This window comes from Methylomarinum sp. Ch1-1 (assembly GCF_030717995.2).
Taxonomy (GTDB): domain Bacteria; phylum Pseudomonadota; class Gammaproteobacteria; order Methylococcales; family Methylomonadaceae; genus Methylomarinum; species Methylomarinum roseum.
In genome coordinates this window covers 1,843,215-1,900,885 of sequence record NZ_CP157743.1, presented here as the reverse complement: position 1 = coordinate 1,900,885, position 57,671 = coordinate 1,843,215, and the positions used below count along the sequence as shown (strand labels likewise).

At 50.0% G+C, this 57,671-nt stretch carries 50 protein-coding genes and 1 pseudogene (2 of these 51 cut by a window edge); 21 read left to right on the top strand and 30 right to left on the bottom strand.

Going from position 1 to position 57,671, the window contains the following annotated elements; translation table 11 throughout:
* Positions 1-166: the final stretch of a YigZ family protein gene (locus tag Q9L42_RS08985; RefSeq protein ID WP_305908781.1), read on the top strand. It extends 395 nt beyond the left edge of the window; the window shows 166 of its 561 coding nt (coding positions 396-561); its start codon lies off the left edge, out of view; its stop codon occupies positions 164-166.
* 194 nt (positions 167-360) lie between these two features.
* Here Q9L42_RS08985 and Q9L42_RS08980 read toward each other — a convergent pair.
* Positions 361-1,744 (bottom strand): annotated as a pseudogene (locus Q9L42_RS08980) (IS4 family transposase).
* Between the two features lie 267 nt (positions 1,745-2,011).
* On the opposite strand from Q9L42_RS08980, the gene Q9L42_RS08975 reads away from it, so the two are divergent.
* Positions 2,012-2,164 carry a hypothetical protein gene (locus tag Q9L42_RS08975; RefSeq protein WP_305908782.1) on the top strand — a complete coding sequence of 51 codons (153 nt, stop codon included), beginning with the start codon at positions 2,012-2,014 and terminating at the stop codon, positions 2,162-2,164.
* Between the two features lie 95 nt (positions 2,165-2,259).
* Here the strand turns inward: Q9L42_RS08975 and rimI are convergent, their stop codons facing one another.
* The 8 genes from rimI to Q9L42_RS08935 form a co-directional block, all read right to left on the bottom strand.
* The gene (rimI, locus tag Q9L42_RS08970; protein WP_305908783.1) at positions 2,260-2,814 is read right to left on the bottom strand and encodes a ribosomal protein S18-alanine N-acetyltransferase; all 555 of its coding nucleotides are present in this window, start codon (positions 2,812-2,814) and stop codon (positions 2,260-2,262) included.
* A gap of 2 nt (positions 2,815-2,816) precedes the next feature.
* Complete coding sequence (locus Q9L42_RS08965) at positions 2,817-3,521, bottom strand: uracil-DNA glycosylase (protein WP_305908784.1); 705 nt, start codon at positions 3,519-3,521, stop codon at positions 2,817-2,819.
* Between the two features lie 14 nt (positions 3,522-3,535).
* On the bottom strand, positions 3,536-5,080 hold the full coding sequence (locus tag Q9L42_RS08960) for a 2-isopropylmalate synthase (protein ID WP_305908785.1): 1,545 nt from the start codon (positions 5,078-5,080) through the stop codon (positions 3,536-3,538).
* A 529-nt stretch (positions 5,081-5,609) separates the two neighbouring features.
* A complete protein-coding gene (pssA, locus tag Q9L42_RS08955) occupies positions 5,610-6,353 on the bottom strand; it encodes a CDP-diacylglycerol--serine O-phosphatidyltransferase (RefSeq protein ID WP_349432655.1) in 744 nt (247 codons plus the stop codon).
* A gap of 145 nt (positions 6,354-6,498) precedes the next feature.
* Complete coding sequence (locus Q9L42_RS08950; protein ID WP_305908786.1) at positions 6,499-7,728, bottom strand: pyrophosphate--fructose-6-phosphate 1-phosphotransferase; 1,230 nt, start codon at positions 7,726-7,728, stop codon at positions 6,499-6,501.
* Positions 7,729-7,952: 224 nt separating this feature from the next.
* Positions 7,953-8,969, bottom strand: a complete 1,017-nt coding sequence (ilvC, locus tag Q9L42_RS08945) for a ketol-acid reductoisomerase (protein ID WP_305908787.1) — start codon at positions 8,967-8,969, stop codon at positions 7,953-7,955.
* A gap of 61 nt (positions 8,970-9,030) precedes the next feature.
* A complete protein-coding gene (gene ilvN, locus Q9L42_RS08940) occupies positions 9,031-9,522 on the bottom strand; it encodes an acetolactate synthase small subunit (RefSeq protein WP_305908788.1) in 492 nt (163 codons plus the stop codon).
* Positions 9,522-11,258, bottom strand: a complete 1,737-nt coding sequence (locus Q9L42_RS08935; protein ID WP_305908789.1) for an acetolactate synthase 3 large subunit — start codon at positions 11,256-11,258, stop codon at positions 9,522-9,524. Before Q9L42_RS08935 ends, ilvN begins: the two co-directional genes overlap by 1 nt.
* Before the next feature lie 420 nt (positions 11,259-11,678).
* Here Q9L42_RS08935 and Q9L42_RS08930 point away from each other — a divergent pair, with 420 nt between their 5' ends.
* A complete protein-coding gene (locus Q9L42_RS08930; protein ID WP_305908790.1) occupies positions 11,679-12,554 on the top strand; it encodes an isocitrate lyase/PEP mutase family protein in 876 nt (291 codons plus the stop codon).
* Positions 12,505-14,427: a serine/threonine protein kinase gene (locus Q9L42_RS08925; protein WP_349432654.1), complete on the top strand. Its 1,923-nt coding sequence runs from the start codon at positions 12,505-12,507 to the stop codon at positions 14,425-14,427. Before Q9L42_RS08930 ends, Q9L42_RS08925 begins: the two co-directional genes overlap by 50 nt.
* 188 nt (positions 14,428-14,615) lie before the next feature.
* Here the strand turns inward: Q9L42_RS08925 and Q9L42_RS08920 are convergent, their stop codons facing one another.
* Entirely contained in the window at positions 14,616-15,410 is a 795-nt protein-coding gene (locus tag Q9L42_RS08920) for a DUF2797 domain-containing protein (protein ID WP_305908792.1), read from the bottom strand.
* 94 nt (positions 15,411-15,504) lie between these two features.
* Between Q9L42_RS08920 and ppa the strand changes: the two genes are divergently transcribed.
* Positions 15,505-16,053 (top strand): inorganic diphosphatase, encoded by a 549-nt coding sequence (gene ppa / locus Q9L42_RS08915; protein ID WP_305908793.1) that lies wholly within the window; start codon positions 15,505-15,507, stop codon positions 16,051-16,053.
* Between the two features lie 37 nt (positions 16,054-16,090).
* On the opposite strand, the gene Q9L42_RS08910 is transcribed toward ppa, so the two are convergent.
* On the bottom strand, positions 16,091-16,540 hold the full coding sequence (locus tag Q9L42_RS08910; protein WP_305908794.1) for a molybdenum cofactor biosynthesis protein MoaE: 450 nt from the start codon (positions 16,538-16,540) through the stop codon (positions 16,091-16,093).
* Position 16,541: 1 nt separating this feature from the next.
* The gene (locus Q9L42_RS08905) at positions 16,542-16,775 is read right to left on the bottom strand and encodes a MoaD/ThiS family protein (RefSeq protein WP_349432653.1); all 234 of its coding nucleotides are present in this window, start codon (positions 16,773-16,775) and stop codon (positions 16,542-16,544) included.
* Between the two features lie 160 nt (positions 16,776-16,935).
* Between Q9L42_RS08905 and moaC the strand changes: the two genes are divergently transcribed.
* A complete protein-coding gene (gene moaC / locus Q9L42_RS08900; RefSeq protein ID WP_305908795.1) occupies positions 16,936-17,409 on the top strand; it encodes a cyclic pyranopterin monophosphate synthase MoaC in 474 nt (157 codons plus the stop codon).
* Between the two features lie 47 nt (positions 17,410-17,456).
* On the opposite strand, the gene Q9L42_RS08895 is transcribed toward moaC, so the two are convergent.
* Complete coding sequence (locus Q9L42_RS08895; RefSeq protein ID WP_349432652.1) at positions 17,457-19,151, bottom strand: monovalent cation:proton antiporter-2 (CPA2) family protein; 1,695 nt, start codon at positions 19,149-19,151, stop codon at positions 17,457-17,459.
* Positions 19,152-19,440: 289 nt separating this feature from the next.
* A complete protein-coding gene (locus Q9L42_RS08890; RefSeq protein ID WP_305910248.1) occupies positions 19,441-20,211 on the bottom strand; it encodes an ATP-binding protein in 771 nt (256 codons plus the stop codon).
* Positions 20,212-20,545: 334 nt separating this feature from the next.
* Between Q9L42_RS08890 and Q9L42_RS08885 the strand changes: the two genes are divergently transcribed.
* Positions 20,546-21,082, top strand: a complete 537-nt coding sequence (locus tag Q9L42_RS08885; RefSeq protein WP_349432651.1) for an MEKHLA domain-containing protein — start codon at positions 20,546-20,548, stop codon at positions 21,080-21,082.
* Positions 21,083-21,111: 29 nt separating this feature from the next.
* On the opposite strand, the gene Q9L42_RS08880 is transcribed toward Q9L42_RS08885, so the two are convergent.
* Together Q9L42_RS08880 and hslO are read right to left on the bottom strand one after the other, a co-directional pair.
* Positions 21,112-21,888: a hypothetical protein gene (locus tag Q9L42_RS08880; protein WP_305908797.1), complete on the bottom strand. Its 777-nt coding sequence runs from the start codon at positions 21,886-21,888 to the stop codon at positions 21,112-21,114.
* Positions 21,889-21,970: 82 nt separating this feature from the next.
* Positions 21,971-22,846, bottom strand: coding sequence for an Hsp33 family molecular chaperone HslO (hslO, locus tag Q9L42_RS08875; protein WP_305908798.1), 876 nt, complete (start codon positions 22,844-22,846; stop codon positions 21,971-21,973).
* A gap of 82 nt (positions 22,847-22,928) precedes the next feature.
* Here hslO and msrA point away from each other — a divergent pair, with 82 nt between their 5' ends.
* Positions 22,929-23,573, top strand: a complete 645-nt coding sequence (gene msrA, locus Q9L42_RS08870; RefSeq protein ID WP_305908799.1) for a peptide-methionine (S)-S-oxide reductase MsrA — start codon at positions 22,929-22,931, stop codon at positions 23,571-23,573.
* Between the two features lie 14 nt (positions 23,574-23,587).
* On the opposite strand, the gene Q9L42_RS08865 is transcribed toward msrA, so the two are convergent.
* The gene (locus tag Q9L42_RS08865; protein WP_305908800.1) at positions 23,588-26,974 is read right to left on the bottom strand and encodes a mechanosensitive ion channel domain-containing protein; all 3,387 of its coding nucleotides are present in this window, start codon (positions 26,972-26,974) and stop codon (positions 23,588-23,590) included.
* Positions 26,975-27,085: 111 nt separating this feature from the next.
* Here Q9L42_RS08865 and corA point away from each other — a divergent pair, with 111 nt between their 5' ends.
* The 4 genes from corA (at position 27,086) to Q9L42_RS08845 (ending at position 31,094) form a co-directional block, all read left to right on the top strand.
* Positions 27,086-28,198, top strand: a complete 1,113-nt coding sequence (gene corA, locus Q9L42_RS08860) for a magnesium/cobalt transporter CorA (protein WP_305908801.1) — start codon at positions 27,086-27,088, stop codon at positions 28,196-28,198.
* Positions 28,199-28,826: 628 nt separating this feature from the next.
* The gene (locus Q9L42_RS08855) at positions 28,827-29,939 is read left to right on the top strand and encodes an ISAs1 family transposase (RefSeq protein ID WP_305908802.1); all 1,113 of its coding nucleotides are present in this window, start codon (positions 28,827-28,829) and stop codon (positions 29,937-29,939) included.
* A gap of 140 nt (positions 29,940-30,079) precedes the next feature.
* Positions 30,080-30,766 carry an IS110 family transposase gene (locus tag Q9L42_RS08850; RefSeq protein ID WP_349432650.1) on the top strand — a complete coding sequence of 229 codons (687 nt, stop codon included), beginning with the start codon at positions 30,080-30,082 and terminating at the stop codon, positions 30,764-30,766.
* On the top strand, positions 30,741-31,094 hold the full coding sequence (locus tag Q9L42_RS08845) for a transposase (RefSeq protein ID WP_349432649.1): 354 nt from the start codon (positions 30,741-30,743) through the stop codon (positions 31,092-31,094). The genes Q9L42_RS08850 and Q9L42_RS08845 overlap by 26 nt, the downstream gene beginning before the upstream one ends.
* A gap of 154 nt (positions 31,095-31,248) precedes the next feature.
* Here the strand turns inward: Q9L42_RS08845 and Q9L42_RS08840 are convergent, their stop codons facing one another.
* Entirely contained in the window at positions 31,249-31,428 is a 180-nt protein-coding gene (locus Q9L42_RS08840; RefSeq protein ID WP_305908804.1) for a hypothetical protein, read from the bottom strand.
* A 343-nt stretch (positions 31,429-31,771) separates the two neighbouring features.
* On the opposite strand from Q9L42_RS08840, the gene Q9L42_RS08835 reads away from it, so the two are divergent.
* The 8 genes from Q9L42_RS08835 to Q9L42_RS08800 all read left to right on the top strand — a co-directional run bounded on the left by Q9L42_RS08835 (position 31,772) and on the right by Q9L42_RS08800 (position 43,090).
* Positions 31,772-33,244 (top strand): TrkH family potassium uptake protein, encoded by a 1,473-nt coding sequence (locus Q9L42_RS08835; protein WP_349432648.1) that lies wholly within the window; start codon positions 31,772-31,774, stop codon positions 33,242-33,244.
* Positions 33,241-33,897: a potassium channel family protein gene (locus tag Q9L42_RS08830; RefSeq protein ID WP_305908806.1), complete on the top strand. Its 657-nt coding sequence runs from the start codon at positions 33,241-33,243 to the stop codon at positions 33,895-33,897. Before Q9L42_RS08835 ends, Q9L42_RS08830 begins: the two co-directional genes overlap by 4 nt.
* 706 nt (positions 33,898-34,603) lie before the next feature.
* Positions 34,604-35,617: an IS110 family transposase gene (locus Q9L42_RS08825; protein ID WP_305908803.1), complete on the top strand. Its 1,014-nt coding sequence runs from the start codon at positions 34,604-34,606 to the stop codon at positions 35,615-35,617.
* 536 nt (positions 35,618-36,153) lie between these two features.
* Positions 36,154-36,594, top strand: coding sequence for a hypothetical protein (locus Q9L42_RS08820; protein ID WP_349432647.1), 441 nt, complete (start codon positions 36,154-36,156; stop codon positions 36,592-36,594).
* Positions 36,595-36,732: 138 nt separating this feature from the next.
* A complete protein-coding gene (locus Q9L42_RS08815) occupies positions 36,733-38,088 on the top strand; it encodes a TolC family protein (protein ID WP_349432646.1) in 1,356 nt (451 codons plus the stop codon).
* Positions 38,085-39,578, top strand: a complete 1,494-nt coding sequence (locus tag Q9L42_RS08810; protein WP_349432645.1) for an efflux RND transporter periplasmic adaptor subunit — start codon at positions 38,085-38,087, stop codon at positions 39,576-39,578. The genes Q9L42_RS08815 and Q9L42_RS08810 overlap by 4 nt, the downstream gene beginning before the upstream one ends.
* The gene (locus tag Q9L42_RS08805; protein ID WP_349432644.1) at positions 39,572-42,724 is read left to right on the top strand and encodes an efflux RND transporter permease subunit; all 3,153 of its coding nucleotides are present in this window, start codon (positions 39,572-39,574) and stop codon (positions 42,722-42,724) included. The genes Q9L42_RS08810 and Q9L42_RS08805 overlap by 7 nt, the downstream gene beginning before the upstream one ends.
* Positions 42,725-42,922: 198 nt before the next feature.
* On the top strand, positions 42,923-43,090 hold the full coding sequence (locus Q9L42_RS08800; RefSeq protein WP_305908813.1) for a hypothetical protein: 168 nt from the start codon (positions 42,923-42,925) through the stop codon (positions 43,088-43,090).
* Positions 43,091-43,202: 112 nt separating this feature from the next.
* On the opposite strand, the gene Q9L42_RS08795 is transcribed toward Q9L42_RS08800, so the two are convergent.
* Positions 43,203-43,628 carry a hypothetical protein gene (locus Q9L42_RS08795; RefSeq protein WP_349432643.1) on the bottom strand — a complete coding sequence of 142 codons (426 nt, stop codon included), beginning with the start codon at positions 43,626-43,628 and terminating at the stop codon, positions 43,203-43,205.
* Positions 43,629-44,355: 727 nt separating this feature from the next.
* Here Q9L42_RS08795 and Q9L42_RS08790 point away from each other — a divergent pair.
* A complete protein-coding gene (locus Q9L42_RS08790) occupies positions 44,356-45,264 on the top strand; it encodes an IS4 family transposase (protein ID WP_349431033.1) in 909 nt (302 codons plus the stop codon).
* 490 nt (positions 45,265-45,754) lie between these two features.
* Here the strand turns inward: Q9L42_RS08790 and Q9L42_RS08785 are convergent, their stop codons facing one another.
* The 11 genes from Q9L42_RS08785 to Q9L42_RS08735 all read right to left on the bottom strand — a co-directional run.
* Positions 45,755-46,222 carry a hypothetical protein gene (locus tag Q9L42_RS08785; protein ID WP_305908815.1) on the bottom strand — a complete coding sequence of 156 codons (468 nt, stop codon included), beginning with the start codon at positions 46,220-46,222 and terminating at the stop codon, positions 45,755-45,757.
* 188 nt (positions 46,223-46,410) lie between these two features.
* Positions 46,411-46,698: a hypothetical protein gene (locus Q9L42_RS08780; RefSeq protein WP_305908816.1), complete on the bottom strand. Its 288-nt coding sequence runs from the start codon at positions 46,696-46,698 to the stop codon at positions 46,411-46,413.
* Positions 46,699-46,847: 149 nt separating this feature from the next.
* Positions 46,848-47,150 carry a hypothetical protein gene (locus tag Q9L42_RS08775; RefSeq protein ID WP_305908817.1) on the bottom strand — a complete coding sequence of 101 codons (303 nt, stop codon included), beginning with the start codon at positions 47,148-47,150 and terminating at the stop codon, positions 46,848-46,850.
* Positions 47,151-47,259: 109 nt separating this feature from the next.
* Positions 47,260-48,918 (bottom strand): AAA family ATPase, encoded by a 1,659-nt coding sequence (locus Q9L42_RS08770; RefSeq protein WP_349432642.1) that lies wholly within the window; start codon positions 48,916-48,918, stop codon positions 47,260-47,262.
* A 102-nt stretch (positions 48,919-49,020) separates the two neighbouring features.
* Positions 49,021-49,356 (bottom strand): hypothetical protein, encoded by a 336-nt coding sequence (locus Q9L42_RS08765; protein WP_349432641.1) that lies wholly within the window; start codon positions 49,354-49,356, stop codon positions 49,021-49,023.
* A 41-nt stretch (positions 49,357-49,397) separates the two neighbouring features.
* On the bottom strand, positions 49,398-50,648 hold the full coding sequence (locus Q9L42_RS08760; RefSeq protein ID WP_349432640.1) for an ISL3 family transposase: 1,251 nt from the start codon (positions 50,646-50,648) through the stop codon (positions 49,398-49,400).
* A gap of 173 nt (positions 50,649-50,821) precedes the next feature.
* Positions 50,822-52,183 (bottom strand): Fic family protein, encoded by a 1,362-nt coding sequence (locus Q9L42_RS08755; RefSeq protein ID WP_305908822.1) that lies wholly within the window; start codon positions 52,181-52,183, stop codon positions 50,822-50,824.
* Between the two features lie 253 nt (positions 52,184-52,436).
* On the bottom strand, positions 52,437-54,179 hold the full coding sequence (locus tag Q9L42_RS08750) for an ABC transporter ATP-binding protein (RefSeq protein ID WP_349432639.1): 1,743 nt from the start codon (positions 54,177-54,179) through the stop codon (positions 52,437-52,439).
* Between the two features lie 33 nt (positions 54,180-54,212).
* Entirely contained in the window at positions 54,213-56,624 is a 2,412-nt protein-coding gene (gene ppsA, locus Q9L42_RS08745; RefSeq protein ID WP_349432638.1) for a phosphoenolpyruvate synthase, read from the bottom strand.
* 248 nt (positions 56,625-56,872) lie between these two features.
* On the bottom strand, positions 56,873-57,355 hold the full coding sequence (locus Q9L42_RS08740) for a hypothetical protein (protein WP_305908824.1): 483 nt from the start codon (positions 57,353-57,355) through the stop codon (positions 56,873-56,875).
* 123 nt (positions 57,356-57,478) lie between these two features.
* Positions 57,479-57,671: the 3' portion of an APC family permease gene (locus tag Q9L42_RS08735; RefSeq protein WP_305908825.1), read on the bottom strand. It continues 1,019 nt past the right edge of the window; 193 of the gene's 1,212 nt are visible here — the last part of the coding sequence; its start codon lies beyond the right edge, outside the window; the stop codon is at positions 57,479-57,481.

Genomic DNA, 57,671 nt, shown 5'->3' with positions numbered 1-57,671 from the left:
GGCGGAAGTGACTCTGGCCCTAGAATATAGCCAGATGAAGCATCTGGAATATCAATTGAAAAAACTGGATGGAAAAATCATCGCACAGGACTACTCGGACAAAATACGCGTCAAGCTCAGCTTGCCGGCGGAAAACGTCCAAATCCTGAAAGACCTAACGCTATAAGAACCTGAGTTCAGGATAAAAGATTTCGTAACGACTCAGCTTGGTATTGGGAAAATATTTCTTTTACTATTAGTAGCTTGCGGAAGAAGCGTATGCGACAAGGCAGGTTTTTGCTCAAACCGGGAAACTTCAGTAAAAGTAGCCTGTCCCGAATGGCACTTACTTAAGCCCATAACTCTTTTAATAACAACCACTTATTTTACTTTCTTTGGGTGGCCATTCTTTCTAATATCTGCTCTTGCTTCATTTCTAGGTTTTGTTAGTAAAGAGAACTGTTTTGGCCTCCTTTTTACTGCACGGGGCTCTATTCGTCCCGAACGATTTCCAATTCGTCTTTGAGCAATTAATATGAATAACAGCTCTTCACTTGTTCCGATATCAATAAAAACACTTTGTTGATTCCAGGCTAACCAGCATTGTAATGTATGTTTAAAACTCAGCTGGCGAGGCAATATATCGGCTAATAATGCGGACTGAGCCATCAATAGCCGTATTAAGTTATACGCTAAAAATAAACCCATATTTCTTTCTCAGTCATTTCGGGCGTTTTACAGCTTAAAGTTTCCATTCCATGGTTGTTTTATATTGCGAAATCAACTTCAATTTGCCAGCGTTTTTTATATAACGCTTTTAACTCAGATTTAGAAGCCTCTTTAGGTGAAAGGAGTGTGGTTATAAGTAATTTTCCTTTTACGCTTACCTCGCGAATAAGGAGTGTCTCAGGCGCATCATCATATTGGCTTTGCTCCATCCAGTCAGGTTTTTTCTTTGGTTTTTTGAGTGTCACCAGGTGGTCTTCGTCACCTAACTGTTTGCCTTTACTGAAATCTGTTGTCCGTTTACGTGCTCCCATTTGTTCAAATACGGCATCAACACCTTTCTCCTGTAGCGATGCCAACAAAAAATAAGTGCCATAATAGGCATCTCCTAGAACAAGGTCTCCGGTATTAAAGGTTCCCAGCATGTTACGAAGTAGACTTTGTTCATCGCCTCCTTTCCTTTGAAAGGTCCGATAGACGCATTTAAAACGGCTCCACTCGCCAGACAGATGACGCCTACAAGACGGCAGATAGGAAAACCAAGCCCAGGCTTCTGACAACTTTGCTGGGGATAAACGGCCTGGTTTTCTGCTGTGTCAGGCATCGTAACAGTCGTTCCATCTATTAGATGAACACGCTTTCCTCGCCAACGCCATTGAGTAGGCACTTCCTTATCAATAAGTTCGCCTGTTCGACAAACTAATTCAGAGATCATGGCTAATGGTAGTCGCTGTCTTGCTCGACAATAGCCGCCCGTCGTTGTGCTTATCGCGGGCAAACCTGCTGCAATTCGTTGTATGGCGGCATCATTAACGGCCTTTTGACACGAGCGGTCTTGGTTCATCCCTTGAGCCAAAAACATGGAAAGTGTTTCTGTCGGAGGATAAAGTCTTTCCCGATGTTCGGGCAGCAACCCTTCAATTGAGGATAATAATTCCGGACTGGTTAGAAGATTAAAAAAACTATACGAATGAGTTTCTTTTCTGTACTTCTGAATTCTTTGTTGCTGGGCGTGAATAAGTTTGTTATTAATGAACATTAAGGCAGGGGGCTTGGTGATTGCTTCTTTGTTTCGTCACAATAAGTTTATCACTTCTTCTGCCTTTTTTAATACTTTCAACTAGTTATCGCTTAAGTAAGTGCCATTCTAGCCTGTCCCCTTTTTCCAATGAGAACGTTCAACATGACAATTTGATGTCATATTAACCACAAATAGGAAACAATCTATGCACCATGAATCCTATTGTTCGCAAATCAATGACTATGTATAGTATGTCTCAACTAAGTTATTAAGCAGAGACATTCCATGAAAAACCTAAAAAAAGACATTATTAACGGTCTATTATTTGTCGTCGGCATCTTCGGCTTCATCTCGGGCGCCTTCATTATCTCAACGGTCTCATTCGGCGCCGCCGCGATCTTCAGCAATATCGATTTTAACAACCGCTTACACGCTTAAGCGTTTTTTCCTCCTCGTGTTGTTAAACACTAAGCAGCTCTTCATCGAATCTGTTGACTCCTCGCTCCCTGGTCATAGACCGGGGATTTTTTTGTCTACAGCATCGGCACCAGCTCCAAAGCCAACATGACCGCATCTTCCCTGCCATTTTTGGCTGGATAATAGTCCTTACGTATGCCGATCTCATTAAAACCGAGACTTCGGTATAAGCCGATGGCCCTTGCATTGGAGGGCCTGACTTCCAGAAACATCCTTTCCGCCTTGCCTCGGGATATCTCGATCATCTTTTCCAACAGCTTACGCCCAGCTCCCTGCCCTTGCACCGCCGGGTCGACACACAGATTCATGATGTGCGCTTCTCCTGCCGCAATTGAGACGATGCAGTAACCAACGACCTTTTGATCCTGCTCCTCACACACCCAACAGCTGTAATTCAGCGCCCGTAAACAATCCTTAAAAATATTTTCCGACCAAGGATAATTATAGTTTTTCCCCTCGATCTCCATCACGCCAGGCAGGTCTGACACATCCATCCGCCGTATTTTCATCAAATCCTTGCGAGAAACGGAGCCGGGAAAGACCTTGGCGTAAAATTCCCTGTCCGCATCATATATCAGCATATCCTTCACTTTGTCCAAAAATTTGTGCATAACTATTTATTCATATCTTCAAACGTTTTCATTGCGAATTGCAAGTCCTCCCAGGCTTTACGTTTTTCCAACGGCGAACGTAACAGGTAGGCAGGATGGTATATCACAATCAACGGTATATCATCCAGTTTATGCACCACATTGCGTAGCTTTGCCAGAGGGTCTTGTGTATTCAGCAGGCTTTGCGCGGCAACCCGACCGACGGCAAGAATGATTTTAGGTCTAATCAATGCGATTTGCCGTCGTAAATAATCGCTACAGGCCGACACTTCTTCGACCTTAGGATCACGATTTCCGGGAGGGCGACACTTAATGACGTTGGCGATATAAACCTGCTCACGCGCCATGCCTAAGGCGCGGATCATTTCCGTCAACAACTGTCCCGCTTTGCCGACAAAGGGCAGGCCTTCGCGATCTTCATTCTGACCAGGCGCCTCGCCGATCAACATCCAGTCGGCCTGTTTGTTGCCGCTGCCGAAAACCGTTTGTGTGCGGGTTTCAGATAACGGACAAAGCCGACATTCGGCGACCTGGCGCTCCAGATCGCCCCAGTTATCATCGTTGACCGCTTCCGACGGCTCGACATCGTCGCTTTCCTCACTAGCATTCGGCAAAGCCTGGTTCCGCCTGAGCGCCCAGACGTCTATTCCCATGGCCTGTAAATATTGCAGGCGGGTCGCTTCATCGATCTCGGAATCAGACGCCATCTTGCTCTCGCTAGTTAAACATCGCCTGTTTGCGGGTGCTGTCTCTGTCTGGCCGATTGCAGTTTATTGACGGCATTGATATATGCCTTGGCCGAAGCGATGACGATATCGGTATCGGCCCCGAGTCCATTTACAATCCGTCCGGCCTTATCCAGACGCACCGTCACTTCGCCCTGAGCATCGGTGCCGGTGGTTATGTTATTGACCGAGTACAATTCCAACGTGGCGCCGGTTTTAACCAGACTTTCAATCGCTTTCAGACTTGCGTCGACCGCGCCGCCGCCGTTGGAACTGCCGGTCAACTCCTCGTTGCCGATTCTCAATGTCACTGTGGCGCTGGGGGTTTCTCCAGTTTCCGAGCAAACCTTCAAGGAAAGCAGTTTGACATTCTCTTCCTCGGCGGCGATGCTGACTTCGGAAATCAACGCCTGCAAATCTTCATCGAAGATATCGTGCTTCTTATCGGCCAATTGCTTGAAACGGAAAAACGCGTCGTTCAATTCCGCTTCGCTGTGGAATTGAAAGCCCAGCTCGGTCATCCGGCTCTTGAAGGCATTGCGCCCGGAATGTTTGCCCAATACCATGCGATTGGCCGTCCATCCGACATCTTCCGCCTGCATGATCTCGTAGGTTTCGCGGCTCTTTAACACGCCGTCCTGATGTATCCCCGACTCGTGGGCGAAGGCGTTGGCGCCGACGATCGCCTTGTTTGGTTGCACCGGAAAACCGGTAATCGTCGAAACCAATTTGGAGCAGGTGACAATTTCCCGGGTATCCAGCCCGGTTTGACAAGGAAAAATGTCCTGCCGCGTCCGCACCGCCATCACCACTTCTTCCAGCGCCGCATTACCGGCCCGCTCGCCCAAACCGTTGACGGTACATTCAATCTGGCGCGCGCCATTCATCACCGCCGCCAGCGAGTTGGCCACAGCCAAGCCCAAATCATTATGGCAATGCACGGAAAAAACGGCTTTGTCGGAATTCGGTATGCGTTGGATTAAATTGCCTATCGTAGCGCCGAACTGATGCGGCACACTGTAACCGACGGTATCGGGAATATTCAACGTCGTCGCCCCGGCATCGATCACCGCCTCGAGAATCCGACACAAAAAGTCCTCTTCCGAGCGTCCGGCGTCTTCCGGAGAAAATTCGACATTATCGGTATATTGCCGGGCCCTTTTGACCGCCCGCACCGCATATTCGATCACCTGCTCGGGTTCCATCTGCAGCTTCATCTGCATGTGAATCGGCGAAGTGGCGATAAACGTGTGGATGCGCGAACTATTGGCGCCTTGCAATGCCTCGCCGGCCTTGTCGATATCTTTGTCCAGCGCCCTGGCCAAACCGCACACCGTGCTGTCTTTAATGACGTCGGCGACAGCCTGTACCGATGCGAAATCGCCTTGACTGGCAGCCGGAAAGCCGGCTTCGATGACATCCACTCTCATGCGTTCAAGCGCCTTGGCGATTCTGACTTTTTCATCACGCGTCATCGATGCGCCGGGGCTTTGCTCGCCATCGCGCAAGGTGGTATCAAAAATAATTAACTTGTCTTTCATGATGGCTCCATTCATGAAGAAATCTCAACCCGAGGGTCGACTAAAAAAAATCGGTTTATAATTGATGTATGTAGATAGATTCGCAGCCCGTTAGGGCAGGAGTCTAAGAGAGAGGGCGAAGAGCGCATACACGTCTAGCGTGCCGAATATCGGCAATGAGCAATGGCTATGTTGTATCGCTTGGTGAGAAATATTCATAATAGCTTACTATACTGCATTGCCCTGCGTGCGACAAGCCATGTTTGACAGTAGTTCTCAATTTGGATACCTAAGAGGGCTTGAGATGTATTTGACGAGGATGTCGGCGACAGGGCAGATTTTTGCTCCTGCAAAATCTGCATTTCCACCTTCCCTGGTGGTCAGATGCTGCCGTCAAGCCCCCATGGATGGGTTTACGACGTTCCTCGACAGCAATCCCCATGCGTTTAACGCTGTGAAAATGCTCAAACTAATCATTGCCGATGTTTGACGCTAGATGCGACGTCCCATGCAGCAATAGCCTGCAAGTTAATTGCGCCTAAACACGCCATCAGGATTCCTGTTTTCGGTTATGCCACTTTCTCCGCATCACCAGCGTCACCACGGGTCCGGAGATCGCATATCCCACCGCCAGCAGAAACAACATGGTCTGCGGCTGGGCCATGACGAAACCGATCGCCAGCATGATCGCGATCGCCGCGACAAAAGGCACCCGCCCTTTCAGATCGATCTCTTTAAAACTGGAATAACGAAAATTACTGACCATCAGCAGTCCGGTGCAGATCGTGACAATCAACACCAGATATTTGATCGTTTCGACATCATAACCGTATTCCAGGCTGATCCATAAACCGCCGGCCAGGATCGCCGCCGCTGCCGGACTGGGGAGTCCCTGAAAATAACGTTTATCGGCAACCTCGACTTGGGTATTGAAGCGCGCCAATCTCAATGCGCCGCCGGCCATATGGACAAAAGCCGCAAACAACCCTAATTTGCCAAGACTGCCGAAGGCCCATAAGTACATCACCAGCGCCGGCGCGACGCCAAACGACACCATGTCGGACAAGCTGTCATACTGCACCCCGAATTCGCTCTGGGTATTGGTCAAGCGCGCGACGCGCCCATCCAATCCATCCAGAATCATCGCAACAAACAGCGCCACCGCCGCAGATTCATAGCGACCATTAATCGCCGATGCAATCGCATAAAATCCGGCAAACATAGCCCCCGTAGTGAACAGATTGGGCAGCAAATAGATTCCGCGGTGACGAATCGTTGATTTTTTCTGACTCATAATTTTTATATTGTTGATAGCGCGCCTTAAAATCGAAGGTCTACATTGTACTGATTTATGCGGGCAAACAAAGTGAAATTCTTATGACACAAAAAAGCCCATCGACGAGACGGGCTTTTTTGCGCTAAGGCGGAAATGACATCAATTAATGACTGACATCGACTTTGGCGCCTTTGTTTTGGCCGATCGCCGTCAATATTTCGGTAAACCAATCGGTGTTTATATCGAAAGGTTTGCCACCTTTGATGCGCGGGAATTCGATCGCGCGCAAGACATCGTTTTGATCCTCATCATGCCCCATCACACCGGATTCACGGCGGTATGCGCATTCAACCGCCAAGTCGGCGCAGGATTTGATCAAACGCATGTCTTCGATGTTGGCCGCGGAAGCGCGAGAGAAATAACCGGATTTTTGCACCAGGGTTTTTTCCGCGCCGATCATTTCGGAAAACTGCTCGGCAAACCATTTGCCCGGATTGACGGCATCCAGCTTGATATGGCCGAAGGCGTCACGCGGCACTTCCTGCCCCTTCGCCTGCAACTCTTCGACGATGGCGTCAACACCGGCGCCTTCGGAAATAAAGATGTTGACGCAATCAACCTTGTCCATCACTTCACGCAGACGCTTCGCTTCAGCCGCCAGATCGATTTCCATTTCCGGAATAAACACGCCATGAACTTCAAACGCGTCACGATCCAAACCAATTTCTGGCAACCATTCGGAACGATCCAGCAGCTTCCGGTATTCCTTAGCAGTGGCCGCGGTCAACCAACCGCAGTTACGCCCCATCACCTCATGAACGATCAACATGCGCGGATTAGCATTGTTTTCCGCCACGACGTTTTGGAAATATTGCGCGCCTTGTTCGGCGGCAGTCCAGGCGCCCAGGGACTGTTTAATCGGGAATACGTCGTTATCGATCGTTTTTGGCAAACCGATCACGGTCAGGCCGTAATCATTTTTCGCCAAGAACGCCGCCAAATCGGCCGCCGCCGTGTTGGTATCGTCACCGCCGATGGTATGCAACACGTCGACACCATCTTTGACCAATTGGTCGGCGGCGACTTTTTGGGGATCCTCACCTTCTTTGACCAGGCCGCGTTTGATGCAGTCTTTGACGTTGGTCAGTTTAACCCGGCTGTTGCCGATCGCGGAGCCGCCGAACCGCTGCAGCAGGCCGGCATTTTTGCGAATTTCAGGCGTCACTTGATAATAATCGCCTTTCAGCAAGCCCTTGTAACCGCCGCGATAACAAATGATATCGATGCTGGGATCGATTTCGCTATAACGTTCGATCAGGCTGCCGATGGCCGAGTTCAGGCAGGGCGCCAGACCGCCTGCCGTTAAAATTGCAACTCTGTTTGGTTTACTCATGATGAATTTATTCTTGAAGGTTAAATATTTAAATCTAAATAAGCCTAGTGAAAGCAGTAAACACCTAGCTTAGAATTAACCAGGCAAAAGACTAAAGACACAAGGCCCAAAAGAGCCAAACCTTTTGCGTCTTTCGTCTTTCGTCTTTCGTTTTTATGACAACGCTACATAATTTAGCCAATCCAATCGATTAACAAGCACATAGCACCCTATCAATCGGCAAATTAATTTTTCGATTTATCAACGATTTTGTTGGCTTCGATCCAAGGCATCATCGCGCGTAGTTTTTCGCCGACTTGCTCGATCGGATGTTCCGCGTTCAGACGGCGACGGGCGGTCATTTCCGGATAATTGGTCATGCCCTCCATGATGAAGCGTTTCGCGTAATCACCACTTTGGATGTTTTGCAACGCTTCACGCATCGCCCAGCGGCTTTCTTCGTTGATTACGCGCGGACCGGTGACGTATTCGCCATACTCGGCGTTGTTGGAGATCGAATAGTTCATGTTGGCGATCCCGCCTTCGAACATCAGATCTACGATCAGTTTCAGTTCGTGCAGACACTCGAAATAAGCCATTTCCGGTTCATAACCGGCTTCCACCAGCGTCTCGAAACCCGCTTTGACCAACTCGACAGCGCCGCCGCATAACACCGCTTGTTCGCCGAACAGGTCGGTTTCGGTTTCGTCACGGAATGTCGTTTCGATGATGCCGGAACGACCGCCGCCGATCGCAGACGCATAAGACAAACAAATATCTTTCGCGGTGCCGGAAGCATCCTGCTGGATCGCGATCAGATCGGGAATACCGCCGCCGCGGACGAATTCGGAACGTACGGTGTGGCCCGGCGCTTTCGGAGCGATCATGATCACGTCCAGATCGGCGCGCGGCACGATTTGGTTATAAAGGATCGCAAAACCATGCGCGAAAGCCAGGGCAGCGCCTTGCTTCAGGTTAGGCTCAATTTCTTGTTTATACAATTGCGATTGAAATTCATCGGGAGTCAGGATCATCACGACATCGGCGCTGGCGACGGCTTCTGGCACCGTTTTAACAGTCAGTCCCGAGGCTTCGGCTTTCGCCACCGATGCAGAACCCGCACGCAAACCAACCACAACGTCAACACCGGAGTCTTTCAGGTTGTTTGCATGAGCGTGGCCTTGTGAGCCATAACCAATAATCGCGACTTTTTTACCTTTGATAATGGAAAGGTCAGCGTCTTTATCGTAATAAACTTGCATGAGTTTTCTCGTTTCCTAATTTTAATAAAATGTGTGATGCGGACTTCAAACAAAAAGCCGCTTATAAATGTAAACCTTTTTCGCCGCGCGAAATACCGGTCGACCCGGACCGCACCACCTCGATGATGCTGTCTTCAGCCAATCCCTTGACAAAGGCGTCCAGTTTATCGGAAGTTCCCGTCATTTCGATAACATAACTGCTGGCGGTAACATCGATGATTTTGCCGCGAAAAATATCCACCATGCGCTTCACCTCCTCGCGACTGGCGTCGGTGGCTTTGACCTTCATCAGCATCAGTTCGCGTTCGACATGAACCGATTCGGCCAAATCGATCAATTTGACCACATCGACCAGCTTATTCAATTGCTTGGTAATCTGTTCGATGATCTGATCATTGCCCCGCGTCACCAATGTCATGCGCGACAAGCTGGCGTCCTCGGTCGGCGCCACCGTCAACGACTCGATATTGTAACCGCGAGCGGAAAACAGCCCCGCCACCCTGGACAAGGCCCCCGCTTCATTTTCTATCAGAATAGAAATAATATGCCTCATTATGATAACTCCCTGTCTACCGGGGTGCCCGGCGCCATTCTCAGCTTCATTTCATGATGAGCCTTACCGGCCTCGATCATTGGATATACGTTTTCAGTCCTATCAGTCATGAAGTCCAGAAACACGGTACGATCTTTCATCGCAAACGCCTGCTCCAGCGCGCCTCTGACATCTTCCGGTTTTTCCACCCGGATGCCGACATGACCATAAGCCTCGGCCAATTTGACGAAGTCGGGAATCGTATCCATATAGGAATGCGAATAACGACTCTGATAGGAGAACTCCTGCCACTGCCTCACCATCCCCATGTACCGGTTGTTCAGGTTGATGATCTTGACCGGCGTATTGTACTGCAGTGCCGTCGACAACTCCTGAATACACATCTGAATGCTGGCCTCGCCGGTGATACAGGCCACATCGGCTTCTGGAAACGCTAGCTTTACGCCGATCGCCGCAGGCAAACCAAACCCCATCGTGCCCAGGCCGCCGGAGTTAATCCAGCGTCGCGGTTTATCAAAATGATAATATTGCGCCGCATACATCTGATGCTGGCCGACATCGGAGGTGATATAGGCGTCGCCCTTGGTTACCTCATACAATTGCTCAACCACGTATTGCGGCTTGATAGAGCGGCTTTCCCGATCGTATTCCAAGCAGTGGATCGAACGCCATTTTTCGATATGGCCCCACCAGGTTTCCAGCGCGCTTTTCGACGGTTTCTTCTTACCATTCTTGATCAATTCGATCATTTGCTCCAACACAGGCTGGACCTGACCGACGATCGGGATATCGACCTTGACGGTTTTGGAAATCGAAGCAGGGTCGACATCGATATGGATAATCTTGGCGTAAGGACAGAATTCGGCCAACTTGCCGGTCACCCGGTCATCGAAACGCGCGCCCACCGCCAAAATCACATCGCTTTCATGCATGGCCATATTGGCCTCATAGGTGCCGTGCATACCTAGCATGCCGACGAATTGCTTGTCGGTCGCAGGATAAGCGCCCAATCCCATCAAGGTATTGGTAATCGGATAGCCCAGTGTATGCGTCAGCTCGGTCAACTCCTTGCTAGCCTCGCCCAGCACCACGCCGCCGCCAGAATAAATCATCGGTCGTTGCGCCGACAACAATAGATCCACGGCTTTCTTGATCTGTCCCTTATGCCCGCTGACCGCCGGATTATAGGAACGCATAGAGACCTTCTTAGGATACTTATACGGGATCTTGATGTTCGGATCGGTAATGTCCTTGGGCACGTCGACTAGGACCGGTCCCGGGCGCCCCGTGGTGGCGACATAAAAGGCTTTTTTGATCGTTTCCGCCAGATCGGCGACATTTTTGACCAAGAAATTGTGCTTAACGCAGGGTCGGGTGATGCCTACCGTATCGACTTCCTGAAAGGCGTCACTACCGATGACCGGCGTATGCACCTGGCCGGAAATAATCACCATCGGAATCGAATCCATATAAGCCGTTGCAATGCCGGTCACGGCATTGGTCGCGCCTGGACCGGAAGTCACCAAGACTACGCCTGGCTTTCCGGTTGCGCGCGCATAGGCATCGGCTGCATGGGTCGCCCCCTGCTCATGCCTGACTAGAATATGTTTGACGTCATCCTGATGAAAAATTGCATCATATAGATGTAATACCGCACCGCCAGGATAACCGAAAATATACTCTACCCCTTCGTCTTTAAGACAACGAACAACTATCTCTCCGCCACTGAGTTCCAATTTTTAATCCCCAAAATACTGACCAAACTTTACCAGAAACCTAGTCCACAGAATTCCAGACTAAAGCACTTGGTTTTAATTTACGAAAAGGTTAGCTAAACTACTGGGTCTAGCCGAATTCGTCAACAATTCAATCATTTTACTAGTTTATTAAGTAATATTGAAATTTTCTTAAAAATCCCAGCAATTCCCACTTTGGCGTTCAAAAAGGGCATGGGGTGTGTTTGGCGAGGATGTCGGCAGCAAGGATGCTGTCGTCAAGCCCCCAGGGATGGGTTTACGGCGCTCCTCGACAGACACACCCCATGTCCTAAACCCTGCAAAAATACTCAAACTGGGAATTGCTGTAAAAATCCGGCAACGTCGTGATTACGTCAGCGTAATTTATCGATCCGCCTTAATGCAACCGCCTCTCATCCGATGCCTAAACAGCTAACGACGCCCGCCGAAAAACTGCGTGAACTATTGAACCGTCCCGGCCTGCTGGTGATGCCTGGCTGTCACGATGCCATCTCGGCGAAACTATGCCAACAAGCGGGCTTCGAAACCGCTTTCATGAGCGGCTTCGCCGTTTCCGCCAGTCGCCTGGGTCAACCCGATACCGGCCTGATCAGCTATGCCGAATTGCTGGATCAAGGCCGTAATATCTGCAGCGCCGTCTCGATTCCGATCTGGGGTGACGGCGACACCGGTTTCGGTAACGCCATCAACATCAAACGTACCGTGCAAGGCTACGTTCAGGCCGGCTTTGCCTGCATCATGCTGGAAGACCAAGTGGCTCCGAAACGTTGCGGCCACACCCGCGGCAAAGCCGTGGTCGGTCGCGACGAGGCGGCGATGCGCATCCAGGCCGCCGTCGACGCCCGCAACGAAGGCGCCGATATCCTGATCATGGCCCGAACCGATGCCCGCGCCACCGACGACTTGGAAGAAGCAATCCAACGCGCACAATTGTTTCACGAGATCGGCGCCGACATCAATTTTGTCGAAGCACCGGAAAGTGTCGAGGAAATGCGCGAATATTGTAAGCGCGTTCCCGGCCATAAGGTCGCCAACCTGATCGAGCACGGCAAAACCCCGCTATTGTCTCACCAACACTTGGAAGCAATGGGCTACAAGATCGCCGTCTATCCACTGACGCTGCTTAACGTGTCTATACAAGCCATGAAGCAGTCGCTGCATGATTTAAAAAATGGCGAACAAACACAGACCATGGACTTTCAAGAACTGACAAGGGCCGTCGGTTTTGAGGATTATTACCAGCAAGAACAACGCTATCGTCTGCCCGATGAATGAGCAAGCCGCCCCGGCAAACTCTGAGCCGGATGATGATAGAACCCGGATCGCCGCGCCCAAGAAAGAAAGCGCCGCGATCGGCGAGTACTACAACAAACAGCTAAAAATCGAAGGCATCGTCGGCCAAGGCGGCATGGGTCGAGTCTTTCTCGGCTATGACGAAAGCATCGGCCGACGAGTCGCGATCAAAGAACTGCTGGATTTCGAAGAATCGTCGGCGAGCAATTCCGAAGAACTTAAAAACACCTTCATTCATGAGGCTAAATTAACCGGGAAATTGGAGCACCCGGGCATCATCCCGATTTACGCGCTGGACAAGCAAAAAGGCGACACGCCTTATTACGTCATGCGCTATGTCAGAGGGGAAACGCTGGAAACCCTGCTGAAAAACTGCGCCTTGCTTGCATCCGACAAGCAATTGGCTCAACGCCTGAAATTACTGGATATATTAATCGATGTCAGTGAAACCTTAGCTTATGCGCATGCCAAAGGCGTGATCCATCGCGACCTGAAACCCGGCAATATCATCCGCGGCGAATTCGGCGAAACTATCGTACTGGATTGGGGCTTGGCGCAGGTTCTCGATGCCGGCGACAACACCTATTTTTATCGGGAAGCGCTGAGCCACCAGCGCCATACCTTGAACGATGCGCTAAGCACCGAGACATTGGGAACCCCCTGCTATATGGCGCCGGAACAATTTAATGGCGAGGCCGACAAACGCAGCGACGTTTACAGTCTAGGCGTAATCTTATTTCGCATCATCACCGGCAAATTGCCTTATCGCGGCGATTTCGACACCATACAGCAAGCAATCGGCTCCGATAGCCCCTCACCTCACCCCGACAAGCTGGAAAAATCAGCGCCTCCGGAATTAGTCGCCATCTGCAACAAAGCGCTGCAAAAAAATCGCCATCTGCGCTTCGCCAATGCCAAGGAAATGGCCGAACAATTAAAAGCCTTCCGCGATGGACGCATCGTCAATATCTACGAATACAGCCGTAAAGAATTGCTGCGACGCTTTCTAGCCCGCAACAAGGCCTTGATTTTCATGAGCCTGGCTCTGCTAACCGCGATCCTCGCCGGCGCCGGATTTTCCGTGCATTATGCGATCAAGATGCAACAAGCTAAAGCCAAGGTCGAAAACTCCCTGGTCACCATCACCACCTTCAGCGAGACCGCGCAAAAACAAGCCCAATTGATCGCCACGGCGATTGACGAGGGCAGCGCGCAATTGTTTTCGGATTTAAACGCGGCGGCCCGGCAACTGGCAACCAGCAAGCTGGAGGACCCCGCTAACAGCCAGGCGATATTAACGGACTTGCATAGCCAGTACCCTAAATTCGAACGCTTTACTGTAAAGCCGGCGGCGAACATTTCTTCCGTGTCTTCGTCCCATTGGAAAAGCAGTAAACAGGAATTCAAAGCCCCGATGGCGGAAATGCAGAATCGGGGCTTAAGGCTGTTTTTCCGCGCCCCTATCATCCAAAACCAACATGTGGACTATGTGCTCGAAGCGGTGATGAGCCCTGAAAAATCTTTACCCGATTTGTTCCCGATGACGGCGGCGCTGCCTGGGCATTCGCGTGACATCTGGATCATCAGCGAAGACGGTTTGATCGTTTATGACAAAAACAACCGCTACCTGGGCAGCAATTTATTCCTGGATCCACAAAACCAATACTCACCGTCATTACTGGCCTTCGGCCGCTTAACCCAAACCGATGACGAAGGCATAGGCTATTATTCCTTCATCGAAGACCAACAGCAAATTTTTAAAATCGCCGCCTGGGAAAGGGTCTCGTTCAGCCCTTCCAAAAGCTGGACCGTCATTGTCAATTACAGCTACATGAGCCGGCCGGCAAGAAATTAGCTCTTTCCGCGCCGACGAGACCGGCCTGCGAATTGTCAATCAACAAACTCCGGCACCCCGTTCGAACGGCCGACATACACGCTGATTGCGAACGAAGTGGGTCGACAGCCCCTTCCGCCTGGCTTTGCCGCTAACTCTGTGGGAGGCCCGCCCTCGGGCCGAATCGCGGCAGGTCGCGCCGAGGGCGGCTACACTTGTAATTCGACTTCGTAGCCTGCGAACTTGCGAATATTGATCACGCCGTTATCGAATATCAGATATTGGCCTTTAATGCCCTGCAGGACGCCTGATACTTCCCCTTGTTTATCAAAATTGAAGGACTTTACCTTGGTCGGATAAACCGCCACCGGGAATTCGATGTCGATCTGATCGGCATCGGCCTGATAGGCGATCGCGTGATCGCCAAATCGGCGGCTAATATCGGCCAGATCGGATTCGCATTCGATCAGCAGTTCATCCCTGATCGCCGCCAAGTCTAGCGGTTCAACCTGATTTTTCAGCATTCGTTGCCAGCTGGTCTTATCGCTGACATGGTTGGCGATAATGACCTCAACCAACCCGGAAATATAGCGCGACTGGACTTTGAAGACCGGCAAGGCCTGCACCGCCCCTTGATCGATCCAGCGGGTCGGTATCTGAGTCTGCCGGGTAATCCCGACTTTGACACCCGAGGAATTGGCCAGATACACATAATGCGGTTGAAAACAGTGTTTCTCACCCCAGACCGGCTCCCTGCAAGTGCCCTTGTCATAATGACAAGTTTCTGGTTTCATGATGCACAGGTCGCATTGCGCCAGCGTGGTGAAACAAGGATAGCAATAGCCTTGATTGAAACTCTTATTGGTTTTACGGTTGCAGTGTACGCAAAATATTTGCCCACTATGGCGCAGCGTCAATTTTTGGCCGATCAGAGGATTCAAATCCACCTGTTGATCCGATAACGGCAACCGGTAAGTGACCGGACTGGTTAATTCTGTTTTCATTTTGCGTAAACAACCTAACACCTAAAATCCCCCTAATTAATAAGTAACAGCTGATATAATGGCATTTTTTTTCATTTAGACAAAGAGGACCTGAATGTCTTTTACGAAAGTCGCACCGGGAAGTAATATACCCGACATCATCAATGTCGTGATCGAAATCCCGGCCTTCAGCGACCCGGTCAAATACGAAGTGGACAAATACAGCGGCGCGTTGACGGTGGACCGCTTCATGGGAACCGCGATGCAATACCCGAGCAATTACGGTTATATTCCGCAAAGTCTTTCCGAAGACGGCGACCCCGTCGATGTCATGGTCATCACTCCGGCGCCACTGTTGAGCGGCTGCGTTGTCGAGTGTCGTCCGATTGGCGTACTGCAGATGACCGACGAAGCCGGCCCCGATCCCAAATTACTCGCCGTCCCCGTCCCGGAGTTAACGCCCTATTACAACCATGTCAACAACTACCAGGACATACAGCCGGACAAACTGGCTAAAATCTCTCATTTTTTTGAACATTATAAAGACCTGGAAGAAGGCAAATGGGTTAGCCTGGAAGGCTGGGCCGGCGTTGCAGCAGCCAAACAAGAAATCTCCGAAAGCATCGCTCGCTACGAAGCTTTGATTAAAAAGCCGGCTTTATAAACATCATGACGCGGGATTGCCGCCGTTCAATCCCGCGTCATTTCTGATAACCGTCGGTATTTTTCTCCACCCAACGTTCTAGACCGGACAGCAGCAACTCTTTTTTCCAGAATGGCGCCTGCGCTTTCAATGCCTCCATGATATAGCGGCAGGCATCGAAGGCATCGCCGCGGTGCGACGTCCACACCGCCACCAGGACGATAGGATCATGCGGAAAAATATCGCCGACCCGATGCACTAGCAAGGCCTCCAGCACGGGCCACTTTTGCCCGGCCTGCTCGATAATCTTTTCCAACTGCCTTTCGGTCATGCCTGGGTAGTGCTCCAGCGTCATCCCCTTGACGTCATCGCCTTCATTAAAATCGCGCATCGTGCCGATAAAAAGACTGGTCGCCCCATATTGCCCGGCCAGCCGATCTATCTCGGCTTGATAATTCTGAATTTCCCGCCAGGGATCGAACGCCTCCAAACAGACTCTGACTTCCACATCAACCTCCGGTCACCGGTGGAAAAAAAGCCACTTCGTCGCCATCGTCGACCGCTGCAGCCAACGCCACATATTCCATGTTAACGGCGGCCAATACATTGTCGGGCAATGCTAAGTCAGGATTAGCCTTGACCCAAACATCCTGAACACAAGCGACACCCTCGGAATCCAACTCATCCCCGGCTCGCCCCAGTTTTTCCTTCAAGCTGGCAAAATAACGGACTTTAATCGACATCGACCTACACTCGATAATAGAATAATCGGATTACAGCAGCATAAAAGCAAGAATTCATCATCAGATTCCGGCTATAGGGCTGCAACATTGCGGCTGCGCTCAACTGGGCTCTAACCCGCTAAGCCTGAGCGCGCCGAATCATCTATAATTTTACCTGAATATGACGCAATTAACGCATTTTAATCAAGCCGGCGAAGTCCATATGGTCGATGTCGGCGACAAGACCATCACCGAACGGACTGCCATCACCGAAGGCTATATCGAAATGCAGGCCGATACCCTGAAGTTAATCATGGCCGGCAATCATAAAAAGGGCGACGTCTTGGGAACGGCCCGCATCGCCGGCATCATGGCGAGCAAAAAAACCGCCGAGCTAATTCCGCTATGCCATCCCCTGCCGATTACCCATGTGGAAATCAAGCTGACGCCGCAACCGGAACGCGACCGGGTGCATTGCCTCACCACGGTCAAGACCCATGGCCAAACCGGTGTCGAAATGGAAGCGCTAAACGCTACTCAGGTGGCATTGCTAACGATTTATGATATGTGCAAGGCGGTAGACCGCGGCATGGTCATTCAGTCGGTGCAATTGCTGGAAAAAGAAGGCGGAAAATCGGGACATTGGCGCCGCTAACCCGGCTTGACTGGGTCGAATCGTCATCTACTCATCAATCAGCCGAGCTAGAGATATTTTTTTTTCAAACGCTGATAATAGCCGTGCCGATAATCATTCAATAATTGACTTGTTTTCAGTTGATCGACGCCACTGTCGGTCAACGCTAATTCAGCGAGGCGTAAACTCGCTTCCAACGTTTCCGAAACGGCGGTATTGGCGCCATGGCTCAACAAGACTTCGCAATGACTGAGACTGCGGCCGCGAACATGTATCGGCAACTTCGGATAGTTTTGACGCACCACGGCGACCAGGCGTTCGGCATGTTCTATGTTGTCCAAGGCCACGATCAACATGCTGGCTCGATCGGCGCCAGCGGCCTTCAAGACCTTCAGCCGGCTGGCGTCACCATAGTAGACCGGATAACCGTTTAAGCGACCCTCGGTGACTTCTTGGTGATCGTAGTCCAATGCCACATAGGTCAGTCCCGCGCTTTCCATCAAAAACGCCACCCGCTTGCCCACGCGGCCGAATCCGGCCAGGATGATATGATCCTGTTTATGCTCGTCGATACACTCCGGCGCTTGCTGATCGCGTCTCTTAGCTTCCAGATAATAGCTCAGCTGGTCTCCCAGTTTGACCAGCAACGGGGTGGCGACCATGCTGAGAGCGATGATCATCGATAAGGCCTGAACTCGAGGTTCGATTAACAGGCCAGAAATCAAGGCATAACCAAACAACACAAAACCGAATTCACCTGATTGGGACAATAACAACGCAACTTTCAAGCTGGTATTGTTATTCAGTTTGCTGATTCGGCACAATAGCCATACCACTCCGGCTTTAATGACAATCAACAAGACCACCAATCCAACGATTGATCCGAGGCTATCCAACAACACCCCCACTTCGATACTCATGCCTACCGACATGAAAAACAAGCCCAGTAAGATTCCACGAAACGGTTGAATATCAGCCTCGATCTGATGGCGATAATGCGACTCGGCCAGCATCAGTCCGGCCAAAAAGGCGCCCAAGGCCATCGACAGACCCGCCGTTTCCATCAACTTGGCCGCCCCCAGCACCAACAACACGGCAGCGGCAATAAAAACTTCCGAGTTGCGGCTGGCGGCGACTTTATCCAGGCAAGGATTCAGCAGATAACGTCCGGCAATCACCACCGATACGATCGCCATAAACGCCTTGATGCTTGCATAACCGATACTGTCGCCGAGTTCGGCGCCGCCGGCCAGCAAAGACACCATCGTCAACAACGGCACGACGGCCAAATCCTGCATTAACAATATTGAAAATGCGGTGCGGCCGGTGGCATTGGTCAGCTCGGCTTTTTCAGACAGAATCTGTAAACCAAAAGCGGTCGATGACAAGGCCAGCCCCATCCCGACGATCAATGCGGAGCGTAACGGCAAGTCCAGCCATAAGCCTATCAACATCAAGATAGCGCCAGTCAGCAATATTTGCGCCATGCCCAATCCAAAAACCCAACGCCGCATGATCCATAAACGCGCCGGCTTCATCTCTATGCCGATCAGAAACAGCAAAAAAACCACGCCGAATTCGGCAAAATGGCGAATATCATCAACCTGATCGATGATTGACAGCCCCCAGGGACCCAGCACCATGCCGGCGAACAGATAGCCAAGCACCGATCCCAAGCCTAGGCGATGGAAGATCGGCACCGCAATGACGGCCGCCGAAAGCAGCGCAAAAAGATCGACAAAAAAATGGCTGTCAGCATGCATGTTTATTTCAGTCCTTCTGGTTAAATTCCGGCGTATGGTAACGCCCCCCCCCCGCCTTCTGCATTCAAGTTAGACTTCGCTCAGGAAGTTTTCGTTTCGGCATTATTGGGACAATTCCTCCGTCACGAACGTTTAAGGGCTTAACAAACGACAGAAAAAACAAGCCTATCACACCGGAATGGCAACGACCGTAACTAACGTATCCAGCATTCAACGAAGGCGCTCACCCCATAACAAGAGTTATGACCAAATAAGCTGATAAAAGTCGAACCACTTCCGACCATGAAAATTATTTGTTGCGACTGCACGATGCATAAGCATTATAAAATTGTTTCGCGGTCCTCCCGCTTTTCGTCGCACGCATACTTGCGAAATCCAGAGCAGCCTGATGCAAGGCGATCCGGTCCCCCTCATAATCGGCAAAATAGCGATCCACGATATTAAGATAGGCCTCGGTTTTCTGAGCATAAAAAGGCAACCACAAACCGAACCGGTCCGATAAAGAAATTTTTTCCTCGACGGCATCCGAATAATGCAATTCACCCTGCATCAACCGGGTATCATGATTATCGTCCATATGCTCTGGCAACAAGTGACGACGATTCGAGGTCGCATAAAGCAGAACATTTTCGGGAGGCAATTCAATGGAGCCTTCCAACACGCTTTTCAGCGCCTTGTACTGAGTTTCTCGACTTTCAAAAGAGAGATCATCGCAAAAAATAATAAAGCGCTGAGAGGCTTCACGAATATCATCGACAATCTCGGGTAAATAGATCAGGTCCTGCTTATCGACTTCGATAATGCGCAAGCCCTTTTCTTTGAACTCATTCAACAAGGCTTTGATTAAAGATGATTTACCCGTCCCCCGCGCGCCCCACAACAACGCGTTATTAGCCGGCTTGCCAGACAAAAAGCGTTGCGTATTATTGACCAATTGTTCCTTTTGCGTTTCTACGCCCAATAAATCCTCTAAACGAACCGGGTCCAGTTGTCTCACCGGACGCAAATATTCGTTGCGCTGGCGCCAAATTGCGGCGTAAGTAGTGCTCCAATCGATCATTGCTTCTCCTGTCAATTTTATCATGTTGAAATCCGGGCCCCATTACCCAGCACCTAAATTCCATGGCTACTGGACTATATTTTACATTCCAGCATAATTTAGGTGCTGGGTGAACGGCGCTCCTCGACAGACACACCCCATGGCCCTAAACACAGCAAAAACGCTCAAATATGGGAATTGCTGCCTAAATTCCATGGCTTTTGGGCTATAGGATAATTTAGATGCCGAGTGAACGGCGCCCCTCATCAGCCCCCAGACCTAAACACCATTAAAACGCTCAAACTAGGAATTGCTGTCATTACACGAATACGTGTTTTATGCGAAAATTCAGTTCATGTCATGGCCGGCCACGATCGCTCATCGACGTTTTATCGACCGTTATCAAAATCTTGAAAGCAGACAAATGCATTATCCCAGCGAAGCAAACGATTTCCAGGCGCCTCATGCCGCCCTGCTAGGCGACAGCTACCTAAAATTACTGCATAGGCCGTTGATCGGCGGCGAATGCGGCAGCAAGGCATTCGCTCGGGCATTGTTCGAGGCTCCTTTTGCCGTTGTATCGCACGACACGGAAGCCGATCCGATCTTTAATTACGCCAATCGCAAGGCGCAGGAACTATTCGGCATGGATTGGCAAGAATTTACCCGGACACCGTCTCGCTACTCCGCCGAACCGGTAAACCGAGAAGAACGGCAACGCCTGCTCGACCAGGTCGACCGTCACGGTTTTATCGATCATTACCAGGGAGTTCGCATCTCCAAGCAAGGACGGCGTTTCATGATCCGGAATGCGGTGGTCTGGAATCTAAGCGATGACGACGGCCTTTATCGGGGACAGGCCGCCTGTTTTGCCGAGTGGTTGTATTTATGAGCGCTTAGCGATAGGCCTAGACGTTTGCCTCAAACGCTCTTGCCAACGTCATCCCGGTGTTGCTGATATTTACGGTAATTGATGGAGATTTTCAGACCGGCGAAACGTCCGGACATTTTGACCAACGCTTGACTTTGTTTGTCGAAAGTCAGTTTGACCTCGCTCAAGGTTCGGTCCTCATAACCTTCTTCAACATCGTAGGCCTCCAGTTTAAAATGATAGCGATAAACCTCCTGTTCCCCCTGGTCCTCTATCTCTAGAGGTTCGCCTAATTGCGCCACCACCACCGATTTAAGCGGCAAATCGGCTTTGATTTTCTGCACGTGCTCGGTATCCACCTTTAACTGGCGCTTCCCCTGATTGATTTCCGCGCCGCCTAAGGATCGGAACGAAAGCTCCAGGAATTCCGGTGGAGCGATCTGCAAAAACAGCGGCGAAAAGATCCAGGCCACGATCCGGTTCTCCCGGTTAAACACTAAGGCGAAGGAAAACTTGATTTCCGGTCTCATGATGCTGCCCTGTTCATCGACCTTGCGGAAACGGTATCGCCATAACGAGCCATCTCCCGTTGTTTCCGTCGCGCTGGGATGAAGCTTGGCTAACGAAACGAAATCCTCGCTGAACAGAATCGGATCCTTGAAATGCACGGTAAAGTCGTCTTTAACGCTGATGGCGAAATGTTCATCGAACTCATCCATCTGCAAATAGGTTTGATAAGCGCGCCACCAGTAGAAACAACCGGTCATCGTCGATAACAAACAGAACACCAGACCCAACCTTAATAGCTTAATGAGCTTGTTTTTCATAGCAACCGACCTCTTCTCATGCAGCCTTCACCCTCATGTTATCCGCGCCAAGCGCATGAAAAAACGGACCGCCATTGACACGCTAATGTTGCGTGTCCGCCCCCTCTTTCCCCATAGCCTGATTCAGCAATATATTTTCCACATCCACTTTATCGAAGCGGTACTTTTCGCCGCAAAACTGGCAGTCGACTTCAATATCGTCACGCTCCTTGAAGATCGCCTCCAGCTCTTCGCGCCCCAACGCCAACAAGGTGCCACTGATTTTCTGCCGGGAACAATTGCATTGGAAAGTCACCGATTCCGGCTCATATATACGCACCTTTTCTTCATTGAACAGACGATAAAGCATTTCCTCGCTGTCCAGTCTCAACATCTCCTCTTCGGTCACCGTATCGGCCAGCATTTCTATCCGTTCCCAATCTGATTGGTAGTGTTTCTGATCCGGAAGTTCCTGAATCAACAAACCCACGGCCTCCGTTTTATTGGCAAATAGCCATAATCGCGTCGCCAACTGTTCCGATTGCATGAAATAAGTGTGCAACATCGCCGCCAAACTATCCTCTTCCAGCGGCACTATGCCTTGATAGGGCTCCGAAATTTCCGATTCAATGGTCAACACCAGGTGACCCGCTCCCATCATCTCCTTTAAGTTACTACCGCTGACGCGGTTGGCGCTGCGCACCAACCCGCGTATCTTGCGTTCATTGGTGGACTGCGCCACCAGCGCTCTCAGGTCGCCGTCACCCTGTACCTGCAAAATCATCGAACCCTGGAACTTAACCGTCGCCGACAATAACACCACAGCGGCCAGAGCCTGGCCTAATTGCGAATCAACGGCATCATTTGCCAGCGTTTGAAATTGCTTGACCTGCTGAAGGCTTTCGCGCAAATGCACCCATTCGCCTCGCACACCCAATTTCTCAAAAATAAAACGTCTCAGACAATCTTGTTCTTTCATATCTCTTAAAACTACTTAGCAAACTAAATGTGTTCATTATAATCTATACGCTTCGATAGCAATTCATTAGGGGACCGACGATATGATCTTTTCCAGCAAAAAAAGCCGGCTACCAAGCCCTGACGAGGCATTGCCAGGCCGCGACACCCCGCTACGCAAACCTGAAAACCATGTCATCACCGGCCACCGAATCACCCCACCCTTTCCGGAGGGATTGGAACAGGCGATGTTTGCACTCGGCTGTTTTTGGGGAGCGGAAAAGAAATTCTGGCAACAGCCCGGAGTCTATTGCACGGCGGCCGGATACGCCGGCGGCTACACCCCCAACCCGACCTACGAAGAGGTTTGCACCGGCCAAACCGGGCACGCCGAAGTGGTCAAGGTGGTGTTCGACCCGAAGATTATCAGTTATCAGCAGCTGCTGATCATTTTCTGGGAGTCTCACAATCCAACCCAGGGCATGAAGCAAGGCGCCGATGTCGGCACACAATATCGATCGGTCATTTATACCTACTCCGAAGAACAACAACAAGCCGCGCTAGCCAGCAAAAACCATTATCAGCAAAGATTGAAAACGGCCGGCTTCGGCGCCATCACCACCGAAATTCATCCGGCGCCGACCTTTTATTATGCCGAAGTCTATCATCAGCAATACTTGGCTAAGACACCACGCTTGAGCAGCTGCGATATTCCCTTGAGCCATACCGGCAGACCGACTTATCGCTAGCGTTGTCGACGGTGCTAAGAGCCGCTATCGATGGGGAGCACCGAGGAACGAATATGCAGATCACGCTGCGGAAATGGAATCTCGATATCGTGTTCTTTGAAGGCCCGTCTAACTCTTCGGTGTACGTCATCGGTGACCGGCAGTATGTCGCTTATATCGCGAACATAAACACGTACGCTAAAGTCTAAAGAACTATCGCCAAAACCGACAAAGAAGACTTGGGGCCCAGGATCTTTCAGCACTAAAGCGCTTTCGCTCACGACCTGTTTGAGAATATATATCACCTGCTCTTCATCGGAGCCATAAGCGATACCGATCGGGATCACCACCCGGGTTACGGTATCGGTCAAGGTCCAGTTAATCAGTTTATCGGTGATGAAGATTTTATTCGGAACGACAAGCTCTTTCTGGTCCCAATCTATAATCGTCGTCGCCCTCATCTGTATACGACAGACCTTGCCGCTAATGTCGCCGACGGTCACGGTATCCCCGACTCTGATCGGTCGTTCGAATAACAGGATGATGCCCGAGACCATATTGGCGAAAATTTCCTGCAGTCCAAAACCCAAACCGACACTGACCGCGGCGACCAACCATTGCACCTGTGACCAGCTGCCTCCCAGCTCGTTGGCCACGGCAATGAAGGTGATCGTAACCACGGTATAACGGGTCAACTGGATCAGAGCATAGCGACTGCCTGCGGTCATGCGGTAGCGTCCCGCACACAGCAAGTCGAGCAGACCGGGAAAGTTATTGACGAACACCATCATCAGCAGCAGGTACAAGCAACAGATAAAGACATTGACCAGTGTAACCGGTAGCAACGTTTCCTGGCCGTCAACCACTCCCTGATGGTGCCATAAGACCACCTGCTCGAAAATCGACAGCGCCGGCAGAATATCGCTGAGCGTCAACCAACCGCCGACCAATATGATAGCGATGATGGCCGCCTGCAACAGTTTCCGGCTCTGCTCGTTTATTTTGGGAATATCCAGTAAAGGTTCCTCTTCCAGGCTCGCCGCCGACGCTTCCGCCTTATCCTTATCCCCCATTTGCTCCTGCTGTTGTTTGCGTTTTTGTCTGACATTCTTTAACGCCAGTTGTCGGTTGGTCAGAACCATCCAGCGCATTACTATTTCATGCAATAATGCGGCGAAAAACAGCAAGCGCAACATGATCACCATTTTGTGCTGTAACTCCAGCGCGCTTTGATAGTAGCCTACGATCGCGAAACCGATAATCGATAGCGGAGCCAAGACTAAACAGCCGTACCAGACATAACGCAGACGGTAAGCCCAATCGTCAGAATTTTCCCGGTAATAATCCTTGGCCAGACCGTGCACCGGATGAGCCAAGCGGTGCAGCATATAGGCTAACGCCAGCATGCCGATTATCAACACCATCCTGCCCAATGAATAACTTTGTTCCGAATAAACATTATCGGAAAAAATTCCGATCAGAAAAATGACTGGAATCACGACGAAACGTATCCATTTTAATTGCCCATGAAGCAGCTGAATACTGTGTTCATGCCAATAAAACAGTGACTGAACGACACCTTTTGGTTTAAACAATCGATAAAAAAATTGAATCAACAACAAAGGGACGGCGGCCGCCAACAACCCATGAGCGACGGCATGACTGAATGTCTCCGCTGGTTCATGGCTCAATAAAAGCCACCCCATCCAAGCCACCAGCAACGGCAATGGCAACGCCAACAGAAAAACGTATGCCAAGCCAGAAAAGGTAAAACTAAAGCGGTCGACATAGGGCCTGGAACTATTTTCCAGCAAGGACTGCAAATTGACCTTGATTTTTTTCCTCAACCACAAGGCTATCGAGACCGCGACAACCCCCAACAACGCCAATACCGGGCTCACTTTCACGCTAGTTTCGATGTCGACCGCTAATTGCCGCCAACGATCGATATCCGTCAGCCATAAGAGCGACTCAGCTATCTCCACTAGATAATGCTGATCGATCACCGGCGCACTAGGCACCCATAACAAGCGCTGATCCAAATAATGGCTGAATTTCTCCCCTAATCTCACCAATTGATGGAGGGCGAAATCGACATCGGCCAAGGTTCTCGAATAGTTCGAATAGACCGAGCTGAGCCTGAAAACCAGCTCTTTTTGATCATTCAGCAAGAGCCGTAGTTCGGTGCGTATCTTTAGCCTTTCCGCATCGTCAATATCGCCGGCGACAGCTTCCGACATCCTGGCCTGGATAGTCTTATCCATGTCCGCCAATGATTTTTTGATCTCATCCAGTTGAAACAACTCCAGACTGACCAAGGCGATTTCCTTTTGAATCTTGTCAAAGGTGTTTTGAAAGTCTTTGCTTAACGGCAGGTTGCGGCGTTGCTCGCGCAGCAAATTGCCCAGCGCCGGGCTAAGCCCGGCCAGGTTGATTTTCTGCTCGGCGCTCTGAAAATCGTTCTCCAGCTGTTTATAGCGTTGTTCTATTTCATTTCTTTGATCAAGATACTTTTCCAACTTTTCATTAGTTTCTTGCAGCAAGCGGTTATAGCGGATATTCTCCCGGGTCGCCTCCTGAATCAGCGGATGTTTGCCGTCCGCTTCCTTCTGCGCCTGTATCAAGGCCGTTTGCGCTTTTTCGATTTCCTGTTGCCGACGCTCAACCAGATAATCATCAATATCTTTAATCAGCTTAGATGATTGCTCGACCTGTAAACTCAGCAGTTGCAATTCCAGTTTTTTCGCCTGAACCCGTAACGGATACACCAGATTCTCGATCTCCAACCAGGTCAAATTGGCATTCAACTTGCGTGACCGGCTATCCAATTGATCCTGGCGGGCTTCGAGCTCCTGAGGATTCTCTATCAGCGTAGACAGCGCACTTTTTTCCTGCTGTAAGGAGACCTGTAAACTTTTACTTTCCGCCGTTTTCTCGCGGATTTTCTGCGGCCATTTAAGCTGCTCGTCTAGTTGCATTTCCAAACGGCTGATCGAGGCTTGCAGCTCATTCAAATTGGACTTCTCGATAATCAGCCGCTGTTCCAATTCATCGGAGGGATAAAGCGAAAAATCCTCCGCTTTTTGAGTTTTTAATTGTTCTTCGCTAACCTCGATGCGTTTTTCCAGTTGTTTGATTTCAGTCGGCAATGTTTTCAGCTGCTCCTGCGCCTCCTGTATCTGCTGCTCCAGCATTTGCAGCTCTTCAAGATTGTCTTCGGCGGCGTAATAGGCGTTTAACAGCCGCAGCTTCAGCGCTTCTGCGAGATTGGTTTTGTGTTTTATCGCCTCGATGTTATCCCGAACCGAAGACAACGTGATATCGCTCGACGCCCTATGTTTGGCGGCCTGAACGAGCAGCGGATGATATTGTAAGATAAAAAACAATAGAACAAAGCTGAGCCAACGAACGACTACATTCATATAGACTAAAATTGCGATAGTGACAAAGCAGGCAGGATAACCGATATTGCGCCATCAGTCTCCCTGCGGATCGTTAAAATCAACCTCCATCGATCGATACGGATTAGCATTATGAAATTCACCTACCCAAGCTGGCACCGCTTGCATAAACAAAACGACAAAGAAGCCTTGACCAGCGCCGCCGCCAAATCCGGTTTACCTCCGGGCTCGCTGGTCCACATCGGCGAAAGACACACCGCCAGCTGTAAAATTTACGTGACCCAATACAATGCCGACAAGCTGGAACAACAAGAGATCGCGACGCTCGCCGAACTGAACAATCTCCCAGCGCACGGCGTGAATACTTGGATCAATATCGATGGTTTGATCGACACCAAGGTCGTCGAAAGCATCGGCCGACAATTCAACATACATCCGTTGGTATTGGAAGACATCCTGAGCACCCGTCAACGCCCTAAACTGGAAGAGCATGAGGACTATCTCTATGTGGTTGTCAAAGCCATCAATGCAGACTGCAGCGAGGGTTTCAGCCTGCAGTACGAACAAATCAGCATTCTGCTATTGGATCATTACGTCATTACCTTCAAGGAAAAGGCCGACGATACTTTCAAACCAATAGTCAACCGCCTGCACAACCGCAAGGGCCGGTTGCGCCTTTGTGGCTGCGATTACCTGACCTACGTCATCATCGATACCATCGTCGATGACTATTTTATCGTCGAAGACAAGCTCGATGACGTAATCGATCCGCTGGAAGACAGTCTGCTCAATAACCCAACCGATAATACGCTGCATACGATTCAACAACTACGCCGCGAACTGATCGGCATGAAACGCAGCATTTCGCCGTTACGAGAACTGTTGACTAAAATCCAGCATTCCGATAGCGCGTTGCTGGCGGAAAAAACGTTGCGTTTTTTTAACGATGTTCATGATCATGTGCTGCGCGTCACCGATGCGCTGGATTCCTATCGGGAAAGAATCGCCGCGATGCAGGATATTTATTTGTCCAGCATCAGCCACAAAATGAACGAGACGATGAAGGTTCTGACCATCTTCGCTTCGATCTTTATCCCGCTGACCTTTATCGCCGGCATTTACGGCATGAATTTTGAGTACATGCCTGAGCTGAAATGGCGCTGGGGCTACCCGTCGCTGTGGATGCTGTTCATCATCATCGGCGTGGCCTTGCTGCTGTATTTTAAAAAGAAAAAATGGCTTTGAGTCGTACGACTTCATTGGCGATATAGGGTAGGTTTGCACCTATGGCATCAGTAAACTATGGCCATACAACCAGGGCTACCTCATTAAATGAATGAGTGGCAAAACAGAAAATTAACAACAAATACGCCAGGCAGAATGATGATATGGACTCCTCTCCTTTCCGCTACGCTTGATCCATCTCACGGATGTGGGTAGGGTGTGCTGACGATAGGAAGCGCACCGGCTTTTGATGCGCTTCACGCAGTTCAGCACATTCGAAGGCAAAACAGTGCTTTGCGTAGGAGCGCCGCCCTCGGCGCGAAAAGAGCCATTCGGCCCGAGGGCGGGCCTCCTACGGGCAGACTTTGGCGGAGCCGCGGCGCAAGTAGCTGCATGTCGCTATGCGAAATGCAGGTCAACGAGGTCCTGAACGATTCAACCGCAGCAATTCATCAGTTTGAGTATTTTTGCGGGTTTTAGGGCACGGGGTGTGTCTGTCGAGGAGCGCCGTAAACCCATCCCTGGGGGCTTGACGACAGCATCCTTGCTGCCGACATCCTCGCCAAACACACCAGGGCCACCGCATATAAATTTTACATAAACCAGCAAGTTAGGGGATCATATGGTCAACTGATATTAGGATTGCCATATGACTACTTGCATAATAGAGCATTTTTCAACGTTAAAAGATCATCGTATTGAACGCAACAAACTCCATAGCTTACTGGATATCATAGTGTTATCTATTTGCGCCGTCAGTAGTGGTGCTGATGGCTGGGAAGCGATAGAAGAATTTGGCAAGGAGAAAGAGGACTGGCTTCGTCAGTATATTCCTCTGGAAAATGGCATTCCTTCGCACGATTGTATTGCGTATACGCTACGCAAAGTGTCGCCCACCGGTTTCCGGGAGTGCTTCATGAATTGGGTGAACGCGGTGAAGGAGCAAACGAACGGTGAAGTGATTGCCATAGACGGGAAAACGGCGCGGGGTTCGCGCGACCGGAAAGCGAAGCGTCACCCGCTGCATATGGTCAGCGCCTGGGCTTGCAGCAATCGACTGGTCTTGGCGCAGGAAGCGACTAGCGAGAAATCCAATGAAATTACCGCGATTCCTAAACTCTTGGAGCTATTGGAACTGAAAGGCTGTATTGTGACGCTGGATGCGATGGGTTGCCAAAAGGCCATCACGTCCCAGATTATCGACCAGAACGCAGACTATGTGATTGGCTTAAAAGGCAATCAAGGCACCTTACATGAGGAAGTGACGGACTTTTTCGACACGGCCAGGGCCGCCGATTTTAAAGCCGTCGACTACGACTTTATGGAGGAGACCGACAGCGGTCATGGCCGGATCGAAACGCGCCGCTACTGGATTAGTGAAGAACTGTCTTCACTCTCCACGGTTGCTGAGTGGGCCGGACTGCGCAGTATTGGCATGGTGGAGAGAGAATGCTGGCAAGACGACAAGAAGACGCTGGAAACCCGGTTTTTTATCGGTTCCATTTCCCAAGACGTTAAACGTTTTGCACATGCGGTCCGGGGTCATTGGGGCGTGGAAAATCCATTGCATTGGCGACTGGATGTCGTTTTTGGGGATGACGCCAGCCAAATTCGCAAAGACAATGGACCCGCCATCATGACGTGTATTCGCCAGTTATGCCTTAATCTGTTTGAAAACGAACCGTCTTCCTTGAGTATGGCCAAAAAAAGACGAAAGGCTGCCTGGAATGATGACTACCGTGCCAAGGTTCTGTTTTCTTAGCTATTTATATGCGGTGGCCCTGCCAAACACACCCCATGCCCTTTTTGAACGCCAAAGTGATGATATGGACTCCTCTCCACCCTCTAACGGTGTCACAATACACCTACTAACAACTTAAACAGAACAAAGAGGAGTTCGAGATGAATCTTAACGTAGTGGGTTTAGATATTGCAAAACTAGTGTTTCATATGTTCATGATGCAAGACGGCAAAGCAAAGAAAAAGAAATTGAAACGGTCGGAACTGTTGGCCTTTGTGGCTCAGATGCCGGTGAGCGTGATCGCGATGGAAGCCTGCCGCGGCGCTCATCATTGGGCCCGGGCATTTCAGGCCCTGGGCCACGAAGTAGTGCTGTTGAATACTCGCTTCGTGAAGGCATTCGTGGTTGGCAATAAAAACGATTACAACGACGCCGAGGCGATTTACACGGCGGCCTGCCAGCCGAACAAACGCAGCGTGGCGATCAAAGGCATTGAGCAGCAAGACTTAGCCATGCTGCAAGGTGTCCGGCGAGGTAAGGTGGACGAACGCACGGCCTTGGTCAATCAAATGCGCGGTTATCTGGCTGAACGAGGCATCGTGCTGCCGCGTAGCGTGAATCAGTTCAGAAAACAACTGCCCAGTATTCTGGAGGACGGGGAAAATGACCTCAGCACGCTGAGCCGGAAGCTGTTTGCCGAGCAGTATCAAGCGCTGAAAGCCTTGGACGAAGCGATCCGGGCTCTGGACCGGGAAATTACGGCAGTATGCCAAAACAATGCCTTAGCCCGACGATTGCTTGACATACCGGGTATCGGTCCTTTTGACCGCTATTTTGGCCGCGGCTGACGTCGGCGACGGCAAAGGTTATGATTCGAGCCGAGATTATGCAGCTAGCTTGGGCGTGGTGCCAAGGCAGCACAGCAGCGGCGATAAGCAGGTATTACTGGGCATCAGTAAACGCGGCAACCGCCAATTGCGCACATCCTTGATTCACGGGGCAAGAGCGGTGCTGAAATACTGCGGTGACAAGAGTGACCCCTTGAGCCTGTGGCTCAAAGGCTTGATTGAACGGCGAGGCTTCAACAAAGCGGCCGTGGCTTTGGCCAACAAGAACGCCCGGATCATTTGGGCGCTGGCAACGCGTGGCGGCGATTACGTGCCACAAATGGCCTAAGCCGATGAAAACCGGGTTATCCACCCTTTGCCCACAAGCTCCGAGCACGATTGAAGGGCTCTACGCATGTGGACAAAGCGTGGATAACCCTAACAACACTGTAGTAAACGAGTTCAACCAAATTGCGGAGGCAAGACTCTCAAAGTGATGACATTCAACAGGTCAGACCGGCGCTTTTAAAATCCGTTATTCCCGAAGATTCCTTGAAATCGGCAAAGTGATAGAGATAAAAGCGCGCGGATAGCTTCATCAGGGCCCGAAGGTCGATAAATACCTTCATCAAGAGGCCGAATATATGGATGGCGGCAATCTCGATCTCTGTTGGAAACATCATTTTTGAACAATCTTGGCTTGCAATTGGAGAGGAGTCCATATATGGGAATTGCTGATTCAACCGTGACTAAAGTAAGTTAAACGTTTGGAGCGGGTGAAATAACCCGCCCCGCCCAGAGGGATGACGCGATATTAACCAATGTGTTGGTTCAGGTATTTTTTAATGAGGGAGTCCTGGCCATACAACGCCGTGACATTGACGGAACAAGTTACCTGAGGCATCATTGCAAACCTTGCTTTGCAACTCATTTTTTAGTCGCCATCGAGCGGGTATTCTCCCCTGCCTATTAAGCGCAAATAATGCTAAATTAAGGCCATCTTCCGTCTGGGATGAAAGCCTTGCCATGACTTTTTCCGATGTTTCCCGCGCCCTGGCTCAGCCAGTGCGTTATCGAGTGCTAACCCGCCATCTCGCCCGTATTGGCCTCGTCGTCATCATCTTGAGGTTGATCTCGGTATTCGTCTCCGGATTGGACGGCGATTGGCCATTTGCGCTTAACCAACTCATCGCCTTGGCCGTGCTAACCGCCATTTGTTGGCCTTTATCTCGGGTTCAAGTCTCTGAAGACCTCAAAGACAATGAGGTGCTGGTCATTTCCGCCTTGTCTTTTTTCCTGTCCGCGTTATCTGGCAGCATCCCGTTCATGAGCGAGGACTTGGACTTCATAGACGCTTTTTTTGAAGCGGTTTCGGGAGTGACGACAACAGGCTTGAGCACGATAGACGAGATACAGTCTCATTCGACCGGATTTCTGTTTGCCCGCGCCTGGACGCAATGGTATGGCGGTTTGGGCGTAGTGATTTTTTCCATCGCCCTGTTGTTCCTCGACCAAGGCATCGCCTCACGTCGGCTGACGATGGGCGATATCAGCAACAGTCGAGATATCTTGGGCAATGCACGCAACCATTCGATTAAAATACTGCTCATCTATTGCGCGCTGACGGCGATCGCGATCGCCTTCTTGTGGCTAGCCGGCGTTACACCGTTGAGTGCCGTGACCCATGCGTTAAGCGGCATATCGACTGGCGGCTTTTCCATTTACGATGACAGCCTGGCGGCCTTTGATCGCTGGCCGGTCCAGTTGCTGATAATGATGTGTGGCGTGCTGGGAGCGGTCTCGCTGCCTTTTTACTACCGTTTCGTCAAAAACGGTATCAATGAGTTGTCATTCAACCTGGAGATCCCCGCCTTGTTGGTATTATCGTTGGCGGTGATCGGCTTGCTGTTTTTTTGTCATCCAGAAAGTGGTGCGGACATGATGACTCGACTTAAAAACGCCATCATCATGGGCTTGTCGGCGCAGACCACGACCGGTTTCGCTAATGTCGACGTCGCCGCGCTGGATAGCGCCTCTAAATTGAGTCTGATTTTTTCGATGCTGGTCGGAGGATCGATAGGCTCCACCGCGGGCGGCATCAAGATATTACGCCTGCTGATTGTATTGCGTTTACTGCAGTTTTTTATTCAACGCACCGCGCTGCCGGCTCACGCCGTTCTGGAAAGACAATTGCGCGATGATAAACTGGAAGCCACTGAGATCGAGCGAGCCTTGCTGCTGATCATAATATTCGCCGGCACGGTGCTCTGTTCATGGCTGCCTTTCCTGGTAGCCGGTTACGACCCGCTAAATGCGCTGTTTGAAGTGGTATCGGCGTGCTCGACCACCGGCTTGTCGGCCGGTATCAGTTCGACCGGCCTGGAAACGGGACTGAAAATAGTACTGATCATCGATATGCTGTTGGGACGAGTCGAATTTTTGGCTTTTTTATTGTTTCTTTATCCACGCACCTGGCTCAAGGTAGGGAGTAAAATTTGAAAGTTGTCTTTATTGGCGCCTCTTCGTTAGCGGTGGCGACCGCAAAACTGCTGTTGCTGGCCGGACATGAAGTCATCATTATCGAAACCGACAAAGCGGTCATCGATGAACTGATGGAAAGCCTTGATTGCGTGTTCGTGCATGGCAACGGCAGCAAACCGGCCATACTGAAGGAAACCGAGCCCACCTCGATCGATATTCTGTTTTGTCTGACCAAGAGCGACGAAGCCAACATCATCGCTAGCCTGGTAGCGCGTTCGCTAGGCTTCAAGCGGGTCATCATCCGAATCGAAGATCCCGAGTTCGAGCATATCTGCGTCGAACTCGGCCTGAACGATACCATTATCCCGACCCTGACCAACGCTCGTTATCTGGCCAATATCGCCGCCGGCCGAAACATCCTCGAGCTTTCCGCCGTGATCCGAGGCAATGTCAGATTGTTTAACTTCGTTGTCGACGAAGCGGACGAAGGCCCAATCGAAGAGCTGGACTTGCCGAAACAATCAAGGGTGATCTTTCTCTACCGGGATAATGTTTTTCAACCCACCGACGCCGATACCGAACTTAAAAAAGGCGATGAGGTGGTGCTGGTGACGACGACCGGCGAATACGAGAAATTACATGCAAAATGGTCTAACGGCAAGGTAAAATAGCAACATGTAACGGTTCAAAAACATTGGCTGCCTCAATTCGACCCACAAGCGACTTCCACGATAGTTTTTTGTAACTATTCAATATCTTTCAGGGTTTAGGCAGTAGGTCATTGATTTCTCGGGACGCGTGAATACATCCCTGTAAGCTCTGACTGCAACGTCTGACCGTCAGGGACGATGGAAATGCAGATTTTGCAGGAGCAAAAAGCCTGCCTGTTGCAGACAGCCCGGTAAATCAATAACCTACGCCCTCTGATAAAACTACGCTGAATAATTACGTTTTTTTGACAGTCTGTTTAGCATAGATCAACAGACATAATTAAGATCGCTAAGTGAATAGTGACAATTTTGTAACTACTCACCCCCATTCGTAGGGTGGATAAGCGGAGCGCACCCACCGCAGTAATTCCCATATTTGAGTATTTTTGCAGGGTTTAGGGCATGAGGTGTGTCTGTCGAGGAGCGCCGTTCACCCAGCACCTAAATTATGCTGGAATGTAAAATATAGTCCAGTAGCCATGGAATTTAGGTGCTGGGTAAACCCATCCCTGGGGCTTGACGGCAGCATCCTTGCTGCCGACATCCTCGCCAAACACACCCCATGCCCTTTTTGAATGCCAAAGTGATGATATGGACTCCTCTCCACCCTCTAACGGTGTCACAATACACCTACTAACAACTTAAACAGAACAAAGAGGAGTTCGAGATGAATCTTAACGTAGTGGGTTTAGATATTGCAAAACTAGTGTTTCATATGTTCATGATGCAAGACGGCAAAGCAAAGAAAAAGAAATTGAAACGGTCGGAACTGTTGGCCTTTGTGGCTCAGATGCCGGTGAGCGTGATCGCGATGGAAGCCTGCCGCGGCGCTCATCATTGGGCCCGGGCATTTCAGGCCCTGGGCCACGAAGTAGTGCTGTTGAATACTCGCTTCGTGAAGGCATTCGTGGTTGGCAATAAAAACGATTACAACGACGCCGAGGCGATTTACACGGCGGCCTGCCAGCCGAACAAACGCAGCGTGGCGATCAAAGGCATTGAGCAGCAAGACTTAGCCATGCTGCAAGGTGTCCGGCGAGGTAAGGTGGACGAACGCACGGCCTTGGTCAATCAAATGCGCGGTTATCTGGCTGAACGAGGCATCGTGCTGCCGCGTAGCGTGAATCAGTTCAGAAAACAACTGCCCAGTATTCTGGAGGACGGGGAAAATGACCTCAGCACGCTGAGCCGGAAGCTGTTTGCCGAGCAGTATCAAGCGCTGAAAGCCTTGGACGAAGCGATCCGGGCTCTGGACCGGGAAATTACGGCAGTATGCCAAAACAATGCCTTAGCCCGACGATTGCTTGACATACCGGGTATCGGTCCTTTGACCGCTATTTTGGCCGCGGCTGACGTCGGCGACGGCAAAGGTTATGATTCGAGCCGAGATTATGCAGCTAGCTTGGGCGTGGTGCCAAGGCAGCACAGCAGCGGCGATAAGCAGGTATTACTGGGCATCAGTAAACGCGGCAACCGCCAATTGCGCACATCCTTGATTCACGGGGCAAGAGCGGTGCTGAAATACTGCGGTGACAAGAGTGACCCCTTGAGCCTGTGGCTCAAAGGCTTGATTGAACGGCGAGGCTTCAACAAAGCGGCCGTGGCTTTGGCCAACAAGAACGCCCGGATCATTTGGGCGCTGGCAACGCGTGGCGGCGATTACGTGCCACAAATGGCCTAAGCCGATGAAAACCGGGTTATCCACCCTTTGCCCACAAGCTCCGAGCACGATTGAAGGGCTCTACGCATGTGGACAAAGCGTGGATAACCCTAACAACACTGTAGTAAACGAGTTCAACCAAATTGCGGAGGCAAGACTCTCAAAGTGATGACATTCAACAGGTCAGACCGGCGCTTTTAAAATCCGTTATTCCCGAAGATTCCTTGAAATCGGCAAAGTGATAGAGATAAAAGCGCGCGGATAGCTTCATCAGGGCCCGAAGGTCGATAAATACCTTCATCAAGAGGCCGAATATATGGCGGCAATCTCGATCTCTGTTGGAAACATCATTTTTGAACAATCTTGGCTTGCAATTGGAGAGGAGTCCATATATGGGAATTGCTGCATCCACCGGGTCGGCATCTTTGGTGGATGCGCCCTTCAGGCTTATCCATGCTCTGCCGCGTTCGATAAGTGGGGCGAGCAGTTACACAATTTCTAATGCGCTTTGTCTCAATAAACTTTGAACGCCTAGATCATTCAATTACAATTGCGCCATGGTTATTTTCCGCAACTTGATATTACAGCGCTTACTTTATTGCATCTTTCTCGGTGCAACGTTGCTGTCCCACACCCAATTGTTGTTTGCCTGCGAGTTCATGCATGGCGAACCGAAAATGGCGTGTTGTTGTGATGAGGCTATGCCCGACGCGTGTCCAATGACCGAGGGTTGCGCGATGCAAGCAAATTCTGCTCAAAGCCAGTGTTGTGAAATCAGTCAGGATTCATTGACCGATGTGGCCATGACCCACGCTTCCACCACGGTGGAAACGCTAACCTTATTGCTGGATAGCCCGCAACCCCCACCGTTCATTGGCTTCCAGGAAATTAATACTCTCCTGCCACGCCATCTCATCCTTGCAATCTTTCCTCACGAACCGTTGCCGATAAACGGCAGCAGGTCAGTCTATCTGCGTACTCTTCGCATACGGTTATAAGCCGGTCTCTACTGATAAAAATCTCCAAGCACCTTGCTATGGGTGTATGAACGTAACAAGCCTCCTGTCACCGGTAAGGAACATGAAACGGGAATGCGCTTGTTTACACTTGTGATAATTTTCGATTAGAGATTATTCATGAAATTAAGCTTTTACGACTTCCGATGGCAGTTATTGGTTGTGACCTTAACTTGGCCGGCAATCGGCTCAGCCGACGCGTCCCATACCGATCCCCTCTCTAATGAGCCAAGTATTTCCAGTAATGATGCTTCGCCTGACGGCGAGGTCCGACAAACCCTATCATCCGCCCAATTGGTCGCCGATATTCTGGTAGCAAATCCGCAATTGGAAATTGTCCAGGCAATATGGCAAGCCGCAAATAGCAGGATAGAGCAAGCATCGGCCTTGGACGATCCAACGCTTTCGCATAGTCTTGCACCGCTGACGATAGGCCATCAGCAAAGCGATTTTTCGCAGAATACCATCATCTCCCAAAAACTCCCCTGGCCGGGAAAACGGCGACTGCGGGCCGAAGCGGCCGCTTTCGACGCCAAAGCGGCTAAAGAAAACGTCGGCTCGTTGCGCTTGTTGCTCATGGCGACCGCGAAGACATTGTTCGCGGATTGGTACTTCATTCATCAAGCCCTCGATGTAAATGAAATCAACAGGCGCTTGTTAAGCGAATTTCACGGCATCGCTGTCAATCATTACGCGACAGGCCTCGCTAGCAAGCAGGATGCGCTGCGGGCCGAGGTCGAAATTGCCTTGCTCGACCAGCAAAAAATCGCATTGGAGCGGGAAAGGCGCACACTGCAGGCCCGTCTAAACACCTTACTCAATCGTGCGCCGGACAGGCCTCTGCCGGCGCCGACCAAACTGAACACCGAGCTATTGTTGCCTAAGCCCGCAACTTTACAAGACATAGCCTTGCAGTCCCGGCCGGACTTGCGAGAGATGGCGGCGCACATACAGGCTTCCAAAACGCGTGGCGATTTAGCGGAAAAGGACTTTTATCCCGATTTCAAAGTTTCGGCGGGTTACAACAACTTTTGGCGACAAGAGGAACAGCGTTTCATCGTCGGCGTCGAAGTTAATCTGCCGCTGGATCAAGACAAACGGCATGCCGCGGAAGACGAGGCGCAAGCCCGTATCAGACAAGCCGAATGGAAGCATACCGATCGCATCGCCAAAATCCGGGAGGACGTGCAGATCGCCTATGAGCTGATACTGGAAAGCATGCATGTCTATAAGTTGCATCAGGAAAAATTGTTGCCGCTGGCGGACGAAACCTTGAAAGCGGCGTTGATCGATTACCGCAGCGGCAGCGGCGATTTTCTGACCCTGATCAGCAGCGAGAATAACCGGATGCAAACCCAACTACAGAGCGAACGGGCATTGGCGGATATGCATCGCCATCTGGCCGAACTGGAGCATGCGATCGGCAACGTCTTGCCTTTTTCAACGGTACAAGCAAACAAGGATGCAGCACGATGAATACCAAGCAGAAATTCGGTTTTTTAATCGGGATCACAACTTTTCTCATGCTGCTTGCAAGCCTCGCGTTTGTTTACACTCGCGAAGCTAACGATACCCTATCAGAGACCGAGCCCCCCCCAAACTATTGGGCCGGCTCCTTCGGAATCGATGTCACGCTGGAGCCCGAAAAGCCCAAGGTCGGCAACAACACGATCAGCTTATTCATCCGCGACAAAAACCAGCGTCCTGTTTCCGATGCCCGTATCGAAGCGGTATCGGAGATGCCGGCGATGGGCTCGATGCCGGCCATGCCGGTGCCGATCGACATGAAAATGGATAGTCCCGGCCATTATCGAGGCCGATATGAACTACCGATGGAAGGTTATTGGCCGTTGACGCTATCCATTCAATCCGATACTAAAGGCGCGGCGCGATTGACCTTCGATATGAGCACCGGCCGGGCAGGCGTCGAGTTGACCTCCGCCACGCCTAGCGGTAAGCAACCGAAACAATCCGTTGTCAGCCATACGGCTGAGCAAGCGGCTGCGTTCACCGTCGACACCTACCGCCGGCAATTGATCGGCGTAACAACCGGCCGCGTCGAATACCGGTCGTTAATCAAAACCATCCGTTCGCCGGCGCAGATCGTTTACGACGAAACCAGTTTGACCGATATCAGCCTCAAATTCGACGGCTGGATCGGAGAACTCAAAGCCGATTATGTCGGCAAGCCGGTGAAAAAAGGCCAAACCTTGTTTACGGTCTACAACCCGCAATTGGTTTCGACCCAGGAAGAATATCTCGATAGTTTGAAACGAAGCGCCCAGCGCTTAGGCAGTCTTGCCGATGCGGCGCGGCGCCGCCTGATGCTGTGGGGCATATCGCCGGCTCAGATTCAGGCCATGGCCCGACGCGGAAAGGCCTTGGAATATCTGCCAATCGGATCACCCGTCAGCGGCACCGTGGTCGAAAAGCATATCGTGGCCGGCTCAGCCGTCAAGGCCGGCATGCCGCTGTTACGCATCGCCGATTTATCCAAGGTTTGGGTGGACGCCCAGCTGTACGAATCCGAACTGCCATGGATCAAGCTCGGTATGCGCGCCGAAGTCGTACTGGAGGGTCAACCCGATCGCCGTTTTTGCGGCACTATCGATTTCATCGAATCGGCCCTGGACAGTGTAACCCGGAGCGCCCGGGTACGAATGATGCTAGCCAACCCTGACGGGGAATTGCGTCCCGAACGTTATGCCCGCATGAATCTTCAGATCGATCTAGGTGCGCGTTTGCTGATTCCGGAACAGGCGGTGATCTACTCCGGCGAAAATCGGGTCGTGTTTGTGGATTTGGGCGAGGGCCGCTTAAAACCCCAAAAAATCAAGACCGGGCTGCGCAACACCGACTACATCGAAGTGCTGGCGGGGTTGGCCGAAGGCGATAAAATCGTCACGTCCGACAATTTCCTGATCGCTTCGGAAAGTAAACTCAAATCGGGGTTGGAACAATGGTAGATGGAACATCTAAACACCAACCTGGCCCGATTCAGCGGCTAATCGCCTATTGCGCCAACAATACCCTGGTGACCCTGCTGATCGTGTCGATCTGCGCTTTCTGGGGTTATAGGTCACTGCTCGCCACACCGCTGGACGCCATTCCCGACTTGTCCGATGCCCAGGTGATTATCTACACCGACTGGCCCGGACGTAGCCCCGATTTGGTCGAAGATCAAATAACCTATCCTCTGACCACGACGCTGTTGGCGGCGCCCAATGTGCGTTTGGTGCGTGGCCAAAGCTTCATGGGGCAAAGTTTTGTCTATGTGATCTTCGAAGAAGGCACCGATATTTACTGGGCGCGTTCCCGGGTCGGCGAATACCTGGATGCCGTAGCGACACAATTACCCGACGGCGTGCAACCGACCCTGGGCCCGGATGCCACCGGCGTCGGCTGGGTGTACCAATATGCGCTGGTCGATTACTCCGGACGCAATGACCTGGCCGAACTGCGTAGCCTGCAAGACTTCAAACTGCGTTATTGGCTGGAGTCGGTCGAAGGCGTGGCTGAAGTCGCAGCCATCGGCGGCTTCGAAAAGGAATACCAGATCACGGTCGACCCCGACAAATTGGCCGGCTACGGCATTACCTTAAACCAGATCGCCAGCGCCATCCGCCGTTCCAACGACGATGTCGGCGGCAGGGTGCTGGAAATCGCAGGACACGAACATTTTATCCGTGGCCGGGGTTATATCCACGGCATCGACGATATCGAACGCATCGCCTTGACGGCCAATCCGGCCGGCGCGCCAGTCACCATCGGCCAGGTCGCGAAGGTGAGCTTGGGACCGGCCATGCGGCGCGGCTTGGCGGAACTCGACGGTAACGGCGAAACGGTCGGCGGCATCGTCATCATGCGTTACGGTGTAGACGCGCTGGACGTCATCGAGCGAGTCAAACAACGCCTGGCCGACATCAAACGCTCCTTGCCACCGGGCGTCGAAATCGTCACCGTCTACGATCGCTCGGATTTGATCGAACGTGCGATCGCCACATTGAAGCATACCTTGTTCGAAGAAATGCTGGTGGTTTCGCTGGTTATCGTCGGCTTTTTATGGCATTTTCGTTCGTCGCTGATCGCGATTCTGACCTTGCCGGTCGCCATTTTGCTGGCCTTCATCCCGATGTCGGCACAGCATCTGACCGCGGACATCATGTCCTTGGGCGGCATCGCCGTCGCCATCGGCGCAATGGTCGATGCGGCGATCACGATCATCGAAAATATTCATAAACGCCTGGAAAACCGGGAAAACATCGGCGACTCGGAACGGCGCAGCATCATCATCCAGGCCATGCAGGAAGTCGGCCCCAGCATCTTCTTCGCATTGTTGATCATCACGGTGTCGTTTCTGCCGGTGTTTGCGTTGCATGGAACCGAAGGCCGCTTGTTCAAGCCTTTGGCCTACACCAAGACCTACGCGATGGCCTTTGCCGCCCTGCTGGCCATTACCCTGATTCCGGCATTGGCGGTGCATTTGATTCGAGGCAAGCTACACGGCGACCGGAACCGCTTGTCGCAAAAAATCGTGGCCTGCTATATTCCGGTCGTGCGTTGGGTGCTATGCTACCGTGGCTGGGTCGTGGGCGTATCGATGCTGTCGTTGCTGTGTTCGATACCGGTGTTTTTCAAACTCGGCAACGAATTCATGCCGCCGTTGAACGAAGGCAGCATACTCTACATGCCCACCACGTTGCCGGGCATGTCGATCACCGAAGCGAGCAAGGTGCTGCAAGCCATGGACCGTCAGTTAATGGCCTTTCCTGAAGTGGACCGGGTGTTCGGCAAGATCGGCCGATCCACCAGCGCGACCGATCCGGCGCCGCTGTCGATGGTGGAAGCCGTCGTCACCTTAAAGCCTAAAGCCGAGTGGCGCGCCGGCCTGACTTGGGACGATCTGATCGCCGAAATGGACCTTACCCTGCGCTTTCCGGGTATGCCCAATATCTGGTGGATGCCGATACAAACTCGCACCGAAATGCTAGCGACCGGCATGCGTTCCAACCTGGGCATCAAGGTGTTCGGCGACGATCTGAATACGATAGAAAGCGCCGCATTGACCCTCGAACAGGCCTTGCAGCAGGACGAACGCACGCGGCCCTTCACGCGTAGCGCCTTCAGCGAACGCCTGACCGGGGGGAATTTCATCGATTTCGTCATCGATCGCGACAAAATCGCCCGTCACGGCTTGACGGTGGACGACGTGGAACAGGTGCTGATGGCCGCGGTGGGCGGACAAACGGTGTCCCGAACCCTCGAGGGCCGCGAACGCTATGCGATCAATCTACGCTACGCCCGCGCGTTTCGCGACACTCCAGAAGCCTTGGGCCACATGTTGGTGCCGACGCCTGGTGGCGCACAAATCCCGATCAGCCAGTTGGCCCACCTGGAATTTATCAGCGGGCCGCCAATGCTGCGCAACGAGGACGGTTTTATGGTTTCCTTCGTGCTGGTCGATGTCAAGGACATCGGCATTGCCGAGTATGTGGACTTGGCGAAACAGGTCATTCGGGAAAAAGTCGCATTGCCGCAAGGCGTCCGGCTGGAATGGGCGGGACAGTACCAATATTTTGAACAGGCCAAAGCCGAGCTGAGCCTGCTAGTGCCGTTGGCGCTGGCGATCGTGTTCCTGATGCTGTTTTTGAATCACGGCTCCATCGGCGAGTCCTTGCTGATTATGCTGACGATCCCGTTTTCGCTGATCGGCGCCGTCTGGCTGTTGTATTGGCTCGATTACAACTTAAGCGTCGCCGTGTGGGTGGGCATGATTGCATTGGCCGGGCTTGCCGCCGAGATGGGCGTGCTGATGACGCTGTATCTGGACTTGAGCTACCGAAAGCGCTCAACAGAAAACCGTTTGCAATCCAGGAACGACCTTACCGAAGCGATCGTCGAAGGCGCCGCCCGCCGCATCCGCCCGAAACTGATGACGGGAATCACGACCCTGATCGGCCTGACGCCCATCCTATGGCAGACGGGAACCGGCGCCGACGTGATGAAACGCATCGCCGCCCCGATGGTGGGCGGCATCGTTTCGACGTTGATCGTGGTGTTAATCGTCTTTCCGGCAATTTATGCTTATTGGAAAGAGTGGGAGTTCAAATAATCTGAAATTCCCCAATTTTTGAGGGCAGCCTTTATTAGGAAAAACTAATAAATTAAAATATTAGACGCCTCTAACATTCATTAGAGGCTTGCGCGCCAGCTCCTTAAAAAACAACGACTTATTGGTGAATGAGGCCACCTTCTGTAGCATAATATTGGTTTCTAAATCATTGATTATACAAACAAAAGAGTCTCATTCATGTTCATTTTACGCGATTTGCTTCGCCCTCTCCAAGCCCATTTTTCCGAGACTGATCTGGGACGGGAGCGAGCCTCTTTGTTTATCTACACACTGCTCGCCGTGATTGTTCCGTTTACCTCATCGATGTCGTCGTGTTATGGCTGGCCTTGGAGACTTTATAAGTAGTCGTTTATTTAGGTGCTGGGTGAACGGCGTCTTCTGGAAGAGCTTCCCGATATAGGCCGGTTTCTTAACCCGAACACAGGTTAAATAAAGACTGTTTTTAGTCTTCGATAACTCACTCGGTCTTGCCAAAGTAAAAGCCGATTGCCGGTCCGACTAGAAAAGCCAAACCGGACGAAATCGTCCCGGCCAATTCCAGCATTTGATTGACGGCATAACCCGGCGACGAAGCCTGCAAGAAAAAAAGCGCGCTCATCAGCAACACGATGGTGATGTTATAAAAAAGGGAACAAATCAACGCGACTTTGTAAGGCCCTTGAGGCAACGGCGCCGCCTTCTGCACAACTTCCTTGGCAAACCAAAATGCGACGATAGGCGTCAAATAAGGAGCAAATACGCCGGTCATATCAACCAGCGCCGACCCCAACACCTCGCTGAGGTCCTCCACCGCCAAGCCGGTAAAGCAATAAAACGACAGAATCAGAAACGAAAGAGTATAGCCGGCAAACCAAACCAGAAATAAGCGAAAACGTCCCGTCATGTCACCACCCTCAAACAGCGTATTATAAAACGAAGTCTCGGGCTATTCATCTATACCTGCCAACTGTCATTTTATAAAAAGGGGACAGATTTATTTTTCATGTCTTCAGTTTCTTTTTGTATAAAAAGGGGACAGATTTGAATGGCACTTACTTAAGCGATAACTAGTTGAAAGTATTAAAAAAGGCAGAAGAAGTGATAAACTTATTGTGACGAAACAAAGAAGCAATCACCAAGCCCCCTGCCTTAATGTTCATTAATAACAAACTTATTCACGCCCAGCAACAAAGAATTCAGAAGTACAGAAAAGAAACTCATTCGTATAGTTTTTTTAATCTTCTAACCAGTCCGGAATTATTATCCTCAATTGAAGGGTTGCTGCCCGAACATCGGGAAAGACTTTATCCTCCGACAGAAACACTTTCCATGTTTTTGGCTCAAGGGATGAACCAAGACCGCTCGTGTCAAAAGGCCGTTAATGATGCCGCCATACAACGAATTGCAGCAGGTTTGCCCGCGATAAGCACAACGACGGGCGGCTATTGTCGAGCAAGACAGCGACTACCATTAGCCATGATCTCTGAATTAGTTTGTCGAACAGGCGAACTTATTGATAAGGAAGTGCCTACTCAATGGCGTTGGCGAGGAAAGCGTGTTCATCTAATAGATGGAACGACTGTTACGATGCCTGACACAGCAGAAAACCAGGCCGTTTATCCCCAGCAAAGTTGTCAGAAGCCTGGGCTTGGTTTTCCTATCTGCCGTCTTGTAGGTGTCATCTGTCTGGCGAGTGGAGCCGTTTTAAATGCGTCTATCGGACCTTTCAAAGGAAAGGAGGCGATGAACAAAGTCTACTTCGTAACATGCTGGGAACCTTTAATACCGGAGACCTTGTTCTAGGAGATGCCTATTATGGCACTTATTTTTTGTTGGCATCGCTACAGGAGAAAGGTGTTGATGCCGTATTTGAACAAATGGGAGCACGTAAACGGACAACAGATTTCAGTAAAGGCAAACAGTTAGGTGACGAAGACCACCTGGTGACACTCAAAAAACCAAAGAAAAAACCTGACTGGATGGAGCAAAGCCAATATGATGATGCGCCTGAGACACTCCTTATTCGCGAGGTAAGCGTAAAAGGAAAATTACTTATAACCACACTCCTTTCACCTAAAGAGGCTTCTAAATCTGAGTTAAAAGCGTTATATAAAAAACGCTGGCAAATTGAAGTTGATTTTCGCAATATAAAAACAACCATGGGAATGGAAACTTTAAGCTGTAAAACGCCCGAAATGACTGAGAAAGAAATATGGGTTTATTTTTTAGCGTATAACTTAATACGGCTATTGATGGCTCAGTCCGCATTATTAGCCGATATATTGCCTCGCCAGCTGAGTTTTAAACATACATTACAATGCTGGTTAGCCTGGAATCAACAAAGTGTTTTTATTGATATCGGAACAAGTGAAGAGCTGTTATTCATATTAATTGCTCAAAGACGAATTGGAAATCGTTCGGGACGAATAGAGCCCCGTGCAGTAAAAAGGAGGCCAAAACAGTTCTCTTTACTAACAAAACCTAGAAATGAAGCAAGAGCAGATATTAGAAAGAATGGCCACCCAAAGAAAGTAAAATAAGTGGTTGTTATTAAAAGAGTTATGGGCTTAAGTAAGTGCCATTCGGGACAGATTTATTTTTCATGTCTTCAGTTTCTTTTTGCGGCCTTCCCTTCCCCCTGCTCTCGCCCCCCATTCCAATAATTTTTTCTATCTGGTCGGTAAAACGATTGGTGCCGATAGGCAGCTTTCGTTGAACCGCCTCATGGATGCGTACCCATTCCCCTTCCGGTATCGCGCCATAAACAAACTCAGTGTATAAAGTGAAGCTCGTTCAGTTTCAATGTTTCCCAACGCTTTGTAACAAGGATCGATTCTAACCAATCAAATTCGCTGTTTCATCCTGCAATAACGCTGAAAACTTGACTATGGGTAAGCCGCCGGATCATCTGTTATCCGGGAGTGAGTTTCGGAAAGGAATATTCCCTTATCGTTGAGGTGCCAAAAAATAAATCTGTCCCCTTTTCTTGTCCCCTTTTCTGCCTTTTCTGAATTGGCCTTGTTAGCTGCATTACATACCCATCATTGGTGTATTGTTTTCTTCTGGCTCAGGCTCTGGAGGTTCTTTGAATGCCTCTTTTAGAAGTTTGACACCTTCACCTAGTGGTTGCATTTCAACTTTGACCCCAAAGCCTTCAACTTTTCCACCAGAGATAATTGCACTTAAAACGATTGCGGAGACAACACCTTTGCCGAAAAAAGAAAGCGGACTATTTCTTGTAATTTCATCTACAACAAGCTCATTTTCGGATAAATCTGAAAAGAATAACTGACGCAAGGCATGTGGAGATTTTGTGCCTGCTTCAAAAAGAGCCTGGCGAAAATCGTTTACGTAAAATTCTTGATCACCTAGAACTTTTTTTAATGAAATATCACCATATCGTTCCACTGCAACAGTATATGCCGCACTAAAGTAATATAAATAATACGAGAGTTCTTTTGCTTTTATTGGGTCTTCTTCTGGAAAAGATAGTTGCATATGTACTCCTGTTTTTTGGGTAAAAAGGGGACAGATTTATTTTTCATGTCCGGTATCGCGCCATAAACAAACTCAGTGTATAAAGTGAAGCTCGTTCAGTTTCAATGTTTCCCAACGCTTTGTAACAAGGATCGATGTCTAACCAATCAAATTCGCTGTTTCATCCTGCAATGACGCTGAAAACTTGACTATGGGTAAGCCGCAGGATCATCGATTATCCGGGAGTGAGTTTCAGAAAGGAATATTCCCTTATCGTTGAGGTGCCAAAAAATAAATCTGTCCCCTTTTCCCTTCTGTCCCCTTTTCCCTTCTATTCCGTAGGAAATATCATCATAAGTAAGATCATGATCTTTGAGAATTTCTGAAGCAGAGTAGATTTCAAAGTATTCAGCTACTGTTAGTTCCGCTTCAGATTCCGCACATTTCTCCTCGATTATCTGCGCAAGTATTATTTGATCATTTGTCTTTTGATTCATTCTGGTTCTTTTTCCTTGTGGTGAAGGTCATTCTTTTAACGAGCTAACGCCCGGCTCACCGAGCAAATTTTTGATGGCGGCTTTTTTGCCACGCAAAAAAGGTGACAGCGAAAATTTGTCCGGTGCAGCCGCTTGTGATGAACTGGCTATTACTTTGACTTGAATTCATAATGCTTGCCACCTAACCAGCAATGAACCCACTCTGGATCAATGCGGTATTCGAAGCCAATGGGCCTCAAAGAATCATGTATCACCCACTCTGGCCCTGGAGCCGAAATTACTTCGATTGACTGAAAGGTGCCACCCCTTACACGGATTTGACTCGCTTTATTGCAAGCTGTACAAATAAATCCAAGTGCCTCCATTTGCGGATAAGAGTAATGGCAGCCCGCCAGTATTTGCTCTGCCGTAAACTCACTTTCACAATGATGGCACTTCAATTTTTCATCCATGCTTCAATCTCTATTTGGCTCATAACGCTCGTCATCAGCAGTCCACTTGAAGCGCATGACCGAAGGGAATAAGCGGAAGGTGGGTCGTCTGCATGGCATTGTTGTGTGACTACTGCGCCATATCTTGCAAGAAATCAGAGTATAGATAATCAGATTCAGACAATAAATCCACCTCTTTGCCAAAGCGAGTGAACATCGATGACCGTACTTGCGATAGCATGAATTTTCCCAGGCGCTTCTCCGGCGGCAACGGAACTTGATCACCCATTAATGCCAGAGTGTCCGGGGCATTTGCGTTTTTGTATAGCTTCTTTTTTGCTTCGTCTCGCTTTCGTGAGAATTTGTGAGTAAGCTTGTTGTGCGTAGCAAGTGCTAGTTCATCGAGCCATTTTTCAATTTGCTCCTGATCCTCTTTGAGCAATTCGGAAATATGGCCTGGGTCGACATAATAGCTTTCAATATCAGATCCTTCGGTCACAAAAGCGAGTGCACCAGATTTTTCTATTTTTTTCTTCAAATCTTCGGTTTCGTCATCTGTCAAAAAGTCGTTATCAGCATGGACAATCACCTTCGTGTTGGGTGCTGCTTCCAAGATAAATTCAGTGAGCACGAATGCGGCGTTTAGATTTGAAGACGCTTTGTAGGAATAAATATTTGTTTTTGCCATATCAAAACCGGAAGACTCGGCTAATTTTCGTATTAATGTTAAGTTCGTATCTTCGGTTAATATGACCCGATCTTTAGATCCATTGATGAGATTATCAAAGCTATCCAATGCGCCGATATCCATCAATATTGGCACCTTATGAAGACCAATTCCCTGTTCCTGTATTTTTCCACCCTTCATCCAAACGAAATTGGACTCACCATATAGAGCTTCCACTAAATGCCTGCTGTGCGTCGAAACAATAATTTTAGTTTCTAACCGATCGACCAGCGCAACGAATGATTCGGCGAGCAACCCCTGGTTGTCTGGATGAAGGTGCGAATCTGGTTCATCGAGTAGTAGCAGTTTAGGTTTGAACAAAGTGGCGTAAGAGAATATCTGAAGGGCTTGTAAAACACCCGTTCCAATTAATTCAATCGGGGTTTTTTTGTGAGCCGAACCAGCCCGGACCAAACAATGAATATGACTGTCATGGACTGGATCGAAATTTATCTCGATGCTGAAATTAGGAAACACTAACTTCATAAGCTGCGTCAATTCAGACAGTAACTTCTTTCTCTTTATCAGAAGCAATACATTTCGCAAATAAAGGTTCGCATCACCGCTTGCCACACCTTTCCGAACGACGCTTTCTGAGCGATATTCCTCCAGCTCCGGTATTCCCGCAAGCCCCGGAACATACACCGAGAACGGAGGAATGAATGCCGTAACCATTCCACCAATTGTTAGGTTCCCGCGGCGTTCACAGCCTACATTTCCCTCATTTCTTCCCCGGTAGACTCGGACGGTGTACGTATCCTCTTCTTCATCGTCTACGACTCTAACGCGTAGATATCCGAAAGCGGATTGATTTTGATAAGGCCCGCCGTTTCGAAGGTCTACAAAGTTTCTCGACGGACAATAGAGCAAAGATTGTTGAGTAAATGTAACGCGATCAAGTCGCCGTGCGGCAACTGCCGCTCCCGCAGAAAAGTGAATGCCTTGAAGCATGCTACTTTTTCCAGAATTATTAGATCCGACTAGGACATTGATGTCACTCAGTTCGATTTCAGCTTTTTGAACTCGCTTGAATCGCTCAAGTTCGACGCTAGTAATTTCCATGTCTTCCTCTAGTCACACAACGCCAAGGGTAACTTGACGGAAAATGCGTAGCGACGATAGGCGCGTAGCGTTTGACGGTCAAGTTGACCCGCTGGTTAGCACTCATTTTGCGACCTCTGCTGAATAATACTCAGTGTGTTGATCGGAAAGTGGCTCAACCTTAAACCTATAATCCACAAGCTCTGGATTATCTGATGTGACAACGATTCTGAACCGGTTTGCCTCAAACCAACCCGCACCTGTTGCCGACGCGTCTCGAACTACCAGTCCCTTGGGAAGAGTGAACAGCACCTTGTTTGAACCAAATAATCCAACCCTGATATCTTGGGACAACACGCCGATCCTCCCGTTGGCGACTTCGGCGCAACCTTGGAGAGCAACATAAAGCAGCAATCCACCGAGAATGAAGTTTAGTATTATTGAGAAAACCAAGCGCAAATGTTTTGGCTCTCTAGGATTTCCCGTGGTAACCCCAATATCTAGTGTCCCGTAAACAAAGTCCGGCGTCCCTGCACATCCAGCCAAATATGCTGGAATAATCGGCCCAGGTTATAAATACCGTAGCAGCGGCGCTTGATCTCTTTGATTTTGTTATTCAACCCTTCAACAAACCCGCTGGTTTCACGCCGAATAAAATAGTTGGTGATGTGATCACGCCAGTTGTTTAATGTTGTGACAAAAGACGTGAAACAATCCAATCTCAATTCCGCAATTCTATTCAGCCACTGCGTTAACGCGTGTTCGGCCTGCGCTTTGGTCAGGTTCTGTTCAAAGAGACCGGTTAGGACTTCACGTTGAACATAGACCTCTTTCAGTACCGGTGCCTGCCGGAATAACGACAATAAAACGATTTGCTGTTCTTCGGTCAAGCGATTCCAAGGCTTTCGAAACGCCCACATGGCGCCTTTCAGTTGAGCATACTCCGATTCCGGTAAGGTTTGTTTCAGTTGCTTCATTTCGGCTTTGCGCGCTTTATCGGCACAGTCACGATAATGTTTGGCGACATGAAAGCGGTCTACCACAACCTGAGCGTTGGGTAGGGTTTCTTGAGCGGCATTACAGTAACCTTCGTTCATATCGATGCAGACACGACGGATGCTTTGGCATTGCCGAGGCGGCAGCGTCTTTAAAAAGGCCTTGACGGTTTCTTTTTTGCGATCCGGTAACACCGCCAAGAGATACTTTTCACGTTGCGCCGTCAGTCCGGACACGATGACGACAAAATCCTTATGGCCTTTCTTCAAGGCAATTTCATCAATTCCAATCAACTCTAAATCGGGCACTGTCGACCAGTCCACTTGGCGCTGAATATGCCGATCGAGGACACCTTCAATACAACCGATGCTGAGATTCCGTTTCAGGCTGACGTCACTGAGCGTGCTATTGACCAACTCGCGTAAAATCCAATTCTCATAGGCTTTGGTATGCGGGCTCTTGGGATCGTACCACTCGCAACGTTGCGTTGTCGTTGGCCCTTTGTCACAGTAGGGACATTGAAAACGCTTCGGCCGGATGCGAATCCAGACCGGTCGGTCAAAAATCGGTAGATGCCGTAGCGTAATCGCTTTGTCGTAACCGTGAAATTTGTCGATCGTCCGTCCGCAGTGACGACATACCGCCGTATCACGGGTACTGACAACAGTGATCACCAGACCCTTATCGGTTTGTTCGTATTTTTCGACGCTAACATTGGGCAAGTCTAACGGTATTTGTATCTGCGGTTGATTCATTGGCATTCAAAAAAAAGTCGTGTCGTTCTGGTATTTTACAAGAGGCTCCGGTTGCGGTCTTCTAACATACTATATGTTGTGGTCTCCCACGGGAAATCCGGAAGAACCAAATTGGAAAGGCTGTTTTCGCTTCGGGGTGAGATGTGGGTAATCGTGTGATCTAACCTTATTCGTTAGAGTTTGTTTTCAATCAATCTTGTTTTTAAATCTGGTGGCGATACAAAAACAAATGAATTTCCATACTTTCTTTTTCTTAATAGATGAAGTTGATCTGACATTTTCAACAAGTCTGTTCTAGCCGTCTGATAACTAATTGCATGTGAAGCTTGATGTTCCTGAATACGGTAAATCGCATTAGGGTTTTTCAGAGCATGTTTGAGTAATGATAATTGTCTATGGTTAAGCTGACCTCGAGCTTTCGACTTATCTAAAAGTTTTTCAGCTTCTTCAATCTCATTAGCTTTCCTTTCCAAATACTTATGTAAGGAAGCAATGCCTTCTCTTATCACATTCATTTGATGGATAAGAAAATAGGTTAAATCACCATCGTCAGTTTCTGAATATAGATATGCATTCCCATATTGAACAGGTGCTTTTTTTATTATTCTCGATATAGATATAAATTCAATTAACCAATAACCATATTTAGCCATTGCCCAATAGAATAATGCCCGCGCTGTACGGCCATTACCATCAATGAAGGGATGATCATAGCCAATCATGAAGTGTAAAATAATGGCTTTAATTGCCGGATGAATAAATTCATTTTTTAAAGAATTATTAGCAAAATCACAAATTCTATCAATTCGCTCCGGAAGTTGCTCTGCATCTGGAGGGGTATGCAAGATTGAAGATTCTGTTGCATCTACGACATGAATCTTATCATTAGCATCTCTATATTGGCCTGCTTTAGCTGGATCATCCAGTGTACTTTTGGTAATAACCTCATGAAAATATTTGATTAATGATGGGGTTAAGGCATCATCTTTATATTCTCTAATGACTTCCATAGCTTTATAGTTATTAAAAATCATTTGTTCGCTATGGTCTTTTGGCTTTCTACCTTGTCTCAACATTTCTTTGGCGACATCTCTAGTTGTAGATGCACCTTCAAGCTGACTCGAGTTAATTGACTCTTCTATAAGAGAGCTAACTAAATAGGTATCCCGGGTATGAGGGTTGGTAATTGGTTGATCCATGGTAATGCTGCCGGCGGCATTCTGATCTAACCAATGCAAGTCTTCTTGTAATGAATCAGGTATACAAAAATTAAAAGGACGTCCAGCTTTATCATAAAGGGGGATATTTTTTAATACTTTCTGTCTTGCAGTCTTAACGATAAACCAATACTCTTCGCTGGAAAGGTCTTCTGGTGGCGGCAAATGCTTTAGTTTTGTCCAGTGAAGATAACGTCCTTTATTATCAAGTAATCCTTGATTAGCGCTTAAAATATGGACAATTTTTTCTTTGTTATCCTCTTCAAACAATCGTTTTAAAATTTTATCGGTAGATGGCGGGGATTCTGGTACTCTCATGGATATTGCCAATTACTAATTTACACGATATTAGTATAGTCTATACAATTGGTATTTACTAATTTTTTTCAAATTAGTATTTTTATTTTGAAAGCAAAGAAAGAAAATCAGGGGTCAAGTCTTGCAATCAAACACTGATGTTGACTTAAATGACTTGTATGTATTTTACTGCCGCCATTGGAGCTCATAGCACTTTGGTCCGCATAGGAGCGATAGCGACTATTCGGCTGATCGAACGGAAACACATCCTTAATTACTCTCCCAAAAAATCTCCCTTCTGATGCTGCCACATTTGATAATAACGGCCCTGCTGCGCCAGTAATTGCTGGTGGCTGCCCTGCTCGATGATCCTTCCCTGCTCTAACACGATGATTCTGTCCATTCGCAAAATGGTCGACAGACGGTGAGCGATGACGATGGCGGTTTTATTCTTCAGCAGTTCGAAGATGGCCGTTTGAATCTGTTGTTCGGTCAGCGAATCGAGCGCACTGGTCGCTTCGTCCAGCACGACGATCGGCGCATCTTCGAGAAAAGCCCGGGCGATGGCGATGCGCTGTTTCTCGCCGCCGGACAGCTTAACGCCGCGTTCGCCGACCTGGGTATCGAAACGTTGCGGCAATTTTTCGATAAATTCCAGGCTTTGCGCCTTTGCGGCCACAGCCTGCAGCTCCGCCTCGGACACGTCGCCGCCCAGCGTGATATTGTCGCGCACCGAACGGTGAAACAGCTCCGGCTGTTGCGGAATCAACGAGATCTGTTTTCGCAGCGATGCCAGCGTGAAGTCTCGACTATCGATGCCGTCGAACAGGATTGCACCGGCTTGCAGTTCGACGAAACGGAACATTAGCTTAGTCAACGAGGTTTTTCCGGAACCGGACTGGCCTACCAGGGCGACATGTTCGCCGGCATCGATCTGCAGGGAAAAACCCTGAAACAGCGGCTCTTGGCCGCCATAGGCAAAATCGACATTGCAGAAGCGAATCATCCCTTGGGTCATTTGTCGATCCTCGGCTTCGGGAAGGTCGATCTCCAACTCGTCATTTCTGAACACCTCGGTCATTTCCTTGGCGTCGGCCAGCGCGGTGAAAAAGTTGCGCAGGTTGCGGCCGAATTCCCACAATCGCTGTATCAGCATCACCATGATAGCTTGAAACAACACAAATTCGCCGACTTGAAACGCACCGCTACGCCACTTGTCGATCATCAGGTAGACCAGCAGCAGTTCGATACCGAATATCATCAAGCCCTGGACGGCGAAGGAGATGAACATCAATATCCAGGCGATTTTCTTGCGCCGATAAACCTGATCGGAGGCCTGATTGACGCGTTGCTGCTCCTGTTCTTCGAGGACGAAGCTTTTGACGATGAAAATGTTGCTGATCGCGTCCGAATAAACCCCGCCCACTGTCGAGTCGGCTTTCGCCACCGCTTCGTCGAATTTCAGCTTCCAAACGGAAAAGCCGATATTCCAGCTCAGGTAAATGGCAACCCAGCCGAGAAAATACAACGCGAATCGCGGTTGCTGCTGGTAGAAGATCACGAAGGCCATGACGATGGCCAGCATGTTCATGTACAGCTGAAAAAACACCCAATCGAGGATGATCTCGAAAGAGCGGGAAAATCGGTTGGCCTGCTTGATCAGGCTGCCGGAAAAGCTGTTTTCGAAGAACAGGTATCGCTGTTTTTTCAACACATCGAAACAGCGTTTTTCCAACAGGTTGATGCCGCCGCCTTCCACCGGAATGATGCCGATTTCCAGAAAGCGCCACGACAACCAAACCCCGCTATAGCAGATGGCGACCATCGACAGGTTATCCAACAACATAGCCAGCGTGGCATCGGAATAGTTCTCCGCTAAGCCGTTGGCGATGTTTTTGTACAAGACCGGCACATAAAAATCGAGCACCGTCCCACTGGTCAAACCGAAAAGACAAAGCAGAAAATACCATTTCTTCTGCCAGCCGACCCGACCGTACTCCCTGAAAATAATAGCCATGCTGTCAGCCGAAAGGCATGAACCGCCTGGTGATTAATGGGCTTTTCGCAAACGCTTTTCCACCTCGAGCACATGCAGCGTGGTTTTGATCACGGTGTCCGGATTCAGGCTCATCGATTCGATACCGAGTTCGACCAAAAATTCGGCCATTTCCGGATAATCGGACGGCGCCTGCCCGCACAGCCCGGAATAGCGGCCATTGCGTTTCGCGCCTTCCACGGCCATGCGAATCAGCGTCTTGACGCCTTCGTCGCGTTCGTCGAAATCGAAGGAAACGATTTCCGAATCCCGGTCCACCCCCAGCGTCAACTGAGTCAGATCATTGGAGCCGATCGAAAAGCCGTCGAAAAGTTCGGCAAAGGCGTCGATCTGGATGACATTGTTCGGTATCTCGCACATGACATAAACTTTCAGGCCGTTTTCACCTCGTTTCAGGCCGTACTCGGCCATCTTGTCCAATACCCGTCTTCCCTCCTCGACCCGGCGGCAGAACGGAATCATCAGGATGACGTTGGTCAGCCCCATTTTGTCTCGCACCCGCTTCATCGCCTCGCATTCCAGCGCAAAGCCTTCCTGATAATTGGGATGGGTATATCGGGAGGCGCCGCGGAAGCCGATCATCGGGTTGTCTTCGTTGATTTCGAAATTGCCGCCGCCCAGCAAGGAGGCGTATTCATTGCTTTTGAAATCGGACATGCGCACTACGACCGGCTTCGGATAAAAAGCCGCGGCGATCGTGCCGACCCCTTCCGCCAAACGCTGGACAAAATAATCGACCGGCTGCTGGTAGCCACGCAACAGGCGCTTGATTTGCTGTTTTTCGCCACCATCCTGCACCCGGTCTGGATGCAGCAGCGCCATCGGATGGATCTTGATATATTCGTTGATGATGAATTCCATGCGCGCCAGCCCGACTCCGTCATTGGGCAGAAAACTGCTCTTGAACGCCAAGTCGGGATTGCCCAGATTGAGCATGATTTTCGTTTCCGGGCGCTCCATGCCGCTGAGATCAGTCTTTTCGATGTCAAAAGGAATCTCGCCGCGATACACCTTACCGGTATCGCCTTCGGCGCAGCTAACGGTCACTTGTTCGCCGGTTTTGATGTCGGAGGTGGCGTTGTCGCAGCCGATCACGGCCGGTATGCCCAATTCCCTGGCGACGATCGCGGCATGGCAGGTGCGGCCGCCGCGGTTGGTGATGATCGCCGAGGCGATTTTCATGATAGGCTCCCAATCCGGCGAAGTCGTGTCGGACACCAACACCTCGCCTGCGCGGAATTCGGACAGTCTATCGGTGCCGGATATGATGTGAGCTTTGCCTGTCGCGATCTTGTCGCCGACGGCATGACCTTGGGCCGCGACTTCACCGTCGCCTTTCAGCCGGTATTCCTCCAACAGCATGCCTTGTTTCTGCGAGGTGACCGTTTCCGGCCGCGCCTGCACGATATACAGTTCGTCATCCAGCCCGTCCTTGGCCCATTCCATGTCCATCGGCCGGTCCTTGCCGGCCGTCTGACTATAGAGCTGTTCGATCTGAATCGCATAATCGGCCAGCTTCAGCGCATCCTCATCGCTTAAACAATAGGATTCCCGCTCCTTGGCCGAGGTCACGACATTTTTGGTCGCTTCACGGGTGTTGCCCTCGTTGTAAATCATCTTGATTTTTTTCGCCCCCAGCATGCGGCGCAACACACAGCGGTGTCCCTGCTGATAGGTGGGTTTGTGCACATAGAACTCATCCGGATCGACATTGCCTTGTACGACATTCTCACCCAAGCCATAGGCCGCGGTAATGAACACGACCTCGCGAAATCCCGATTCGGTGTCCAACGAAAACATCACTCCGCTGCTGGCCAGATCGGAACGCACCATTTTCATCACGCCGATCGACAGCGCCACGTCGAAATGATCAAAGTCGTGATCGATCCGGTAATGAATCGCCCGATCGGTAAAAAGGCTGGCGAAACAACGACGGCAGGCTTCCAGCAATTCGGCCATGCCGTTAACATTCAGATAGGTGTCCTGCTGACCGGCAAAACTGGCGGTCGGCAAGTCTTCCGCAGTGGCCGAACTGCGCACCGCTAGGCTCAGCCCTTCCCCATACTGCTGCTGCAATTGCCGATAGGCCTGACTGATTTCCTCTTCCAGATCTGCCGGAATGCCGGCCGCATAGACGATCTCGCGGGCTTTGCGGCCGCAACGGGCAAGGCTTTCGACATCATGCTGCTGCAATGCGTCCAAAGTTTCGCGTAACGAGGCCATGCTGTCGCTGCTCTCCAGCATATAGCGGTAAGCCTCGGCGGTAATGGCGAAACCGTTCGGCACTTTGACGCCGCGAGACTCCAGTTTTTGATACATTTCCCCCAGCGACGCATTTTTACCGCCCACCAAAGGTATATCCTCGATACCGATTTCATCGAAAAAACGAATATATTGATACCCCATGACCACGACCTCGTATTGTTGTAGCAATTATTGTCATTGATCCGAATCCGTGCCAAATCAATGCCCAGTGATCGCCCCCGTCCCCCTCTTGTTCATCCATGACTCGGCGCTAAGGTTGATGCTGATGGCGGGCGCGTTTTCCCCTTGATCTGTTATCAACTATCTTAGCCCGGATGGAGTTTCAAGGGAATGGAAACTCAGGAAAACAAACGAGGATTAAAGATTCAAGTCGGCTTATCCGCCCTCTCTTACCGGTTTCTGTGAGTATCGTAACGTGAATGCCCTCGTTCCCTGCCCGACCTTCTATTGAATTTTTCTACGTTCGAACGCCGCGAACCTTGCCTGTCTAAGCGGCTTTTATTTGATCGTCGATCCGATAAATACCGGTCTTTCCGAGGCCGTTTGCTCGATTGCCGATCGCGAAAATCACGATGGGCATGTGATCTTGGCCGTTTTGTATAGTGTTTATCATAGCGGCGACCCTCATGCCGATCGCGATAACGATAAGTTTTATACACGGGCCGTTTGTGAACGCGATGCTTTCGTACTATCGGCCTATCGACATAGACTTGCCTGGCGCCGTAAACCGGATAGGAATAAGACGAGGCGTAACTGCTGGCGCCGACGGCGTAGCCGCCATCATAATAACCGGAATAATAACCGCCATGATGTGCGCAGCCGCCCAGATACAATGCTAAAACGGCAATGATCGCTTTTGTCAGAATATTCATATCTCTGTCCTCCTGTATGCGTGTAATACAGGATATGACGACAATGCTGAATCGGCGGTGAATTAAGCCTGAATATTTGGTTGTGTCGCTATCTAAGCACGGACTCTTCCTCAAAATGAGCTTTCATTGAAACTGTAACACGATGAAACTCAGGCATAATAGAAAACTGATCGCCGGGACAATCAAAGGCACTTTAAAATAATGAAAAGGATGCTGCTTGTCCCTGATCTTAATGATGCACAGACTGAGGCTGATCAGGGCAAAAATAGTCAATATGATAAAACTGGTGATTTTGGCCAACTCGGCGATCGGCAGC

Excerpts from the sequence above, each read along its gene's own strand:
- pssA (WP_349432655.1), bottom strand. The coding sequence starts at position 6,353 with ATGAGTCAGAAAAAATCAACGATTCGTCACCGCGGAATCTATTTGCTG.
- Q9L42_RS08965 (WP_305908784.1), bottom strand. The coding sequence starts at position 3,521 with ATGGCGTCTGATTCCGAGATCGATGAAGCGACCCGCCTGCAATATTTA.
- ilvC (WP_305908787.1), bottom strand. The coding sequence starts at position 8,969 with ATGCAAGTTTATTACGATAAAGACGCTGACCTTTCCATTATCAAAGGT.
- Q9L42_RS08770 (WP_349432642.1), bottom strand. The coding sequence starts at position 48,918 with ATGGAAATTACTAGCGTCGAACTTGAGCGATTCAAGCGAGTTCAAAAA.
- Q9L42_RS08760 (WP_349432640.1), bottom strand. The coding sequence starts at position 50,648 with ATGAATCAACCGCAGATACAAATACCGTTAGACTTGCCCAATGTTAGC.
- Q9L42_RS08865 (WP_305908800.1), bottom strand. The coding sequence starts at position 26,974 with ATGAATGTAGTCGTTCGTTGGCTCAGCTTTGTTCTATTGTTTTTTATC.
- Q9L42_RS08785 (WP_305908815.1), bottom strand. The coding sequence starts at position 46,222 with ATGCAACTATCTTTTCCAGAAGAAGACCCAATAAAAGCAAAAGAACTC.
- Q9L42_RS08890 (WP_305910248.1), bottom strand. The coding sequence starts at position 20,211 with ATGATCGATTGGAGCACTACTTACGCCGCAATTTGGCGCCAGCGCAAC.
- Q9L42_RS08840 (WP_305908804.1), bottom strand. The coding sequence starts at position 31,428 with ATGATGTTTCCAACAGAGATCGAGATTGCCGCCATCCATATATTCGGC.
- Q9L42_RS08895 (WP_349432652.1), bottom strand. The coding sequence starts at position 19,151 with ATGCATGCTGACAGCCATTTTTTTGTCGATCTTTTTGCGCTGCTTTCG.
- Q9L42_RS08855 (WP_305908802.1), top strand. The coding sequence starts at position 28,827 with ATGACTACTTGCATAATAGAGCATTTTTCAACGTTAAAAGATCATCGT.
- Q9L42_RS08825 (WP_305908803.1), top strand. The coding sequence starts at position 34,604 with ATGAATCTTAACGTAGTGGGTTTAGATATTGCAAAACTAGTGTTTCAT.
- Q9L42_RS08835 (WP_349432648.1), top strand. The coding sequence starts at position 31,772 with ATGACTTTTTCCGATGTTTCCCGCGCCCTGGCTCAGCCAGTGCGTTAT.
- corA (WP_305908801.1), top strand. The coding sequence starts at position 27,086 with ATGAAATTCACCTACCCAAGCTGGCACCGCTTGCATAAACAAAACGAC.
- Q9L42_RS08880 (WP_305908797.1), bottom strand. The coding sequence starts at position 21,888 with ATGAAAAACAAGCTCATTAAGCTATTAAGGTTGGGTCTGGTGTTCTGT.
- Q9L42_RS08930 (WP_305908790.1), top strand. The coding sequence starts at position 11,679 with ATGCCTAAACAGCTAACGACGCCCGCCGAAAAACTGCGTGAACTATTG.
- Q9L42_RS08905 (WP_349432653.1), bottom strand. The coding sequence starts at position 16,775 with ATGTCGATTAAAGTCCGTTATTTTGCCAGCTTGAAGGAAAAACTGGGG.
- Q9L42_RS08795 (WP_349432643.1), bottom strand. The coding sequence starts at position 43,628 with ATGACGGGACGTTTTCGCTTATTTCTGGTTTGGTTTGCCGGCTATACT.
- Q9L42_RS08800 (WP_305908813.1), top strand. The coding sequence starts at position 42,923 with ATGTTCATTTTACGCGATTTGCTTCGCCCTCTCCAAGCCCATTTTTCC.
- Q9L42_RS08820 (WP_349432647.1), top strand. The coding sequence starts at position 36,154 with ATGGTTATTTTCCGCAACTTGATATTACAGCGCTTACTTTATTGCATC.
- Q9L42_RS08950 (WP_305908786.1), bottom strand. The coding sequence starts at position 7,728 with ATGAGTAAACCAAACAGAGTTGCAATTTTAACGGCAGGCGGTCTGGCG.
- Q9L42_RS08780 (WP_305908816.1), bottom strand. The coding sequence starts at position 46,698 with ATGAATCAAAAGACAAATGATCAAATAATACTTGCGCAGATAATCGAG.
- msrA (WP_305908799.1), top strand. The coding sequence starts at position 22,929 with ATGATCTTTTCCAGCAAAAAAAGCCGGCTACCAAGCCCTGACGAGGCA.
- Q9L42_RS08740 (WP_305908824.1), bottom strand. The coding sequence starts at position 57,355 with ATGAATATTCTGACAAAAGCGATCATTGCCGTTTTAGCATTGTATCTG.
- ilvN (WP_305908788.1), bottom strand. The coding sequence starts at position 9,522 with ATGAGGCATATTATTTCTATTCTGATAGAAAATGAAGCGGGGGCCTTG.
- ppsA (WP_349432638.1), bottom strand. The coding sequence starts at position 56,624 with ATGGGGTATCAATATATTCGTTTTTTCGATGAAATCGGTATCGAGGAT.
- Q9L42_RS08815 (WP_349432646.1), top strand. The coding sequence starts at position 36,733 with ATGAAATTAAGCTTTTACGACTTCCGATGGCAGTTATTGGTTGTGACC.
- Q9L42_RS08975 (WP_305908782.1), top strand. The coding sequence starts at position 2,012 with ATGAAAAACCTAAAAAAAGACATTATTAACGGTCTATTATTTGTCGTC.
- hslO (WP_305908798.1), bottom strand. The coding sequence starts at position 22,846 with ATGAAAGAACAAGATTGTCTGAGACGTTTTATTTTTGAGAAATTGGGT.
- Q9L42_RS08755 (WP_305908822.1), bottom strand. The coding sequence starts at position 52,183 with ATGAGAGTACCAGAATCCCCGCCATCTACCGATAAAATTTTAAAACGA.
- Q9L42_RS08805 (WP_349432644.1), top strand. The coding sequence starts at position 39,572 with ATGGTAGATGGAACATCTAAACACCAACCTGGCCCGATTCAGCGGCTA.
- Q9L42_RS08960 (WP_305908785.1), bottom strand. The coding sequence starts at position 5,080 with ATGAAAGACAAGTTAATTATTTTTGATACCACCTTGCGCGATGGCGAG.
- Q9L42_RS08810 (WP_349432645.1), top strand. The coding sequence starts at position 38,085 with ATGAATACCAAGCAGAAATTCGGTTTTTTAATCGGGATCACAACTTTT.
- Q9L42_RS08920 (WP_305908792.1), bottom strand. The coding sequence starts at position 15,410 with ATGAAAACAGAATTAACCAGTCCGGTCACTTACCGGTTGCCGTTATCG.
- moaC (WP_305908795.1), top strand. The coding sequence starts at position 16,936 with ATGACGCAATTAACGCATTTTAATCAAGCCGGCGAAGTCCATATGGTC.
- ppa (WP_305908793.1), top strand. The coding sequence starts at position 15,505 with ATGTCTTTTACGAAAGTCGCACCGGGAAGTAATATACCCGACATCATC.
- rimI (WP_305908783.1), bottom strand. The coding sequence starts at position 2,814 with ATGCACAAATTTTTGGACAAAGTGAAGGATATGCTGATATATGATGCG.
- Q9L42_RS08775 (WP_305908817.1), bottom strand. The coding sequence starts at position 47,150 with ATGGATGAAAAATTGAAGTGCCATCATTGTGAAAGTGAGTTTACGGCA.
- Q9L42_RS08750 (WP_349432639.1), bottom strand. The coding sequence starts at position 54,179 with ATGGCTATTATTTTCAGGGAGTACGGTCGGGTCGGCTGGCAGAAGAAA.
- Q9L42_RS08850 (WP_349432650.1), top strand. The coding sequence starts at position 30,080 with ATGAATCTTAACGTAGTGGGTTTAGATATTGCAAAACTAGTGTTTCAT.
- Q9L42_RS08885 (WP_349432651.1), top strand. The coding sequence starts at position 20,546 with ATGTCATGGCCGGCCACGATCGCTCATCGACGTTTTATCGACCGTTAT.